Raw genomic sequence first — 55,467 nt, 5'->3', positions numbered from 1 at the left:
CAGTGCCCCGCATAGGCGGCAAGCCTGCGCCACGCATCGCCCTTCGAAAGCGGTCCGCCATAGTAGAACGACCGCTCCTCGGCGAAGAAAGCCGCCATCGGCTCAAAATCTTCGCGCTGGAAAGCGCGCATGACCAGTCTCTCGGTTTCCAGGACAGGGACGTTAGTCACTTCTTCTTGCCCTTTCCGAAGCCGCCGAAGCCGCCGCCGAGACCGGGAAGCTTCGGCCCGCCAAGGCCCGGCAGACCGCCCGATGGCATGCTGCCTGCGCCGCCGAGGCTGCCGGCCTTCTTCTCGAGTTCGGCCAACTGGTTGGCATCGAGCTTGGAGAGGTCGGGCATGCCGCCCATGCCGCCCGGCATGCCGCCGCCGCCCATCATGTTCATCATCTGCTTCATCTTGCCCTTGCCCTTGCCGCCCACGGCTTTCATCATGTCGGACATCTGGCGGTGCATCTTCAGAAGCTTGTTGATATCGGCGGCGGATGTGCCGGAGCCTGCTGCGATGCGCTTCTTGCGCGAATTCTTCAAAACGTCGGGGTGGGCGCGCTCATATTTGGTCATCGAGGAAATGATGGCGAGCTGGCGCTTGAAGACGCTGTCGTCCATGCCGGCGGCGGCCATCTTTTCCTTCATACCGCCCATGCCGGGCATCAGACCCATAATGCCGCCCATGCCGCCCATGTTCTGCATCTGTTTCAGCTGTTCGGCCATGTCGTCGAGGTCGAACTTGCCCTTGGCCATCTTTTCGGCCATGGCTTTCGCCTTTTCGGCGTCGATCGTCTCCGATGCCTTTTCAACGAGCGAGACGATATCGCCCATGCCGAGAATGCGGTCGGCGATGCGCTTGGGGTGGAATTCCTCCAGCGCATCCATCTTCTCGCCGGTACCGATCAGCTTGATCGGCTTGCCGGTGACCGCGCGCATGGAAAGGGCAGCACCACCGCGCCCGTCGCCATCCATACGGGTCAGAACCAGGCCGGTAATGCCGACGCGTTGATCGAAATTGCGGGCAAGATTGACGGCGTCCTGACCGGTCAGGCTGTCGGCCACCAACAGGATCTCGTGCGGATTGGCCTGTTTGCGAATATCCGCCATCTCGACCATCAGCGGCTCGTCGATATGGGTGCGGCCGGCGGTATCGAGGATGACCACGTCATGGCCGCCGAGCTTGGCCGCCTGTACCGCGCGCTTGGCGATGGCGACCGGGTCCTGCCCCTTGATCACCGGCAGCGTGTCGACCGAGGTCTGCTCGCCGATCTGCTTCAGCTGTTCCTGGGCGGCCGGACGACGCGTGTCGAGCGAGGCCATCAGCACTTTTCTGCGGTCGCGATTGGTCATCCGCGCCGCGATCTTGCCGGTGGTCGTCGTCTTGCCCGAGCCCTGCAGGCCGACCATCATGATGACGACAGGTGCTGGCGCGTTGAGATCGAGCGTGACGCCCTCGGAGCCGAGCATCTCGACCAGTTCGTCATGGACGATCTTGACGACCATCTGGCCGGGCTTGATCGACTTCAGAACTTCCGCGCCGACGGCCTTTTCCCGCACGCGGGCGATAAAGTCGCGCACCACCTCCAGCGCGACGTCGGCTTCCAGAAGCGCGCGGCGCACTTCGCGCAGCGCTGCCGATACGTCGGCTTCCGAAAGCGAGCCGCGGCCGGTCAGTCCCTTGAGGACGGAACCAAGGCGGTCCTGGAGGTTTTCAAACATAGCCCATTCCCTTTTCGTTTCGCACTTCGCGAAACGTTGGCACCTCTGCCGGCAAATGCAAGACGCAAAGCAAAATTCCATCCGAGGGCGCATCGCGCTGTCGGATGTTGACCTCCGGGCTCTCTTTATACCTTTGCGGGCCCCGGTCGGCGGCTGAACGTCTTCACTGTCAGCAGATTTGGGGGCGATAAACCCCAAGATTGCGGCAAAGTCAAGCCTGCGTGACCTCTTTCGCCGTTTTCAAGGTCTGGAACTTTTTCGGGCCCGGCGCATATATCCGATGAGTTCCGTTTCAGCAATCAAGGGTGGCCGGCAAGCGCCGGATCAACCGAAAGGGCTTTTCATGATCCCCACGCGCGTGCGTCTGCAAAAGAAGAACCGCTACTATAACGGTCCGAAAAGCGATCATTTCGACGGCACATTGTTCTTCAACCCCGACGGCATGAACCCGCCGGGCCTTGCCGAGGTCGTCAAATGGCAGCTTGCCCACAAGCGCACGCCCTGGCCGAAGGAAGTCGCCTGCCGCTATGCCCCACACACGCCGGACGCGCTTGTGTCCGGAAACGGCATGCGGGTGACGATGATCGGCCATGCCAGCCTCCTGATCCAGGTCGCCGGCGTCAACATCCTGACCGACCCGGTGTTTTCCGAACGCGTCAGCCCGTTCGATTCCGTCGGGCCGAAACGGGTCTGCCCGCCGGGCGTCCTGTTCGAGGACCTGCCCAAGATCGATGCCGTGCTGATCACCCACAACCACTACGACCATCTGAGTCATGCCTGCCTGAGACGCCTTCAGACCGATCACGCGCCCCGGATCATCGCGCCGCTCGGCAATGACACGGTGATCCACCAGAAGGTGCCGGATGCGGATGTGACGGTGCTGGACTGGGGAGACCAGGCGCCGCTTCCCGGCGGCGTCAATGTGTTTGCCGAGCCCTGCCACCACTGGTCGGCGCGCGGGGTCACCGACCGGCGCATGGCGCTCTGGGCCGCCTTCGTGCTGGAGACGCCCGCAGGCCGCATCTACCACATCGGCGACACCAGCTTTCACGAGGGGCGCAACTACCGCGCGGCGGCCGAGAAATACGGCGGCTTCCGCCTCGCCAACCTGCCGATTGGCGCCTATGAGCCGCGCTATTTCATGAAGAACGAGCATCAGGACCCGGTGGAAGCCGTCAAGGGCTTCGAGCTCTCCAAGGCCGCCTATGCCGCTGGCCACCATTTCGGCACTTTCCAGCTCACCGACGAAGGCCATGACGATCCGGTCAGGCTGTTGAAGGCCGCCCTTTCCGATGCCGGCATCGATGAAGACCGTTTCCGTCCGCTGGAGCCCGGCGAAGCCTTCGACGTGCCGGAGGTCGACTGAGCCTTCAGGCTTTCAGCCGCGCGAGGCGTTTGGGATCGCTCAGATAGCGCACCGCATCTCGTCCGACCCAGGCTTCGGTGCGGTCTGCGCGCGCCGCCAGTTTCTCCGCAAGCGCCAGCGCAGCCCTGTGGCAGCGGATATTGCGCATGCCGATATTGCGCAGCGCCCAATTGACCGCCTTCTTCACGAAATTGCGCTGGTCCGCGGCATGCGCTTCGATGAGCGGGAAGAGCGCCAGGAAGCTTTCGTCCGGCTCCTTCTTCCGGTGGACGGCCGCGCCGGCGATCATGGCAAAAGCGGTCCGGCGCACGAATTCACGGTCATCCTCGGCGAAGGCGGCGACAAGGGCCGCGTCAAACCGCGCCTCGACAAACAGATCGGCTGCAAGATCGACCATTTCCCATGAGGCAAAATCGCCGGCGAGCGCAAGCATGTCCTCCTGCGTCAGTTCAGCCGGATCAAAGGTCAGCAAGGCCAGCATCTTCGCCTCGCGCACCGGGCTTTGCCAAAGCGCCGACGCCCGCCCATGGTTCACGCCGACAGCCTTGGCGATCTGCCGCAGCTCGGGGTTGGAAAGGCCGATGGCCGCGTCGGTCCTGATGCCGACGCGCTCCATCTCCGCAAGCCGCGCCGGATCGGCGCTGGCCTTAAGGGCCGAGAGAATGTCCCGCGTTGAAGAGTCTGAGGAAAGCTCCATCTTTGCCTCCAAGGCTGACGCCTAGCGACCAGCCAGCGATGCCTCCGTCGATGAGGCGCCCTCGCGCTTTTTCAGCGCATGTTCGCGCCAGATGGTGAAAGCGCCGGCGCCGACGACGGTGAGCCCGCCGGCAATCATATGCACGCTCAACTGTTCCTTGAACACCAGAACGCCGAAAAGCGAGCCATAGACGAGCTGCATATAGGTGATGGTCTGCACGGTCACGGCTTCGGTCACCGCAAGCGCCCGGATGAGGAGATAATGCCCTGAAATACCGGTGAAACAGAGTGCGACAAGCCAGCCCCAGTCGGCAAGCGGCACATCCTCCCAGAAGAACGGGCCGATGAGGCTCGTCAGCACCATGCCGACCACGCCGGTATAAAACAGGCTGACTTCCGGCGCGTCATAGCGCCCGGCAAGGCGGGTATAGAGCGAATAGAGCGCAAAGGTGAAGCAGCAGCCGACCGGCACCAGCATCGCCAGCGAGAATTGCTCGCCGAGCGGATCGATGATGACCAGCACGCCGAACAGGCCGACGACGATCGCCAGCCAGCGACGCCAGCCGACGCGCTCGCCGAGAAGCGGCACCGACAGGAGCGCCACCACCAGCGGGGCGGCCATGAAGATCGCCTGGCTCTGGGCAAGACCGACAAGGGCAAAGGACAGGATCGAGATCAGGATCTGCGCCACCAGCAGGAAGCTTCGCCAGATCTGCAGGACGGGATGATGGGTCACCGTCGCGGCCTTGAAACCGCCCGGCGCGCGGGCCGCCAGGATGATCACGAACAGGCCGAAGGCCCAGAAGCGCACCATGGCGATGAAGAACGGCGAATAGAGCGGACCGAGATGGCGGGTGATTGCGTCCTGGACCGCAAAGATCGAGACCGCGCCAAAGGCAAGGACGACACCGGAAAGCCTCATGCAGCCGCTCCGGCGCGGCGTGAGACATCAAGGGCAATGGGCCGGCAGACCGGTAAACCGATCACCTTCGCGGCAAAATAAGGAACTGGCATCGTTTCAGAACTTTCAAGAGGCATGGCGCGGGCATGTGTCCGGACCATGGCTGGCAGCGGGATATCTCGACAAACGCAAGGGACGACCGAAACGTTCGCTGCCTGGGGAGGATTTGTCCGACATTACACTTCATGGCGGCCGACGCAAAGGCCGCTCGCGGCCCGCAGCGTTCGGCCGGGACTATTTTTCGCGGCAAGCGAGGGCACGGACTGGTGACGACGGCGGTTTTCGCCCATATAACGCCGGAAGCAAAGGCAGGCGACGGAGCCCTTGATGGCGGACAGCACGAACATGGTGCGCATGGAGCGCATGAACGGTCTTGGCAACAAGATCCTTGTCATCGACATGCGCGGGCGCACCGACAGGGTGACGCCGGCGGCCGCGATCCGGCTTGATGCCCATCCCGATACCGAATTCGACCAGATCATGGCGCTCTACGATGCCCGCGAGAACGCGCCCGACGGCTGGATCGATATCCTCAATTCCGACGGTTCGATGGCGCAGGCCTGCGGCAACGGCACGCGCTGCGTCGTCGACTATCTGACGCGCGAAACCGACAAGGACCGCTTCGCCTTCCGCACCATTGCCGGCGCGCTCCTTGCAGAACGGCTTTCCGACAGGCTGATCTCCGTCGACATGGGCGCTCCGATCTTCGACTGGGAGAAGATCCCGCTTGCAGGACCCGCCGCCGACACGACCCATGTCGCGCTGCCCGAACCGCATGAGGCCGATCCGGCGCTGCAACGCTTTTCCGCCGCGTCCATGGGCAATCCCCATGCCGTGTTCTTCGTGCCGCGCGATGTCGACAGCTACGACATTCTTGCCTTCGGGCCCCGCTACGAGCGCCATCCGCTGTTTCCCGAACGCGCCAACATCTCGCTGGCGCAGGTCACCTCTCCCTCCTCGCTGTCGCTGAAGACCTTCGAGCGCGGCGCCGGCCTGACGCTCGCCTGCGGTTCGGCCGCCTGCGCCGCCGCCGTCTCAGCCGCCCGCACCGGCCGAACCGGCCGCAAGGTCACCGTCTACCTGCCCGCCGGCGCGCTGGAAATCGACTGGCGCGAGGACGACGACCACGTGATCATGACGGGGCCTGCGGAACATGAATGGTCGGGTAGAGTGGATCCGGCGACGGGAGAATGGGCGCGCTGAGGAACTCAGCTTTGCTCCTCGACACGCCTAGCCACATCCTGCTTTGACCCCTGCCCTTTCAATCGCCGACCTTTTGCGCCATATAGCCGTCAAACCGGAACAACAGCGCCAGCAATGACCCTGAAAACCCTGACATTCGGCTGCAGGCTGAACACCTATGAGAGCGAAGTCATGCTCAAGGCGGCTGAGGAAGCGGGCCTTGGCGATGCCGTGCTGGTGAACACCTGCGCGGTGACGGGCGAGGCGGTGCGCCAGGCGCGCCAGGCGATCCGCCGGGCGCGGCGCGAGAACCCGGATGCGCGCATCATCGTCACCGGCTGCGCGGCGCAGACGGAGAAGGAGACCTTCGCCGCCATGGCCGAGGTCGATGCCGTGCTCGGCAATGCCGAGAAGCTTGAGGCCGAAAGCTACCGGGCCCTGCCGGATTTCGGCGTTTCGGCGGAAGAAAAGATCGTCGTCAATGACATCATGAGCGTGACGGAAACCGCGCCGCAGATGGTGGAAAGCATTGACGGGCATGTGCGCGCCTTCCTGCAGGTACAGAATGGCTGCGACCACCGCTGCACCTTCTGCATCATTCCCTATGGCCGCGGCAATTCCCGCTCCGTGCCGATGGGCGCGGTGGTCGAGCAGGCGCGCAAGCTTTCCGAACAGGGCTATCGCGAGATGGTGCTGACCGGGGTCGACGCCACATCCTACGGCGCGGACCTGCCGGGCCAGCCGACGCTCGGCCTTCTGGCAAAGACGCTGCTGAAACAGGTGCCGGAAATTGCCCGCCTTCGGCTTTCCTCGATCGACAGCATCGAGGTCGACCGGCACCTTCTCGATCTGATCGCCGACGAACCGCGCTTCATGCCGCACCTGCACCTGTCGCTGCAACACGGCGACAATCTGATCCTGAAGCGGATGAAGCGCCGGCATTCGCGCGACGACGCGCTCGCCTTCATGGCCGAGGCAAGGCGGCTGCGTCCGGACATGGCCTTCGGTGCGGATTTCATCGCCGGCTTTCCCACCGAAACCGAAGAGCATTTTGAAAACACTGTGCGGCTGGCTGAGGAAGCCGGGATCGCGCATCTCCATGTCTTTCCCTACAGCCCCCGGCCCGGAACGCCGGCCGCCCGCATGCCGCAGCTTGACCGTGCGCTGGTGAAGGAACGGGCAAGGCGGCTGCGCGAGACCGGAGAGGCGCTCAAGACGCGCCATCTCGACGGGCTGGTCGGCACGACCCAGACCGTGCTCTCCGAGCGCGGCGAAACCGGCCATGCGGAAAACTTCGCAGCCGTGGCCATGCCGAAGTTCAAGCCCGGCCGTTTCGTCAGCGCCCGCATCACCGGCCATGACGGCAGAAGGCTTCAGGCAGTATTCGCGGACGCTTGAGGCCTTGCACCCTGCCGGGTTGCGTTGACTGTGCGTTGACAAGGTGCTTCGGGGCACGGGATAAGGAACCGCACAACGGCAAGAACAGGACAGTATTCCCATGGCCCTCGGCTTCATGAAAAACGTCTTCACCTTCGGCAAAAAGGAACAGAAGCCGCAGGAAGATCAGGTCGTCGCGCCTGAGGAGGAAACCGAAGCGCCGGAGACCGCGACGACGGAGCCGGAAGAGGCCGCAGGCGCCATCACCGAGGCCGACAGCAGCGATCCCTGGGATGATGACAGCATTGTCGGCGGTGTCGTCGGCCGGTCTTCCGAGGAGCCGGAAACGCCGCCGGAAGAGCCGGAGCCGGAAGAAGAGCCTGCCGCCGAAGCCCCCGAGACGCCCGCACAGGCGGAAGAGCCTGCCGCCGTGATGCCGGTCGAGGCACCGCCTGAGGCCGCGGAAGAGCCGGTCCCTGCCCCGAAAAAGAACCAGGGTTTCGAAATCACCGCCGGACCGACGCCCGAAGCGCCAAAGCCGCAGCCGACGAAGAAACTCTCCTGGTTCCAGCGATTGAAGGCCGGCCTGTTCCGCACCTCGCAACAGCTTTCCGGGCAGATCACCGCACTCTTCACCAAGCGCAAGCTGGACGAGGAAGCGCTGGAGGAACTTGAAGACCTGCTGATCCAGGCCGATCTCGGCATCGAGACGGCGATGCGCATCACCGATACGCTTTCGGCCGAACGCTATGGACGCGATGTCACCGGCAGGGATGTGACCCGCATCATGGCCGGCGAGATCACCAAGGTGCTGCAGCCGGTGGCAAGGCCGCTGGCGCTGGATCTGTCGAAGAAGCCGCATGTCATTCTCGTCGTCGGCGTCAACGGCACCGGCAAGACCACCACGATCGGCAAGCTCGCCGCCAAGCTGACGCGCGCCGGCCTCAAGGTAACGCTGGGCGCCGGCGACACGTTTCGTGCCGCGGCCATCGAACAGTTGAAGATCTGGTCCGATCGAACGGGCGCCGAATTCGTCGGCACCAAGCTCGGGGCCGATGCCGCAGGCCTTGCCTATGACGCCTTCAAGCGCGGACAGGAAAACGGCTCCGACGTCGTCATCATCGACACGGCGGGCCGGTTGCAGAACAAGGCCGAACTGATGGACGAACTGGCGAAGATCGTCCGCGTGCTCGGCAAGCTCGATCCGGACGCGCCGCATACCGTGCTGCAGACGCTCGACGCCACCACCGGCCAGAACGCCATGAGCCAGGTGGAAATCTTCCGCAATGTCGCGGGCGTTACCGGCCTCGTCATGACCAAGCTCGACGGCACCGCGCGCGGTGGTATTCTGGTGGCGATTGCGGCCAAGCACAAATTGCCGGTCTATTTCATCGGCGTCGGCGAGGGGATCGATGACCTCGAACCCTTCGAGGCGGAGGAATTTGCCGAGGCGATTGCCGGGACGCCTGAGGAAGAAGAGGCCTGACTTGAGGCCTTCGCCCGCAAAATAGCCGTTTTTGGGGTTGAAGGGACGCCGCCCCCATATGATATGAGCCGACGACCCCACCCTTGAGAAGCGACAGAGCATGAGCGACAGCAGCCCGAAGAAACTGACGACCGAACAGAAGGAAGAGCCGTTCCTGAAGCTTGTCTTCGAGCTCGGTCCGCTGATGATCTTCTTCTTCGCCAATCTGCGCGGCGAATGGCTGATGCGCACCTTCCCGGCCCTTGCCGCCTTCGGCACGCCGCTTCTGGTGGCAACCGCCCTGTTCATGGCCGCAACCGTGATCTCGCTCGTCGCCTCGCGCATCTTCATGGGCAAGGTGCCGATCATGCCGCTCGTCTCCGGCGTCGTCGTGCTGGTGTTCGGGGCGCTGTCGATCTGGCTGCAGGACGAGACCTTCATCAAGATGAAGCCGACCATCGTCAACGGCCTGTTTGCCGCCGTCCTGCTCGGCGGCCTCGTCTTCGGCCGCTCGCTGCTCGGATATGTGTTTCACTCGGCCTTCAGGCTGGATGACGAGGGCTGGCGCAAGCTGACGCTCAGATGGGGCCTGTTCTTCATCTTCCTGGCGATCATCAACGAGGTCGTCTGGCGCAATTTTTCCGACGATGTCTGGGTCAATTTCAAGGTCTGGGCGACGATGCCGATCACCATCGCCTTCACCCTTGCCCAGATGCCGCTGATCATGCGTCATTCGGTCGAGCCGATCGGCGAGGAAAAGAAGGACGAGGGCTGAGGTCTTTAGACCATTTCGCAGTCAGATGGAAACATCGGACGTTCGCGAAAATGCGCCAAAACAAATAGATAGAGCGGTTGCGCGTTTCCAAGAAAGGCGGAACCGCTCTGGCACCGCCGACACAGCCGGATCCTGCGTGGCGAAAAGCGAGTGCCGCGACAAGAAAAGCGCCGGACACAAGCCCGGCGCTTCGCAATTTCCAGAAAATCCCCGGCAGCCTATTCCGTCCCGAAGAATTCCTTCATCCGGGCGAAGAAGCCGTTTGATTCCGGATTGTTCTCGTTGGAGGACAATTCGTCGAATTCCTGCAGCAATTCGCGCTGGCGGCGCGTCAGCTTCTGCGGGGTTTCGACCCGGACCTGGATATAGAGATCGCCCTTGTGGGAGGAGCGCAGCACCGGCATGCCCTTGCCCTTCAAACGGAATTGCTTGCCGGTCTGCGTGCCCTCCGGCACGGAAACCCGCGATTTGGTTCCGTCAAGCGTCGTGACTTCGAACTTGCCGCCAAGGGCGGCCTGGGTCATCGATATAGGCACGGTGCAGTGCAGGTCCGCCCCGTCGCGCTGGAAGAACGGATGCGGCTTGACCGACAGGAAGATATAGAGGTCGCCGGATGGTCCACCGCGAAGCCCGGCCTCGCCTTCACCCTGAAGGCGGATGCGGGTGCCGTCCTCGATGCCGGCAGGGATATTGACGGAAAGTGACCGTTCCTCGACCGTGCGGCCCTCGCCGCGGCATTTCGGGCAGGGATCGGAGATCGTCTCGCCGCGGCCGTGACAGGTCGGGCAGGTGCGCTCCACGGAGAAGAAACCCTGTGCCGCGCGTACCCGGCCGGAGCCGTGACAGGTCGCGCAGGTGTTCGGCGTGGAGCCGGGCTTGGCGCCGGAACCCGTGCACTCGTCGCAGACCACAGAGGTCGGAACCCGGATCTGCGCCGTCTTGCCCTCGAAGCTCTCCTCGAGCGTGATCTCCATATTGTAGCGCAGGTCCGCCCCGCGCTCGCGCCCTCCGGAGGAGCGGCGGCCACGGGCGCCGCCCATCATCTCGCCGAAAATATCCTCGAAGATATCGGAGAAGCCGCCAGCGCCGCCGAACCCGCCGGCACCGCCAAAGCCGCCGGCGCCCGGTCCGCCATTCTCAAAGGCGGCATGGCCGAAACGGTCATAGGCGGCCCGCTTCTGCGGGTCCTTCAGCGTTTCATAGGCCTCGTTGATTTCCTTGAACTTCTTTTCGGCTTCGCTGTTATCCGGATTTTTGTCCGGATGATACTTCATCGCAAGTTTGCGGAAGGCGCTCTTGAGCTCCTTTTCGTCAACCGAACGGCCGACGCCGAGTGTCTCGTAATAGTCCGCTTTTGCCATGGAGTCTGCCAACCTCTTGAACAGATTTTTCCGGCCGCCGAAGCGACGGCCGGATGTTTGATTTCAGGAATGATCAGGAGCGACGCTCAGATCAAGCCGATTTCTTCTTGTCGTCGTCATCGCTGACATCTTCGAAGTCGGCATCAACGACGTCGCTTTCGGCATCCTTGGCGGCGTCCGCGGAGGCAGCCGCATTCTCATCCGCCTGTTGGGCCTCGTAAACGGCCTGGCCGAGCTTCATCGAGACTTCCATCAGCGTCTGCGTCTTGGCCTGGATGTCATCGCCATCCGGCTCTTCGGCGCCGACCGCCGTCTTCAGTTCCTCGATCGCCGCCGTGATGGCGTTGCGGTCTTCTTCGGAAACCTTGTCGCCATGCTCGTTGAGCGACTGCTCGGTCGAATGGATCAGGCTTTCGGCCTGGTTCTTCGCTTCGACCGCGGCACGACGTTTCTTGTCTTCCTCGGCATGGCTTTCGGCGTCCTTGACCATCTGCTCGATGTCGCTGTCGGAAAGGCCGCCCGATGCCTGGATGCGGATCTGGTGTTCCTTGCCGGTGCCCTTGTCCTTGGCGGACACGTTGACGATGCCGTTGGCGTCGATGTCGAAGGTGACTTCGATCTGCGGCACGCCGCGCGGGGCCGGCGGAATGCCGACGAGGTCGAACTGGCCGAGCATCTTGTTGTCGGCCGCCATTTCACGCTCGCCCTGGAAGACCCGGATGGTCACGGCGGACTGGTTGTCCTCGGCCGTGGAGAAGGTCTGGCTCTTCTTGGTCGGGATGGTGGTGTTGCGGTCGATCAGGCGGGTGAACACGCCGCCGAGCGTTTCGATGCCGAGCGACAGGGGCGTCACGTCGAGCAGCAGCACGTCCTTGACGTCGCCCTGCAGCACGCCGCCCTGGATCGCAGCGCCGAGCGCAACAACCTCATCCGGGTTGACGCCCTTGTGCGGGTCCTTGCCGAAGAGCTGCTTGACGGTTTCCTGAACCTTGGGCATGCGGCTCATGCCGCCGACGAGAACGACTTCATCGATCTCGCTTGCCGAAACACCGGCATCCTTGAGCGCTGCCTGGCAGGGGCCAACCGTGCGCTTGACGAGATCAGCGACAAGGCTTTCGAACTTGGCGCGGGTCAGTTTCAGCGTCAGGTGCTTCGGACCGGTTGCATCGGCCGTGATGAACGGCAGGTTGATTTCGGTCTGCTGCGAGGACGAAAGCTCGATCTTGGCCTTTTCAGCGGCTTCCTTCAGGCGCTGCAGCGCAAGCTTGTCGGCGCGCAGGTCGATGCCGTTTTCCTTCTTGAACTCGTCGGCGAGATATTCGACGAGACGCATGTCGAAGTCTTCACCACCGAGGAAGGTGTCGCCGTTCGTCGACTTCACTTCGAAGACGCCGTCGCCGATCTCGAGGATCGACACGTCGAAGGTGCCGCCGCCAAGGTCGTATACGGCGATGGTCTTGCCTTCGTTCTTGTCGAGACCGTAGGCGAGCGCGGCAGCCGTCGGCTCGTTGATGATGCGCAGCACTTCGAGGCCGGCGATCTTGCCGGCATCCTTGGTGGCCTGACGCTGGGCGTCGTTGAAGTAGGCCGGAACCGTGATGACGGCCTGCTCGACCTTTTCGCCGAGATAGCTTTCGGCAGTTTCCTTCATCTTCTGAAGAACCATCGCGGAGATCTGCGAAGGCGAATAGGACTTGCCGGAAGCCTCGACCCAGGCGTCGCCATTGTCGCCCTTGACGATGCCGTAGGGAACCAGGCCCTTGTCCTTGGTCACGGTCGGGTCTTCGTAGCGGCGGCCGATCAGGCGCTTGACGGCGAAGAGCGTGTTGGTGGGGTTGGTCACGGCCTGGCGCTTGGCCGGCTGGCCGACGAGGCGTTCGCCGTCATCGGTGAAAGCCACCATGGAAGGGGTGGTGCGGGCGCCTTCGGCGTTTTCGATAACCTTGGCATCCTTGCCATCCATGATGGCGATGCAGGAGTTCGTCGTACCGAGGTCAATTCCGATTACTTTAGCCATTTTCGCTTGTCTCCTTTTAAGCAGGCCATCTGAACCCTTCAGGCATTCTGTGACGGCCCCTTGAGCTATGGTCTTGATTTGATTTTAGCGGCGATAACGCCGTTGTGAGCGCTATATAATGAGCACCAAATGGCTCTGCAAGGCGCTCGCTGAAGCTTATGGCAGCAATTCCGCGCCTATTTGGCGGCTCTGAGCGTCGAATGAATGCGGAAGGTACCATGTTTGGGGCAAAACCCTCCCGCACGCCATGAGCCAACCTCGGGGCGGCGATGCCGGATATCACGGATTTGCGGTCCGTCGCGTCCGATATCAACCCCCGGATGATTAACCATGATACGATTTTGCCGGCGTCTCACTCGCCGTCGGAATAGGCCTTGTAAAGCTCTTCCATCGCGATACCGGTCGCCTCGTCGGCCGTCCGGCCAGGAAAATTCGTCGCCACGACAACGCCAAGATCCTCTGCCGGATCGAGCACGATGCGGGCTAGGTTCATCCCGTTCGAGCCGTTATGGGTCAATAGAGCATGGTCGGCCCAGTCAAACAGGACCACGCCCCAGCCGAATGCATATTCGCCCGTCGTTGGCGTGCCCGGCGGCGGGTTTTCCCTGACCGGCGTGATCACCTTGGAGGCATGGATGTATTTGAGCGTTTCCGGCGCAACCAGCGCCGGGCCGCGGCTGCCCTCACCGAGATTCCAGACTGCCCACTTTGCATAATCGGCAATCGACATATGGGCCATGCCCGCTGGCCCCAAGACCGGTGGCGCATCGGCGGCCGGCGCCCAGTAAAGCGGCCTCACATTGCCGTCCTCATCCATCCGGTGGCTGACGGGCGCATCCACGAGGCCGAAAGTGGTCTGGGCGCCGAGGCCCGCCGTCTCCATGCCGAGCGGCTGAAAAATCCGCTCGTTCATCAGCGTTTCCCAGTGCTCGCCCGATGCCTTTTCGATCATCATGCCGGCAATCATGTAGCCGAGGTTCGAATACTGAAAGGGAGAGCCCTCCGGAACCGTGATTTCATGGGTCTTCCAGGCGTCGAGAACCCGGTGGCGCCGGTCCCATGGATTATAGTCAAAGGTATCCGCGCTGAAATAAAGATCGACCAGCTCCTCGGTATCCATTGGAATGCCGCTCGAATGGGAGAGAAGCTGTTCCAGCGTTGCCGCCGAAAGGCTCTCGCTCATGCCCGGAAAGTCTTCGCCCAGAACACCTCCGATCGTGGAAGACCAGTCGAGACTGCCCTCTTCCACCATCATGCCGGCAAGCGTCGCCGTCATCGATTTGGCGTTGGAGCCAAGGTGAAAGCGATCATCGGGCATGACCGGAACATCCTCGCCATAGACCCTTGTGCCGACCGCAGCAGCGGCAACGGTTTCCCCGTCCCGAACCACTGCGGCGGCAAGGGCCGGAAGATCATATTCCGTACGCACCTGTTCCAGATAGGTCTCGAGATCGAAGGCGGTCGCCTGCCCGGAAAGGACCAGAACCGGCACAAAAACGGCCGCCGCCCCGGACCGCACGAAACGGCGTCGCGCCGCCACAAAAAAACGCATCATCAGTCTTACCCCTGTTTCATGTTCCTTGCGGCCATGAGCGGATATCCGCTCCATTCCGGCCGTTTGCCTGACCCTGCCTGCGTCTTTTCCGCCTGAATGTGCGCAGGAACGCGCGCAGCATTGCCAATCGGACAGCAAAAGGCAACTTTGCGCGGCAATAGGCCGGGGACAAGCCCCATCGGGATAATCAATTTCCGGTTATTCGGCCCAGTCGCGTTGATGGATCCCTCTTCAACCGTCATGAGGTCAAAGCGGCTTCCGGCGACGGTAGAGATCGTCAGACCGGATCGGGGCAGGCGCGTTCCCAGACGGCGCGCGGAACAAGGTGAACACCCTTTGCCGCCTTTTCCCCTTCCCCGACGATGTGGCCGATGCCCTCGGCCATCACCGCAAGCGTCATGTCGAAAGCATTGAGGCTGTCGCCTTCGCCGCCGGTCAGGTTCGCCATGGTTCCGCCGACGAAAAGATGAACCCGATTGCCGGACGGCAGGCTGTGCGTCGTAACGGCCGGGAGCGCCTTTTCCGTCGGCAAAGCCAGAAGCGGCGACAACTCGATCTCGTCAATGCGATGACCGGAATTCAAAAGGAAGCACCCGTCCTTCAATTGTTCGATGACGCCGAAAGGCAATACGTGATGGCCGCCGGTTCCGGTCACGACGACATCGGCCTCGGGCGCGAGTTCGGCAACGCTGCCGGTCCGCCAGCCATCATAGCGCGCCTGCAGAAGGCGGGCGGGGTCGATCTCGGCCACCATCACCGTGCCGCCGAAGGCGCGGGCGCTGGCGGCAAGCCCCTGGCCGACGGAGCCGTAGCCGACGACCAGCACGTTCTTTTCATGCAGGCTCAAAAGCGTGCGGGCGAAGAAGGCGTTCCAGGTGGTGAGCCCCACCATGTGGCGATTATGCAGGCCTTCCTTTACCGGAAGGTCGTCCCAGTTGAAGATCGGCCAGGGCGGCAGATCGCCCTGGAGCCGGCTGATGCCGGACCCCGTTGCCTCCAGCCCCGCCCTGATATCGGGCATGTCCAGGCCGCGCGACAGCAGAAAATGGGTATAGTCCGAACCCATCTCGCTGAGATGCGTGGGTCCCCAGTTCAGCCCGTTCTCGATTGCTCGTTGCCAGTCGTCTTCCGGCATGTCCTTGAAGGCATCGACCCGCGCGCCCGAAGCGCGCATCGCGTCCACCACCTCGTTGCGCACCGTCGCCGGATTGCAGGTGGTGATGAAGAGTTGCGCTCCGCGGCCGGCAAGTCCCTCCACCAGCGGCAGCATCTTCATGTCGAGATGCATGCTCATGGCGAGCCTGATGCCGGTCATGTCCGGCAGGTTGGAAACGGCGCGGGCGACGCGCGGCATCTGCGCCTTGGCCCAGGCAGGGGTAATCTCGGTCATTGTCGTCGGCTCCCTGCCGGAAAACTGCGCGTCAGCGACCGTGGCGGCGCTGGTAGCGGCCCCGCAGCCAGAAAATGAAAAAGACGGCCAGCACGAACAAAATGCCGATGCCGATCGCAAGCCATGGTGAGAACAATGCCACGTAATTGATAATGTCCGGCAGAAAATAACCACCGATCAGAAGCCCACCGAAGATGATCGCAGCCGCAATCATGGTCGAACGGTTGTTTTCGTCGCTCATTGTCCGCTTGCCTCCCGGATGGATTTGAGATCGCGAAGCTGCCGGCCGGCCGCATCGAAATTCGAAGGAGAGAGCCAGGTTTCGAACGCGGCCTTGATTGCGGGCCATTCGCTGTCGATCATCGAGAACCAGGCGGTATCGCGGTTCTTGCCCTTGGCGACCATGTGGTTGCGGAAAATGCCTTCGAAGGAAAACCCAAGCCGCTCGGCCGAAGCCCGGCTCGGCGCGTTCTCGCTGTGGCATTTCCACTCGTAACGTCGATAGGCGAGGTCATCGAAGACATGCCGCGCCATCAGGTAATGCACCTCGGTCGCGATCGGCGAACGCTGCATGGCGGGGCCGTGGGCGACCGAGCCGACCTCGATCACGCCATTCTTCTCGTCGATGCGCATGTAACTCGCCATGCCGACGACCGTGCCGCCTTTCGCCGCGCGGAAGACGCGCGTTACCCAGTTGCCCGAGGCGTTCTGCTGATCGAGCCAGGCATAGAAATCCGCCGGGCCGGAAAAATCAGCCTGGGGAAAGAAGCGCAGGAGCCCGTTGACGGCTTCGGCGGAACCACCGAGCGCCGCCCAAAGCGCCTCGCCATGTGCGCCCTCGTCATAGGGCTCGACAGTGACGTAAATTCCGCGCTGATGCACGGGCTGCGGCCTCAGCCGCGGCGAAAAACCGGAAAGATCGGACATGACGGCCTCCCTTAAGAGCGGGTGCAACCGCAAGGCTCTAAATTTGAAAAAGCGCCCGCGCCTTCCGGGCGGACGCCTTGCCGGTCAGTTCATCAGTACTTGCCGAGCGTCGCGCAGGCATCCTCGGCGAGTTTCTTGATGCCGGCCCAGTCGCCCTTGGCAACCAGATCCTTCGGCGCGACCCAGGAGCCGCCGACGCAGATGACGTTCGGCAGCTTCAGGTAATCCGGCGCATTGGCGAGCGATACGCCGCCGGTCGGGCAGAACTTGATATCGGCGAGCGGGGAGGAGAGCGCCTTGAGGTAAGGCGCGCCGCCAGCCTGTTCGGCAGGGAAGAACTTCATCACCCGGTAGCCTTCCTCGCGCAGCGACAGCACTTCGCTGGCCGTGGCAGTACCCGGCAGAAGCGGTACTTCGCTGTCATCGGCGGCGTCGAGAATATCGCCGTTGATGCCGGGCGAGACGATGAACTTGGCGCCGGCCTTTTCAGCCGCCGCATAGTCGCGCGCCGAGAGGATGGTGCCGGCGCCGATGACCGCGCCTTCGATTTCCTCGGACATGGCCTTGATGACGTCGAGCGCCGCATCCGTGCGCAGCGTGATCTCCAGCGCCTTCAGTCCGCCCTCGACAAGCGCCCGCGCCAGCGGTACGGCATGTTCGACGGATTCCACGATCAGCACCGGAACGACGGGCTGGGCGGTAAGGGCATCGAGGAGATTTTGGGTTTTTGCATCCATGGTCGCACTGGCCTTTTGAATTTTTTGCTCAAGCTGAGTTTGAAATACCCCGGCACAGGCATCAAGTCGAGACCGGAAGGGATTATAAATCGACCGGAATCATTGCCCGCGACAGTGGCCGTGTTATGACCGTATTCCTGTCATTGGGGTTTGATCTCGATTAACACGGGATGCGCCCTGCTACCGGCGTGAAGAGGGCTTGCGATGGCCAAGGAAATCGAACGGAAATTCCTGGTGGACGGCGATGGCTGGAAGGACGGCGCGGAAAAGGGCGTGCGCCTGCGCCAGGCCTATCTCCTCGGCGCGCCCGACCGCTCCGCCCGCGTCAGGGTCTTCGACGACGCGCGCGCCCGCATCACGCTGAAGTTCGGCTCCGGCGCGATGAGCCGCGACGAATTCGAATATGACGTGCCCCTGGACGATGCGCTGGAAATGACCGACCACGCGCTCGGCCATGTGATCGACAAGACCCGCTATTGCGTGCCAGCCGGCGATTTCGTCTGGGAAGTCGATGTCTATCACGGCGACCTTGCCGGGCTCGTCGTTGCCGAGGTAGAGCTGCCGAGCGAGACGGCGACGCCGCATCTTCCCGACTGGCTCGGCCGCGAGGTGACCGGCGACCGGCGCTTCACCAACCAGGCGCTTGCCGAGACCGGCGTCATTCCCGAAGAGGACGGCTGACATGGCTTTCTCGCTCGACCCCGACAAACCGTTCGACGCTGCCTTCAGGAAAGTGGCCGTCTCCCAGCTCGAAGACGCGATCAAGGCGCTGAGGAAACAGCCCCGGGGCCTTGATGAGGCAGTCCATGACGCCCGCAAGAAGTTCAAGCGCGTGCGCGGCCTGTTGCGGCTGATCCGCCCGGCGGCGAAAGACTTTTCGCGCGCGGAAAACGCCCGCATCCGCGACATGGCGGCAGACCTTTCCGGCGGGCGCGACGCGACGGCGCTGATCGAATGCGCGGCCTATCTGCGCGGCCTGGCAGACGACGGGGGGCGCGACATGGCGCTTTCCCGGCTGGAAACGACATTGCGCGAACGCCGCGACAGCGCCGCCGTTTCCGACGCAGCGCTCAGGAAAAAGGCCAAGGAGGCGATCCACACCTGCCGCGACGCGATCGCCGCGATCGAAGAGGCCGCGTTTCATGCGGACCGATCGGCGGCGGCAAAATGCATCGGCAAGGCCTGGAAGAAACAGCTCGCCAATGCCCAGGTGGCGCTGATGACGGTGCAGGCCGATGGCGCGGACGGCGATTTTCACGAATTGCGCAAGAAGAGCCAAACTTACTGGATGTTCTGCGCGCTCCTCTCGCCGGCCTGGCCCTCTGCGCTGAAGGCCAAGCGCAACGACGCCAAGGCGCTCGCCGATCTGCTGGGCCACGAACATGATCTCAGCATGCTGCTGCAGCTTCTGGACAGCCCTGATGCGCCCGGCCTCGATTCCGAAACGCTTGCGACCTGCCGGGATGCCGCGCTTGAGACCCGCGCGCAGCTGCGCCGACGGGCGATCAAAAGCGCGCGCAAGACCTTCGGTGACGAGCCCGATGTCGAGGCGAGGATTATCCGGACCTTGTGGAAGAAACGCGCCCACGCGCATCACGGCGAATAATTGCCAAAAACCGCCGATACGTGTATTGGCCAGCGCAATATTCGTGAATAGCCCGAGATTGAAGAAAGCGGAGAGAGACCATGGAAGGGTCCTATCTGGTCGCAGCCCTGTATCACTTCACGCGGTTCGCCGATTTTCAGGCGTTCCGCGCGCCGCTCTTCGCCTGCTGTGAGGAAAATGGCGTGCGCGGCACGCTGCTGCTTGCCCATGAGGGCATCAACGGCACGATCGCCGGCAGCCATCAGGGCATAGCCAATGTGCTCGCCTTCATCCGCGCGCGCCCCGAGTTCGCGGGTCTCGAGCACAAGGAAAGCCACGCCTCGAAAATGCCCTTCAGCCGCCTCAAGGTACGGCTGAAGAAGGAAATCGTGACGATGGGGGTCGAGGATATCGATCCGTTGAAGACGGTCGGTACCTATGTCGATCCGAAAGACTGGAACGACCTCATCTCAGACCCCGACACGATCGTCATCGACACCCGCAATGATTACGAGACGGCGATCGGCATTTTCCGCGGCGCGGTTGATCCGCATACCAAAACGTTTCGCGAATTTCCGCGCTGGGTGGAAGAAAACAAGGGCCTGCACAACAAACCGAAGATCGCCATGTACTGCACCGGCGGCATTCGCTGCGAAAAGGCGACCGCCTATATGAAGGAGCAGGGCTTCGAGGAGGTCTACCACCTGAAGGGCGGCATCCTGAAATATCTCGAGGACGTGCCGGAGACCGAGAGCCTCTGGGACGGTGCCTGCTTCGTCTTTGACGAGCGCGTTTCCGTCACTCATGGACTGAAGGAAGGCGAGCACAAACTCTGTCACGCCTGCCGCCATCCGGTGACGCCGGAAGACAAGCTTTCCGCCGATTACGAGGAAGGCGTCTCCTGCCCGCACTGCGCCGAGACCTATTCCGACGCCGACCGCGCCCGCTTCCGCGAGCGCCAGCACCAGATTGCGCTGGCCAAGGCGCGCGGCGAGCGTCATCTGGGGACGTAAGGCGTATTTTCCCGAGCGAGAAGAAACGGCGCCCCGGACGCCCGCTCGACGAAAAACCTCTCCCTTTTACGGACGTCATCCTCGGCCTTGTGCCGAGGATCTAACCACTTTGCCCTACGAGCGGAGCTCCTGTTTTTCAACAGGCTGATTTATCGCGCCGCTCCATCTGAAACGCCTATCGCGTTGATACGTGTTTAGATGCTCGGGACAAGCCCGAGCATGACGGCGGAGAGTGGGGCAGGCATGTGTCAGCAGCCTGAAGGCGTTCCGAACGTGGCGTCCAGAATGACCGAACCCGCCAAATCATCAATGGTGGAAGCCGGAGGCCTCGTCCTCGGTCAGCGGCTTGGTAATCGGGTGTGCGCGGAAATAGTCGACTGCCGCCTTCATGTCCTCGATCAGCAGCGAGCAGAGGTCGATCGACACGCCGTTTCTGACCAGAATGCGCTGGATCGCCTGATCCTCGCAATTGGCCGGGAGCGTATAGGCCGGCACCTGCCAGCCGCGCGAACGCAGCCGGTCGGCAAGGTCGAAAAGCGTGTAATTGGTAGGAAGCCCTTCCTTCAGCTTCCATGAAACCGCCGGAATGCCCTTCTTCATGTCGCCATCGAAGACGATATCGACGAGGCCGGTCTTTTCCAGTTCCTCCGCCAGAAAGGCGGCAGAGCGGTAGCAGGCTTCGTGGACCTTGCGATAGCCCTGACGGCCAAGGCGCAGGAAGTTGTAATACTGGCAGATGACCTGGCCGCCCGGACGGGAGAAATTGAGCGCGATATCGCGCATATTGCCGCCCAGATAATTGACCCAGAACACCATTTCCTCGGGCAGGTCCTTGTCCTCGCGCCACAGCACCCAGCCGACGCCGAGCGGCGAAAGGCCGAACTTGTGACCCGACGCGTTGATCGATTTCACGCGCGGAAGACGAAAGTCCCATTCCAGTTCCGGCGCGCAGAAGGGCGCGAGAAAACCGCCGCTGGCGCCATCCACATGGATCGGGATGTCGAGCCCCGTGCGCGCCTGAAGATCATCCAGCGCATCGGAAACGGCCTTCACCGGCTCGTATTCGCCGGTATAGGTGACGCCGAGCGTCGGCACCACGCCGATCGTGTTTTCGTCACAGAGCTTCAGCACTTCTTCCGGCGTCATCAGCAGGCGGCCGTTCTCCATCGGGATCTCGCGATGTTCGACATCCCAGTAACGGGTGAACTTGTGCCAGCAGATCTGCACCGGACCGGTGATCAGATTGGGCTTGTCGGTCGGCTTGCCTTCTGCCTTGCGCCTTGCCTCCCAGCGGCGCTTCAGCGCAAGCCCGCCGAGCATCGCCGCTTCGGAGGAGCCGGTGGTCGACGTTCCCGTGATCGGGCCTTCCGGCGCGTGCCAGAGATCGCCCAGCATCCGCACGCAGCGCGCCTCGATCTCGGCCGTCTGCGGATACTCGTCCTTGTCGATCATGTTCTTGTCGATGCAGTCATCCATCAGCTTGTGGATCTCGGGCTCCTCCCAGGTCTGGCAGAAGGTTGCGAGATTTTGCCGGGCATTGCCGTCGAGCAGCAGCTCGTCATGGATCGCCGCATAGGCCAGCCTCGGGGCGCGCTCCTTCTCGGGAAAGCCGGATTTCGGCAGGATCGCCGAAAGATCGGCAGCGCCGTAGGTCTCGTCATTGGGATCAAACAGACCGTCCTGTTCGCGTTCTTCCGCCATCGACTTCATCTCCCTTTGTCGCAGGTGCTGACAAAAACAAGTATCGGCTCGCTTTCAGGCGGTCAAGGCAAACTGCGTAAGCGCAAGCTTTCGTGAACGGATGCGCGCGGATGGCCGCCAATACTTGATTTCCGGCCGACAGGTCCGTAGAGATCAATCAACAGGGCAACCGCCCGCGCAGACCCGAGGCAAGAAAATTCGGATCATGCAGATCACACGCACCCGTTCCGCAGACGACGCGCCCGAACTGCGCAGTCCGCTTCGCCCGCTTGGCCTTGCCTTCGGTATCCTCCTCGCATTCCTGCTGTCCGCCTGCACGCAGCGCCCCGGACCCGAGGTGATCTACCCGCATCCGGGGGCCGCCGTGGAGGGCGCGCGCAGCGTGACCGTCTATGTAGCCACCACCCGCGAACCGGCCGAGGAGCCGATTGACGGCTTCACGCCCGAGCGCGAGGACGAGATGAGTTATGCCGAGTTCGTGATCTCGATCCCGCCCGACCATGATCCCGGCGAGATCGAATGGCCCTACGCGCGCAAGGCCCGGCCGGACGAGCATTTCACCGTCCTCAAGCACACCGCGCTGTCACAGTCGGCCTTTGATGCGCGCGTGGCAAAGGCCGCGCGCGACACCGGAAAGGGCATCGCCGGCGTCTTCGTGCACGGCTTCAACGTCTCCTTCCAGGAGGGCCTGTTCCGCATGGCCCAGCTTGCCGCCGACACCGATGTCTCCGGCGTGCCGATCCTGTTTTCCTGGCCGTCGCAGGCGCGCCTTCTCGACTATGCGACCGACAAGGAATCCGCGACCTTCTCCCGCGACGGGCTGACCGATCTGCTCGATCAGGTGACCGCGCTTTCCAGCGTGCGTTCGGTCATGCTGTTCGGCCACAGCATGGGCGGCTGGTTGACCATGGAGGCGCTGCGCCAGTTGAGCCTGGAGGGCAACCGCAAGGCGCTTGGGAAACTCAATGTCATCCTCGCAGCGCCCGATATCGACGAGGACGTGTTCGCCGCCCAGGTCGATGTGATCGGCCCGCTTAACCCGCCGCTTCTGGTAATGGTCTCGGGCGACGATCGCGCGCTCGGCTTCTCGCGGTTCATCCAGGGCAACCGCCAGCGCGCCGGCCAGCTCGACATCACCGATCCGGAAGTGCTGGAGATGGCCGAGAGGAAGAATGTGGCCCTGATCGATATTTCCTCGGTGTCGTCGCGCGACGCGCTCAACCACAGCCGCTATGCCGCCCTTGCGGCGATCTATCCGGAACTCGACGAGGACACCGAGCTTGGCAGCATGGGACGGCGACCGGGCGCCCGGTTCCTCGATGCCATGGGCCGTACGGTCGATCCGACACCGGCGATTGCCGCGACAGCGGACGGGCAATAGGCCAGGCTGCGCCCTGCCGGAAGCACAGCACCGCGCAAAGTTTCACGGAACCGTTCCTTGCAAATGGGGCCATGACCTTTAAAGATCGGGGAAGCTTACCGAAGCAACAGGAGGAAGCGATGCGCGCCGGATCCAGATACCAGCACCTCGTCCACGGAGCGGGCTGTCCCTGCCACACGCCTGAATTTGCCCGGCTGAACCAGCGCCTGATGGACGGTTTCAGCCGACGTTCGGTGCTGAAGGGCGCGGCGGCAACCATCGCCGCCGGTGCGCTGGCCTCCATGCCCTCTCTCGCCGAGGCCAATGACCGTTCCGTCCTGCTAACCAATGTGCGCATCTTCGACGGCCTCTCCGACATGCTCATCGAAGGCAGGAACGTGCTCGTCAGCGGCGGCCGGATCGAGGCGCTTGTTCCCGTCGCAGAGGATGTCGCCGATGCCGATATCGTCGATTGCGGCAACCGTGTGCTGATGCCCGGACTGATCGATGCCCACTGGCATTCCTTGCTCTGCGCCATTCCCATGCAGACGGCGATGACCGCCCAGGTGCCCTATGTCCATCTGGTCGCCGCCGCCGAATCGGAAAAGACGTTGATGCGCGGTTTCACCACGGTGCGCGATGTCGGCGGACCTGCCTTTGCGCTGAAACGCGCCATCGACGGCGGCAAGGCGATCGGTCCGCGCATCTATCCGGCCGGCGCGATGATCACCCAGACCTCCGGCCACGGCGATTTCCGCATGCCCTACGAGATCCCGGCGTCCGACAACACCAATCTCAGCCATGCGGAAGAGGCCGGCATTTCCTCGATCGCCAATGGCGTGCCGCAGGTTCTGACCCGCGTGCGCGAACAGCTGATGCTCGGCGCGAGCCAGATCAAGATCATGACCGGCGGCGGCGTCTCCTCGCAATATGACCCGATCCCGAGCCTGCAGTTCACGCCGGAGGAAATCCGAGCCGCTGTCCAGGCGACCGAGGATTGGGGCACCTATGTCTGCGCCCATGTCTATACCGCCCAAGGCATCAAGCGCTCGATCGAAAACGGCGTCGCCTGCATCGAGCACGGCCAGCTGGCGGACGAGGAAACCGTGCGCATGATCGTCGACACCGGCACATGGTGGAGCATCCAGCCTTTCCTGGCGGACGAGGATTCCAACCCGCAGGGCTCCGAGCAGCAGCGCCAGGACCAGCGCAATATCGCCGAAGGCACGGTGCGCTGTTTCGAATGGGCCGACAAGTTCAACATCGAGCGCATGGTCTGGGGCACGGATATCCTGTTCAATCCGGCCAAGACGGGATCACAGGGCCGCCAGCTCGCCAAGCTTGCTGAATGGTTCTCGCCCGCGGATGTGCTGAAGCTCGCCACCAGCCGGACGGGCGAACTGCTGCAGCTCTCCGGCGAACGCAATCCCTATCGCGGCCGCCTCGGCGTCATCGAGACCGGCGCTTATGCCGATATGCTGTTGATCGATGGGAATCCGCTTGAGGATATCGGACTGATCGCCGATCCTGCGAACATGGCCGTCATCATGAAGGATGGCCGCTTCTTCAAGAACACGCTGGCCTAGGAGCCCTTGATGCGCGCATCTGCCGTAACACTTCTCTTCGCGGGCTTCGCGACCGCCAGCCTCTCCTCTGCCGCCTTCGCAGCCGATCCGGTCGCGCCTCAGCCGACACCGGCGATCCCCGCGCCCGCCGACGACTGGAGCTTCGCGCTGACGCCCTATATCTGGGGCGCCGGGCTTTCCGGAAAGGTCTCACCCTTCACCGGCGCGCCGACCGTCAGGGTCGATCGCAGCTTTTCCGAAATCCTCGAAGAGCTCAATCTTGCCGGCTTCGTCAATTTCTATGCGACCAACGGCACGTTCGGCGCCTATGCGGACGTGATGTATGTCGATACCCGCGAAGCCCACGCCACCGGCCCGGTCACGCTTCCAGGCATCGGTCCCGTTCCCGGCGTCAACGTCAATCTCGACACCAAGCTTTTCAACGCCGCGCTGTTTGGAACCTACCGCCTCGCCGATACGGACCGCTTCGCGCTCGATGCGCTCGCCGGCATACGCGTCTTCAAGGCATGGGCCGATGTTTCGGCCGGCATCACCGGAACGCCCAACGCCTACCGGGCAAAGAGCGATTTCGGCTGGGTTGATCCGGCGATCGGCGCGCGCATGGAATATGATTTCGGCAAGGGATTCAGCTTTGTCGGCCAGGCTGATATCGGCGGTTCTTCCGGCGGATCGGACCTCACATGGCAAGCGATGGGCGCGGTCAAATACGACGTATCCAAGACCACGGCGCTATCGCTCGGCTACAAATACCTCTCCGTCGACTATGACCGGGATGGCCACCTTCTCGACATCGACATGCAGGGACCGACGCTCGGCCTGACCTTCAAGTTCTGATCCGGGCGGGCCTGTTAAGCCTGATCGTCAGACTTGGTTGACACTTGCGGCCACGGTGAAGGACACTACCCGGGAAAAACGGGGACGAATACGACAAGAGGGTCAGGTGCGGGGCGTGCGTGTATTGCGTAAAGCAGGGTTTGTTTTGTCGGGTCTGTTGCTGCTGACATCGTGCAGCAGCGCCGGGCGCGGCCCGGTTATTCCCTTTTTCGGAGCCTATTTTCCCTCATGGATCGCCTGCTCGCTGATCGGCATCATCGGCGCTGTCATCGTCAGACTCATCTTCATCAAGGCCGGCATTGACGCCGTGATGCCGCTCAGGGTGGTCGTCTATCTGTTTCTGGCGATCGCCCTCGGGCTCGCTGCGTCAATCCTTCTGTTCGGGCGGTAGACCATGTTGAGCACCAAGGCAAAGCTTGTCGCCCTTATCCCTGTCATCGTCATCGGCGCGACCGCCTATCTCGGCTGGACCCATATGACGCGGATGAAGGCGAACATCCTGTCGCAGGACGCAACGCTGACCGCGCCAATCACGCAGATCTCAGCCACCGTGCCGGGCCGGATCGCCGAGATCCATGTTTCGGAAAACGAGGAAGTGAAGAAGGGAGATTTGCTGTTCTCGCTGGAAGACGAATCCTACCGCCTTCTCGTCGCCCAGGCGGAAGCCGAGCTGAAGGCGGCGGAAGCGCTCTACCAGTCTCAGGAGCGCAGCATTGCGGCGGAAACCGCCAATGCCGAGATCGCCGTGCAGCAGATCGAACGCGCGCGGGCCAATCTGGAACTGGCGGAAGAGACGCTGGAACGGCTTCTGCCGCTGCAGCCCAAGGGCTATGTCACCGACCAGCAGGTGCAGGACGCCCGCACGGCAAAACGCGATGCCGAGGTTTCCCTCGAACAGGCGATGCAGCAGTCAAAGGCCGCCGACGCCCTGATCTCGACGCCGGAGGAGACGCTGGCCGTCATCGAAGCCCGGCGGGCGGCGCTCGACCTCGCCAGGCACAACCTCGCCAATACCAAGATCTATTCGCCCCATGACGGACGCGTCGTCGGATTGAAATTTTCGAGCGGCCAGTTCGTCGTTTCCGGCGCGCCGCTCTTCACCCTGGTCAATACCGGCCAGTGGTTCGCGACGGCGCTCTACCGCGAGGCGGAACTGAAGAACCTCCCCGCAGGCACTTGCGCCACCGTTTACGTGATGGCCGACCGTTCGGTTGAGATCAAAGGCCGGGTCCAGGGCATCGGCTGGGGCGTGGCAACGGAAAGCTTGATCGAACTGCCGAGCGCGCTTCCCTATGTGCCGAAGGAACTCGACTGGGTGCAGATCGCGCAGCGCTTCCCCGTGCGCATCGAGCTGATCGACCCGCCGGAAAACCTGATGCGCATCGGCGCATCCGCCTCGACAGTGGTTCGCCATGGCGACGATTGCTGAAAGCGCGCTGAGGCGAAAGTCGCACCGGCTCGTCGATGACCTGAGGCCGTTTCCCGGTCGCTTGCGCCTTTCGCTCTCGATCGGCGCCATCTGCGCCATCTCAACCGTCATCTCGATGATGTATCATTTCCCGGAAGCGGCCATCGGCTGCTATCTGGTGATCTTCCTGATGCGCGCCAATGCGGCGGAGAACGTCGTCACCGGCATCGGCATCATCATTGCCGTCTCGCTCGTGGTCGTGCTGCTGATCGGGATCATCAACCTGACGATCAACCATCCGCCGGCACAGATCGCGGCGATCGTCATCGCCTCCTTCATCTTCCTCTATCTCGATTCGGCCACCAAGGCGGGCGAGCAGGCCGGCATCGTCGCGCTGGTGATCGCCTTCGTGCTGACCTTGCTGGGCAATATTCCGCTCGGCGAGATCGCCACCCGCGCCGTGCTCTATGCCTGGGCCATGGTGTTCGTGCCGATGGCGGTGATGGCGGTCTACAATCTTTTCTTCGGCATTCCCCCGCAGAAGCTCCTGCGCCAGACGATCGCCGAACGGCTGGAGCTTGCCGCGACACGCCTCGAAACGCCCGAAGCCGCAGACGACCTCGCCTTTTCCGATGCGCTCGGCGAGGGCATGGCGGAATCCGACAAGCGGCTGCTGCTGACGAAGCTCCTGAACCTCGTCTATGGCAAGGATTACGAATTCCTCGAACGCGGTCAGGCGCATAGCTACCGGCTGCTGCTGGCCGTCTCCGCCTTGCCAGAAGACACTGACAACGAAAGCCGTTCGGCACTTGCCGGTTTCTGCCGCGAAATGGCAGAGGCCGTGACCGCGAAACAGGCGCTGCCGGCCTTTGATGCGCAGGCCTTTGCCGGGCATGCCGTCTTCGGCGACGTCGCCGCCGCACTGGACGATCTCAGCCACATGGCGCCGCTTGAAAAAGGCGCGCCGGTGGATGATCCGGCGGTCTCTCCCGACATCTTCTCCAACCCCGTCCATCTGCAGTTCGCGCTGAAGACGACGCTTGCCGCGGTCACCTGCTTCTTCATCTACACCGCGATCGACTGGCAGGGCATCCATACGGCGATGATCACCTGCTATGTCGCAGCTCTCGGCACCACGGGCGATACGGTGCACAAGCTGGTGCTGCGCATCACCGGCTGCCTGATCGGCGCGTTTTTCGGCCTTGTCGCGATCCTGTTCGTCATTCCGCAGCTTGAATCCGTCGGCGGGCTCGCCTTCCTCATCTTTGGCGTCGTCTCGCTTGCCGCCTGGGTTTCGACCGGCAATGAGCGCATTTCCTATGGCGGCGTCCAGATCGCGCTTGCCTTCCTGCTGACGGTGCTGCAGGGCTTCGGCCCGAGCACCGATCTGAGCGCTGCGAGCGACCGCATCATCGGCATCCTTCTCGGCAATGCCGTGGTCTATGTGATCTTCACGTCGATCTGGCCGGTCAGCGTCGGCGACGAGGTCAAACGCCGGGTCGGCCTTGCCACCGCGAAGCTGAAACAGCTCGCCGGGCTGGATTTTGACACCCGCCGCGCCTCGACCGCGCTGGTCGCCTCGGTGCAGAGCGACATCGGCGTGATCCGCAATGCGGTGGAAATGGCGTCTTACGAGCCGCGCCATATGCGCCCGTCGCTTGAGGCGCGCGAGGATTACGCCGGTTCGGCGCGGGCGCTGAACGCGCTTTCGCTTGCCCTTTATTTCCGGCCCGAGCCGCCGCCCCTGCCGGAACCGGACCCGATCACACCCGCCGCCGAACCGGCGGACTTTTCGAGAACCGCCCACACGGGAGAGACGAGCTGATGCGAAACCTTCTTTCCGGAATGGCTGGCATCGTCGCCGTTTTCGCCCTCACGGCGCTTGGCGGCTGCGCGGCGGATTCGCTGTCGCTTGCCCCGCCCTCGCCGGACCGCCCCTGGCAGCCGGCAGCGGAAAACACCAATGCGGATGACCTGAGAACCGCAGCACAGGGCGGCACGGAACTGGCACTCTCGCCGCCCGTCATCGACAACGCGAAGACCTATTCGCTGCCCGAACTGATCGACCTTGCCCAGCGCACCAATCCGGGCACGCGCGCGGCGTGGGAAGAGGCGCGACAGGCGGCGCTTGCCGTCGGCATGGCGGAGGCCACATACCTGCCGGTGATCACCGCCAATGTGATTGCCGGCACCAACCAGAATGCGGCCGAACTGCCGATCCCGATCGGCGGCAGCGCCTATTTCGACAGCAATGTCCAGGGCGTCGTGCCGTTCATGGCGCTGCAATGGCTGGCGCTCGATTTCGGCGGCCGCAGTGCCGTCGTCGAGGCGGCGAAGCAAGTGTCGCTCGCCTCCAACTACCAGTTCAACGCCATGCACCAGAAGCTCGTCTTCGCGGTGACCGGCGCCTATCACGACTACAATGCCGCCCGCGCCCATACGAGGGCAGCAAATCAATCGCTTGCCAACAGCCGCACGGTGCTCGACGCCGTCAGCGCAAGGCGCGGGCGCGGGTTGGCAACCTCCGTCGACGAGGCCCAGGCCGAGCAGATCGTCGCCCAGGCCGAACTGGCGCTCGTTCAGGCGAGAGGCAGCGAGCAGGACAGCTACCAGGCGCTTCTCGGCGCGCTCGGCATTTCGCCGATGTCGAAGCTGAAAATCCAGGATACGGCCGGACGCGGCCTGCCCGCGTCGTCCCGCGCGCCGGTCGACACCATGATCGAGATCGCGCTCTCCAACCGGCCCGACATTCTGGCGGGTTATGCGACGCTCGAGGCAAGCCGCGAAGGCGTGAAGAAGGCGAAATCCGACTTCATGCCGAAGATCGGCGTGTTCGGCACGCTGTCATCCTACGAGACCGGCCTGACGGCGGGCGGCCTGCCAACCATCGACAATAACGGGCTCAACGGCAATATCATGGTCGGCGCCACCATTCCGCTTTACGACGCCGGCATGCGCGACGCCAATCTGAAACAGGCCGAAAGTCGGGTCGAGGCGGCCAAACGCAATTTCGAACAGTTGAAGGATGCCGCCGCCCGAGAGATCGTGGTGGCCTCGAATGCCCTGACCACCGCGCTTCAGGCCAATGCCTCTTCGGTCAAACTCCGTCAGGCCGCCTACAAGACATACGATTCGGCGCTTGAAGCCTATCAAAACGGCGTCGGAACGGTTTCAGCCCTGGCAACGGCCCAGACCGGCCTGCTCGAAGCACGGCTCGCCGAAAGCGACGCGCGCGAGGCGGCCTTCACCGCTGCCGCCAACCTCGCCTTCGTGCTCGGCACCTCGACCGCGGCGACCATTCCGCGTTAAGGAGATCGGCGGCGTCCATGCCATCCGGCATGCCCGTCTTCAGGAGAGACCATGCACAGTCCGAGTTCTATCCCCAAATGGAGCGTGCTGTTACCGTTTGTCGCTGCCGCCCTCGTTGCGCTCGAGTTATTCGGCATACTGCATGACACATCGGTGGTTTTTCTCGTTCCTGCGATCCTGCTGCTCGGCGGGTCGGTCTTCGCCTCCGTTCTTCACGCAGAGGTTCTTGGCGCCCGGGTCGGCGAACCGATGGGATCGATCATCCTGGCCGGATGCGTGACGCTGATCGAAGTGGCGTTGATCGTCTCGATCATGTTCTCGGGCGCAGAGGGTACGGATGCGGTGGCCCGCGACACGGTGTTTTCCGCCGTGATGATCGTGCTGAACGGCATCATCGGGCTGTGTCTCGTGGTCGGCGGCCGGATCTACCACGCGCAGAGCTTCAAGCTGGCCGCCGCCACGGCCGCCCTTGCCGTGCTCGGCACGCTTTCGACGCTCGCCTTCGTGCTGCCGAATTTCGCCATCTCCGGCCCGGCCCAGCAATATTCCTGGGCCCAGCTTCTTGTCGTCAGCATCTGCTGCCTAGTGCTTTACGGCGTGTTCCTGTTCATCCAGACCGTTCGCCACCGCAGCGATTTCACCGAGGAGACCGATGACGAGGAGGGCGAGTTCTTCCCTGAACACCACGCCCCGCCCTCGGGCCGGATGACCACGGCAAGCGCGGTGATGCTGCCGTTCTCCCTGCTGATGGTCATCCTGCTGGCCGAAATGCTGTCCGCCCCGCTTGACCGGGGCATCGCGGCGGCCGGCCTGCCGCAGACGCTTGTCGGCGTGATGATCGCGGCGCTGGTGCTGATGCCGGAGGGCATTTCCTCGGTGCAGGCGGCATTCAAGAACAGGATCCAGCAGAGCATCAACCTCGTGCTCGGCTCCGCGCTTGCCAGTATCGGCCTGTCGATCCCGATCGTGGCGCTGATCTCGATCGCGCTCGGCCGCCAAATGACGCTCGGGCTGGAGCCGGAGCAGATGGTGATGCTCATTCTGACGCTGTTCGTCAGCACGATCACGCTGGGAACGGGCCGCACCACCGTCTTGCAGGGCGCGGTCCATCTGGTGATCTTCGCGGTCTTCGTGCTCTTGACGCTGGTGCCCTGACGATCAGGACGCCTCAGCGCGAAGCCTGGATCACGGTTTCGCCTTCTGCCGTCAGAATGAGGTCACCATTGTCGGCAATATCGAAGCCGTCGACGCTGTCGATCGCCTGGAAGAAATCGCGTTCCAGCGCCATCAGGGGTTCCTCGCACGCCATATTGGTCGCTGCCAGCGGCCCTATTTCCAGGCTGCCCTCGCCGCCGATTCGCAATGCGCCCATATAGCGGTTGCAGCCGGCTGAGCCGGAGATCTGCCCCTCGGCACTGACCCCGATCGTCACGCTGGCCTCATCCGGCAGGGCTTCGCCGCCGATTTCCGAGACGGTCCATTCCGGTCCGGCGAGAAGTGAGATGGTATCGCCGCCGCATCCTTTGAGAACATCCGTTGCCGTTGTCAGCTCGGCTGTCTGCGGGAAAAGCCGCCCGCTCATGTCATCGCGGCACAGCCGGTCGCTGACGGCGAAGGACAGACCGAAGGCAGCAAAGTCGTAATGATAGGCGCCTTCCGAGATTTCGGCTTCGGGAAGGCGCAGATCGAGCCGGTCGTCTCCGTAGTTGAGATCGAGGCGGAAACGCCCATTCGCCATGACCGCGCGCCAGCCGGGCTCGTTGCCCTGCGCCGTCCAGCTGCTGTCATCCTCGACCATCTCGCACTCTGGATAGGTCACGCCGTCAAGCGTCAGCATCGCCTGATCGCCCTTGCCCCAGAACTCGTTCCGGCCGTCCTCGCTCGCAAAGCGGGCGCCATCGGCCGAGATCGCCTGGGGAAGCTCGAAGATCGTGTCGTCGGTCTCGACAACGGCCAGATTGTCGCGAAAGCCGATCGTGAAGCGGTCATCGCCACAGGCCCAGACGGACTGGAAACCGGAGGGCGTGAAGCCCGAGAGCCAGATGGTGCCGATATCGACATCCGCCGTTCCCGCTGCAACCTCCACCGGATCGCTGACGAAGCGAAGCGCGTCGTCGACCATGATCGCGGCCGTGAGTTCGCCCTTGAACCCGCCGGGCACGGAAAACGAAAACGGCAACGGCACCTGCCGCCCATCCGCCGCTTCGCTCATGCCGCCAAGCTCGTTGCCCTGAAAACCCGTCAGGAAGACGATCAGTTCGGCATCATCCGGCAATGCCATGCGTTCACGGTAGGTAGCCTCGCCCGAGACCGTCCGCGTCTCCTGGGCGAGAGCAGATGATGATGCGAGCGCGGCGACAAGAGCGATCAGGGTTTTCGACATGGTGACCTCCGGTTTTCTGACGATTTTGGCCCAAGCCTAACCGCGTCACGCAACAGGTCAATGTCGGCTGACCAAGATCAGCCCTCGCTCGCAAACATCGGCCCGCCCTTGTGGCGCGGAAAGCCATAGCCGTGGATTTCGACAAGGTCGATATCGGCCGGCTTTTCGGCAATGCCTTCGGCGAGGATCGCACGGCCCTCGTCCGCCATTGCGCCGACCAGCCTTTCGGCGATTTCCTCCGCCGTCAACGACGTGTCGCCATCGATCCGGTCCCTCAGCAGATCAGTTACCTGCTCCGAAACAATCGGCTTGCGGTTTCCCGGCTCATAGTCATACCAGCCACCGCCGGTCTTCTGCCCCTTGCGCCCGGCGCGCACGAGAATATCGCCGAGCGTCTCCGGCACAGCCTCGCCTGTCGCCCGCGCGCCCTCGCGCTGCAGGAAGGCGATGTCGAGGCCGCCGAGATCCTGCGCCTCGAACGGACCCATCTTGAAGCCGTAGCCGCGCATGGCCGCGTCGATATCGGCGATTGCCACGCCCTGTTCGACCAGTTCCTCAGCCGCAGCGCGGTAACGCTTGAGAATACGGTTGCCGATGAAGCCCTCGCAGATGCCGGCGCGCACCGGCATCTTGCCGAGCGTCTTGGCAAGGGCAAAGGCGGTGGCGAGCACCGCGCCAGATGTCTGGGGCACCGGCACGATTTCGAGCAGTTTCATCACATGGGCGGGCGAGAAGAAATGCAGGCCGATGAAGCGTTCGGGGTTCGCCAGGCCTTCGGCAATCAGCCGCGGATCGAGATAGGAGGTGTTGGTGGCGAGCACCGCATCGGCCCGGCAGACCTGGCCAAGCTTTTCAAAAACGGCGCGCTTGACCGAAATCTCCTCGAACACCGCCTCGATCACCAGATCGCAATCGCCGAGCGCCCTGTATTCCGTCGTGCCGCCCAGAGACGCCATCAGCTCGACGCGGCCCGCCTCGGTGAGCTTGCCGCGCTTGACCGAGCCCGCCAGAATGCCGTCGATCGTGCGGATGCCGCGTGCGACGGCCTCCTCGTCGCGTTCGATCAGGGTGACGGAGAACCCGGCATTGAGCGCCGCGACCGCAATCCCCGCCCCCATCGTGCCGCCGCCGATAACGCCGACGGCAGAGATAGCAAGCGGCTCGATGCCCTTCAGGCTTTCAGGACGCGCCGCTGCCCGTTCGGCAAAGAAGACGTGGCGAAGGGCTGCGGCCTCCTTCGAGGCGCGCAGTTCCAGAAAGATTTTCCGTTCATGCTCCATCGCCGCGTCGAACGGGTTTTCAACGGCAAAGCGGATGGAGGCCAGCACCTCCAGCGGCGCGCGATAGCCGGGCTTTGCCGCGTCCTTCTCCGCCGCCGCCCAGAAATCCTCCGCAAGCGCTGTGACCGGACGCTCCCGCGTCTTCGGCGGCAGCGGTTTCTCCACTGCCTGTTCGGCGAAGACGACGGCCTCTTCGACCAGATCGCCATCGGCGATCGCATCGACCAGCCCCGCCTCAAGCGCGGCTTTGGCCTTCATCGGACGGCCCGAAACGGCAAGCTTCACCGCCGTCTCGACCCCCGCAAGGCGCGGCGTGCGCACCGTGCCGGACGCGCCGGGGATGAGGCCGAGGGTGACTTCAGGAAGGCCAACAGAGGCCTTCGCATCGGCGATCCGGAAACGACAGCCAAGCGCAACTTCAAATCCGCCCCCCAGCGCCGAACCATGAATGGCGGCCACCCAGGGCTTTTTCGCATCCTCGATTGCCGCCACCACGTCGGGCAGAAGCGGCTCCTGCGGCGGCAGGTTGAACTCGCGCACGTCGGCCCCGGCAATGAATGTGCGGCCGGCGCAGGCGATCACGACCGCCTTCACCGCATCATCGGCATCAAGCGTTTCCACGGCTTCGACCAGCGCCCCGCGAACGGCATTGGAGAGCGCGTTCACCGGCGGATTGTCGATGGTCACCACGGCAATTGCGCCGCGATGCTCGATAGTCATCACAGTCTTCATGTCAGATTCCAAGATAGGCCTCGCGCACCTGCGGATCGGCGATCAGCGCTGCGGCGGCACCTTCCATGGTGATGCGGCCGGTTTCCATCACATAGCCGCGATCGGCGATCTTCAGCGCGCCATAGGCATTCTGTTCAACGAGAAGAACGGTCACGTCACGCGCCTTCAGCGCCTTCACCACATCGAAGATCTGGGCGACCAGCAGCGGCGCAAGGCCCATGGACGGCTCGTCCAGCAAAAGACATGCGGGGCGGCCCATCAGCGCGCGGGCGATCGCCAGCATCTGCTGCTGGCCGCCGGAGAGCCCGCCCGCCACGAGATTGCGCTTTTCCTTCAGGATCGGGAACATGGCGAAGGCGTCTTCCATGTCGCGTTCGACGCGATCATCGGTGAACAGGAAAGCGCCGAGCCTCAAATTCTCCTCGACCGAGAGATTGGTGAAGATCTGCCGGCCTTCCGGCGACTGGGCAAGGCCCTGTTTCAACCGCCTGAAGGCGGGAACATTTGTCATTACCTCGCCACGAAAGATCATCTCGCCATCAGTCACCGGCTGCAGGCCGGAGAGACATTTCAAAAGCGTCGTCTTGCCCGCGCCATTGGCGCCGACCACGGTGACGATCTCGCCGGACTTGACCTCGAGATCGATGCCGTGCAGCACCTCGATGCGGCCATAGGCCGAGCGCAGGCCCTTAACCGTCAGCATCGGCAGCCTCCTCTTCCGTTCCAAGATAGGCGGCGATCACCGCCTTGTTGCGCGATACGGTTTCCGGATCCCCCTCGGCGATCTTCTCGCCGTGATCGAGCACCACGATATGGTTGGAAATGCGCATCACCATCTTCATGTCGTGCTCGACGAGAAGGATGGCGATGCCGGTTTTCGCCAGTTCGGCAATCAGCCGGTCGATCTCTTCGGTCTCTACAGCGTTGCAGCCGGCGGCCGGCTCATCAAGCAGCAGGACGCGCGGGGATACGGCGAGTGCCCGGGCAATTTCCAGCCGCTTCAGCGCGCCATAGGACAGATTTCCGGCCTGGCGTTCGGCGGCCTTCTGCAGGCCGACGCGGGCGAGCAGTTCCTGAGCGCCTTCCCTGGCCTCCGCCGCCCGCTTCTTCGAGGCCGGCAGCGACAGAAGATCGGCAACGAGCGCGCCGCGTTCCTGCAGGTGAAAACCGGCGATCACATTTTCCAGAACCGTCATCTCCTGGAAGATCTGCAGGTTCTGGAAGGTGCGGGTCAGGCCAAGGGTCGCCAGACGGTCGGGCCGCTTGGCGGTAATGTCGCGGCCGTCGAGCATCACCTTGCCCTCGCCGGGCAGATAGACGCCGGAGATCATGTTGAACAGCGTGGTCTTGCCCGCGCCATTCGGCCCGATCACCGAGACGATCTCGCCGGCGCTCGCCGAAAAGCTGACATTGTTGACGGCGCGCAACCCGCCAAAGGAGATGCCGAGACCCTGAACATCAAGAAGGCTCATTCGTCCCTCCCCTTCAGTTTGCTTGCGATCGAGGGCAGAAGCCCGCGCGGCAGGAAGATCATCACCGAGATCATGATCGCGCCGAGGACGAGCTGTTCATATTCGGCAAAGACAGTGAGCACCTGCGGCAGAAGCGTGAGGATCGCCGCCCCCAGCATCGCCCCGAGAATGGAGCCGACGCCGCCGAGCACGGCCATCGACACCATTTCGATGGAATGCATGAAACCTGCCACATCCGGCGTGATGAAGCGGTTCTGCAGCGCCAGCAGCGAGCCTGCAACCGAGGCATAGACGGCGGAAATGATGAAGGCCTGCAGCTTGACGCGGGCGACATCGATGCCGACCGTGCGGGCGGCGACTTCCGAACCGTGCAGAGCGCGCATGGCGCGACCCGTCGGGCTCATCGCCAGATTGAGCGCGATCCAGACGCCGATGACGAGCACGATGCCGGAAACGCCATACCAGAACTCTCCGCCGGAGACGCGCCAGCCCATGTCGCGCAGAAGATCGCGCAGGCCAAGTTCCGGCACGGCCATGCCGTCCGGGCCGCCCGTCAACTGCCGCTCATTGGTGAGAACCAGCGAGACGAGAATGCCGAAGCCGAGCGTCGCCACCGCCAGGTAGTAGCCCTTGAGCTTGAGGATCGGCCGACCGATGAGGGCAGCCACGCCGCCGGAAATGACGGCGCCCAGAAGGGCGGCAAGGGCCGGGTGCAGGCCGAGATATTCCGGCGCGAGCGCGCAGGAATAGGCGCCGATACCGGCAAAGCCCGCATGGCCGAGCGAAATCTGCCCGGCATAGCCGATGAGGATGACGAGGCCGATGACCGAAAGCGCGTTGACGAAGATCAGCGCGCCGACGCGGTAGTAATAGCCCGACGGAAAGAAGAAGGGCAGGACGGCGACAAGGGCTGCGACGATCGCGATCTGGATCCATTTCGAATGTGCTAACATGGCTTCATACCCTTTCCGTCGACTTGGCGCCGAACAGACCCTGGGGCATGACGAACAGAACGGCGAGGATGACGACGAAGGCAACGGCTTCCTTGTATTGCGAGGAGATATAGCCGGCCGTCAGCGCCTCCATCAGGCCAAGCGCGATGCCGCCGACCAGTGCGCCCTTCGGATTGCCCATGCCGCCGAGCATGGCAGCGGCAAAGCCCTTCAGCGCCAGCGCCACGCCGACATCGTAGCTGACAAGCGTGATCGGCGTGATCAGCACGCCGGCAAGGGCGGCGATCGCGGCCGACAACGAGAAGGAGAGCGTCATCACCCAGTTGGTGTTGATGCCGACGAGTTGGGCGGCGAGCCGGTTGTTCGCGGCCGCCAGCACGGCCTTGCCGGTCAGCGTCTTGGTGAAGAAAACCCACAGACCGACGAAGACAAAGACGGCGCCGCCGATCACCCACAGGCTCTGCGGCAGGATGGTCGCGCCGAGAATGTGGATCGGATCGTCGCCGGAAAAGGCGGGAAAGCGATGAAGCTGCTTGTCGAAGACGAGCTGCGCCACGCCGCGAATGAAGATCGAGGCGCCGATGGTGATGATCACCAGCGAGACCACCGGGGCACCGCGCGCGGGCTCGATCGCAAGCTTGTTGAGCGCGACGCCGACGGCTGCGGTGATGACGATGGCAAGAAGCCCTGCCAGCGGCAGCGGCAGGCCGGCGGCATAGGTAAAGGCGGTGATCATGCCGCCCAGCATGACGAATTCGCCCTGCGCGAAATTCACCACGTCGGAGGCGTTGTAGATGATCGTGAAGCCGAGCGCGACCAGCGCGTAGACCGCGCCGACCGTAAAGCCCGACAGAATGAATTGCATCAATGCGTCCATGGATGGATCCCGAACGGTGACTGCTAAGGAGCGGCGGATAACCCCCGCGGCGATCGCCCCACGCCGTTATTCCTTGGCGCGGGGACAGTTTTTGACAAAGGCCCTTGCCTCACCTTCCGTCATGCCGGCCTTGAGCCGGCATCCAGGGCCAGATATCGAAGACCATCAAATCAAGGTCCTGATACAAAGGTGTTTTGTCGCCCTGGACCCCGGATCAAGTCCGGGGTGACGGAGAATGGGGAGGCAAACGCCATTTGCCTGCAACAGGCTTTAACGCTAGCCCGATCCCGCACCCGTCAAGAGCGCGGGGTGTCTTTCAAAACGTCAGTCGATCGACGTCCAGCCGCCATTCTCGATTTCGAGCATGCGGAAGGCGGAAAGGTCGAGGCCGAGGTGATTGTCCGGACCCATGGTGTAGACGCCGGTGGTGCCGACGAGACCGTCGGTGGCTTCCAGCGCGTCACGGATGGCGTCGGGGTCTTCGCCGCCGGCTTCGGTCATGGCGTTGACCATCAGCAGGAAGGCGTCATTGGCATAGCCGCCGAAGGTCGAGACGTTCTGGTTGTACTTTTCCTCGTAGGCCGTCTTGTAGTTCATGACGACGTCACGCTGGATATCGTCTTCCGGCAGAATGTCGGCGATCAGAAGTGCGGTGCCCGGCAGGCGCACGCCCTCGGAGGCTTCCGGCCCGACCAGCTCGATGAAGCTGTCGGAAGCCACGCCGTGGCTCTGGTAGAGCGGCAGGTCGATGCCGAGCTGGCTGGCATTGCGGGTGACGATCGCCGGGCCCTGGCCGAAGCCCGGGTTGAGGATCGCCTCAACGCCCTCGGTGTTCTTGATCTTGGTGAGCTGCGGCGTCATGTCGGCGTCGCTCGGGCCATAGATCTCGTCGGCGAGGATCTCGATGTCATAGCCGCCGGCAACGTCCTTGCACTGGGCCTGCATCGATGCGCCGAAGCCGTCCGTGCCGGAGATCATGCCGATCTTGGTGATGCCATTCTTCTGCATGTTGTCGAAGATCTTCTCGCAGGCCATGCGGTCGGTATGCGGCGTCTTGAAGACATAGTCCTTGACCGGATCGATGATCTGCAGCGCGCCGGCGAGCGAGATGAAGGGAATGCCTTCGTCTTCGGCAACCGACAGGATCGACATCGAGGTGCCGGTGGTGGTGCCGCCGATGATGGCGACCACTTCGTCATCCTCGATCAGACGGGTGGCGAAGGTGCGCGCCTTGTTCGGATCGCCGCCGTCATCATAAAGCGTTAGGTTGATCTTTTCGCCGTTGATGCCGCCATTGGCGTTCAGTTCCTCGACCAGCATTTCGATGGTCTTGGCTTCCGGATCGCCAAGAAAGGCGGCAGGACCCGTAGCCGAAAGGCTGGCGCCGAGCTTGATCTCGGCGCTTGCGGCCGTTGCAAGACCGAGCGTGGCGAGCATCGCCAGTGCCGTTGTTGTCATCAATTTCATTGGATTCTCCTCCCTGATTTATCCAAAACGAGCTGTCAGGCCGCCTCTCAAGCGGCTCTGGGCCAGCGGATCATGACGCGCCGGAAACGCGGCGCGACAAAGGCCGTATCGGTGAGGCTTGCATTGCCCGAAGGGTTCGCTCCCGTGACATGATAGTCCGAGAAAGCCGCCGACTGATTGACATAGATATTGCCGGTGAGGTTCACCGAGAGATTGACGCCGGCCTTCGAAAAGGCGTTTGCGGCCTCCTCGATCAGCGCGCCGTCGGTAGCGTAGAGCGCCGCCGTGATCGCGCCCTTTTCCGCCGCAATGGCAGACGCCCTGGCGATGGCGTCATGCGCATCATCGCAGGCGATGAAGAAGGACACCGGCCCGAAGCATTCGTCGCGCTCAAGGCCGCCTTCACGGTCATCGGCGACCACCAGAAGCGGTGTCGCCGAGGCGCCAAGCCCGGTCTCGCGGCTCTCGCGCACGACGCGGCCGGCCTGACGGGCCTTTTCGACGCGCGCAAAGGTCGCGGCATTGGCGATCGCGCCGCAGATGGAAGAGGCCTGCGCGCCGTCCGAAAGCAGCCGGTCGATGGCGTCAACAATGCCGCTGACGACGTCATCGAAACTCTTGGCACCTTCGTCCGTCTCGATCCCGTCCTTCGGCAGATAGAGGTTCTGCGGCGAGGTGCACATCTGGCCGGAATAGAGCGACAGCGAAAAGGCGATATTGTCGCACATGCCGGCAAAGTCATCCGTGCCGGTGATGGTGATCGAGTTGACGCCGGTCTCTTCGGTGAAGACGAGGGCGCTGCCGGCATTCTTCCGCAGCCATGCGGCAAAGACGGAGGAGCCGGTATAGTCGATGATCGAAAACGCATGGGTTTCGATCAGTTTCTTGGTCACTTCCGCGCCCGGCTCATCTGCGGCGAGCAGCACGACATCAGCCGGGAAGCCTTCCTCGGTCAAAACCTCGCGCAGCACCTTGACGGTGAGCGCCAGTGGCAGGATTGCGCCCGGATGTGGCTTGACGATCGCCGTATTGCCGGTGGCAAGGCTGGCGAACAGGCCCGGATAGCCGTTCCAGTTCGGGAAAGTCTGGCAACCGATCATCAGCGACAGGCCGCGCGGAACGATGCGCCAGCGCTTTTCCAGCGTGATCGGGTCGCGCTTGCCCTGCGGCTTTTCCCATGTGGCGGCGGTGGCGCTGCCGGTCATTTCCGCATAGGCCGCGGCAACCGCCTCAAGTCCGCGATCCTGCGCATGCGGACCGCCCGCCTGGAAGGCCATGGGAAAGGCCTGACCGGTGGTGTGCATGGTGGCGTGGCCGATGAGGAAGCTCATGGCGTTGAGGCGGGTGAGCGCCTCCAGAAGAATGCCGGCGCGGGTTTCCGGATCGGCGGAGGCCCAGGGCTCGGCGGCCTTTTCGGAGGCCGCGATCAGCGTTGCGGGATCGGCGGCAGGATAGGTGATGGAAAGGCTCTTGCCCCATGGCGCGTTCTCGCGGCCAACGCGGCGCGTCTCGGGATGGCCCGGCATATCGAAAGCATTGCCGACAAGCCCTTCGAAGGCGGCAATACCGTCCGCCTTGGCGGTTTCGCCATAGACCTTGCCCGACGGCACTTCCGGAAACGGCGTCCAGAAGGCGCGGGTCCGCAGCGCTTCCACCGCCCGCGCCAGCAGCGCGGAATGGCGATCGTATAGGTTCGTCATGTCTCCTCCCAAATTCTGGAGACTATTATTGACCGACCGGACGGTTTATGCAACAACAATTATCAACCGCGCTTGAGGAGAGCGCGACGGGAGGCAAGAATGACCGATAATCAAACCGTGCTCGTCACGTTGAAAGACGGCGTGTTGGGCGTAACGCTCAACCGTCCCGACAAGCTGAATTCCTTCAATGTCGATATGCACCTTGCTTTGCGGGCAGCGCTGCAGCGCGCCCATGACGAAGCGGACATTCGCGCCGTTCTTCTGACCGGCGCCGGCCGCGCCTTCTCCGCCGGCCAGGACCTCGGCGACCGCGATCCGCGCAAGATGACGGAAAAGCCGGACCTCGGCGAAACGCTTGAGACCTATTACAATCCGACGCTCAGGCTGATCCGCTCCCTGGAAAAGCCGGTGATTGCCGCCGTCAACGGCGTGGCGGCTGGCGCCGGCGCCAATATCGCCTTTGCCTGCGATATCGTGTTTGCCGCCAAATCCGCGAAATTCATTCAGGCCTTTTCCAAGATCGGTCTCATCCCCGATGCCGGCGGCAGTTGGTCGCTGACGCGCGCGCTCGGCGAGCCGCGCGCCAAGGCGCTGGCGATGACCGCCGAGCCGCTTATCGCCGAGAAGGCGGAAGACTGGGGCCTGATCTGGAAGGCCGTCGAAGACGAAAAGCTGATGGAAGAGGCGAGCGGCCTTGCAACCAGGCTCGCGGGTGGCCCGACGAAGGGTCTTGGACTGACCAAAAGGCTGATCCAGGCCGCCTCCGAACACGACCTTTCCACCCATCTGGACATGGAGCGCGACTGCCAGCGCGAGGCGGGTCGCACGGATGATTATGCCGAAGGCGTGACCGCTTTCCTCGAAAAGCGCGCGCCGGTCTTCAAGGGAAAATGAGCATGGACGCAACGATCAACGCGATGAGCCCGCAGGAACTGGCCGAAGCCTGTGCCAAGGCCATGTGGAACGACGACAACGCCTCGCGGCACCTCGGCATGACGATCGAGCATATCGCGCCGGGCGAGGCGACGCTTTCCATGACGCTGACGGAGACGATGACCAATGGCCACGGCAACGCCCATGGCGGCTATCTGTTCACCCTTGCCGACAGCGCCTTTGCCTTTGCCTGCAACACCTACAACCAGCTGACCGTCGCCCAGCACTGCTCCATTACCTATACCGCGCCGGGCGCGCTCGGCGACCGCCTGACGGCATGCGCGCGCGAGGTTTCGCGCAGGGGCCGGTCCGGCATCTATGATATAAGCGTGACACGGGAGGACGGAACGGTGATCGCCGAATTCCGTGGCCATTCGCGCACAGTCAACGGCACGCTGCTGCCCGCCTGATCGGCAGCCGTTTTCGAGGAGGAAGACATGAACGCCATCAACAACCTGAAACCGTCCCGCGAGATCCTCGATCCGATCGAGGTGGCAAGCCGCGACGAGATTTCCGCGCTTCAGCAAAAGCGCATGGCCTGGTCGCTGAACCACGCCTATGAGAACTCGCCCTTCTACCGCAAGCGCTTCGATGAAAACGGCGTGCACCCGTCCGATTTCAAGACGCTGTCGGACCTTTCGAAATTCCCCTTCACGGTGAAGACGGACCTGCGCGACACCTACCCCTTCGGCATGTTCGCCGTTCCGCGCGAGAAGCTTGCCCGTGTACACGCCTCCTCCGGCACCACCGGGCGCCCGACCGTTGTTGGCTATACCAAGAACGATATCGATGTCTGGGCCGATGTCGTGGCCCGCTCGATAAGGGCGTCCGGCGGTCGCGCCGGCGATATCTGTCATGTAGCCTATGGCTATGGCCTGTTTACCGGCGGCCTTGGCGCGCATTACGGCGCCGAACGCCTCGGCTGCACCGTGGTGCCGATCTCCGGCGGCATGACCGAGCGCCAGGTGACGCTGATGAGCGACTTCAAGCCGCAGATCATCATGGTCACCCCGTCCTACATGCTGTCGATCCTCGATGAGTTCCGCCGCCAGGGCATCGATCCGCGCGAAAGCTCGCTGAAGGTCGGCATATTCGGCGCAGAGCCGTGGACCAACGCGATGCGGGCCGAAATCGAGGATGCCTTCGACATGCACGCCGTCGACATTTACGGCCTGTCGGAAATCATGGGTCCCGGCGTCGCCAATGAATGCGTGGAGACCAAGGACGGGCTGCATGTCTGGGAAGACCATTTCTATCCGGAAATCATCGACCCGCAGACCGGCGAGGTGCTTCCCGACGGCGAGATGGGCGAGCTTGTCTTCACCACGCTGACCAAGGAAGGCCTGCCGATGGTGCGCTACCGCACCCGCGACCTCACCCGCATCCTGCCCGGCACAGCGCGCTCCATGCGCCGCATCGAGAAGATCACCGGCCGTTCCGACGACATGATCATCCTGCGCGGCGTCAATGTCTTCCCGACCCAGATCGAGGAGATGATCCTGAAATGCGACGGCCTCGCCCCGCATTTCCAGATCGAGCTGACCCGCAAGGACCGCATGGACGTGATGACCGTGCATGTGGAGTGCACGCCCGACCAGTCCTCGGCGGAAGCCCGGCTGGCCTCGGCGAAGGAGCTTGCACATCACATCAAGTCGGTAATCGGCGTTTCGACGAAGATCGACATTCGCGATCCGGAAAGCGTTGCCCGTTCGGAAGGCAAGGCCAAGCGCGTGGTCGACAATCGTCCGAAATAATCACCGGCCGGTTGGTCAATTGATTAGACAATGCTAAAAGGGGCGAAAATGCCCCTTTTTACCCCATCATCAGGATTTTCTGGAAAGACCATGGCGAGAACACGGGCCAATGATTTCGAGGAAAAGCGGCACGGCCTGCTTTTGAACGCCGCCCATGTGTTCGCCACGCAGGGCATGGAAAAGGCCTCGATGTCGCAGATCGCGCGCGAGGCCGGCGTGTCGAAGGCGCTGCTTTACCACTATTACCCCTCCAAGGAGGCGTTGATCTTCGCCATCATCGCCTCGCATCTGGAGGCGCTCGATGCAGCGCTCGCGGAAGCCGACGACCCGGGGCTCGAACACAAGGCCAGGCTGGAAAAACTGGTGATGACGGTGCTGAACGAATATCGCGGCGCCGACGACCAGCACAAGGTGCAGCTCAATGCCGCGCCCGCCCTTTCCCCCGAACAGACCAAGCAGATCCGCGCGCTGGAACGCAGCATTGTCGGCCGGTTTTCCGCCGTCATCCGCGAAATCCATCCCGAGCTCGACCGCCCGGAGCGCCCGCTGCTGATGCCGGTCACCATGTCGCTCTTCGGCATGATGAACTGGGTCTATATGTGGTTCCGCGAAGGCGGCAAGATCACCCGCGAGGACTATGCCGAAATGGCGACAACGCTGCTTCTGGAAGGTGTGAAGGCGGTTCGGTAAAGGGTATGGAAGGCGCGACACTGCACCGAAGCCGTGTTTGCCAAGACCCCTTTTCAAGAATGCGCCGAGTGAAGCGAGGTCGCTTTGCACCAAACAATCTCCCCCCTTGAGGGGGAGATGTCGCGAACGCGACAGAGAGGGGTATGGGGCATAAGCCGTCTGCTCCGTGCTCTCGGAAAGGGTTCACCCCCCTCTGCCCCTGGCGGGGCATCTCCCCCTCAAGGGGGGAGATTGAATCCCGATGGTTGGGCTAGGGATGCCTCTCACACGATCCGAACGCTGTTCAATCCTTGCCGCCACCCACCCGCGCAAACATCAGCGGATCATAGCCCGGCGCCTCGATCCGGCGACGGCCTGGCTCCACCTGTGACAACGGCTCGGCGGGTCGCGACCTGCCGGCCGCTTCGAAGGCGAGCTGGCGGTAGATATCCGTGCCGCCGCGCTTCCAGGCGATCTCCTCATCCGTCAGCGGGCGGATGACGCGGGCCGGATTGCCGTGGGCGAGCATCCCGTCCGGCACGACGAAGCCCTGCTTGACGAAGGCCATGGCGCCGATGATAGCGTTCCTGCCGATCACCACCTCGTCCATGACCACGGCATTCATGCCGACCATGGCGTTTTCGCCGACGCGGCAGCCATGCAGCACCGCGCCGTGGCCGACATGGCCGTAACGTTCGACCACGACGTCGCGGTCGGGGAAGGAATGGCAGACGCAGGTCTCCTGGATGTTGGAACCCTCATGCATCTCGATCCGGCCGAAATCCCCGCGCAGCACCGCGCCCGCGCCGACAAAGCATTGCGGACCGACGATCACATCGCCGATCAGAATGGCATCCGGGTGGACATAGGCGTCCCGGTCGATGACCGGAACGATATCGTCATAGGCGTAGACGGCCATCGCTCAGCCCGCCATCTGATCAAGCGCTTCGGCGGAAAGCGGCCAGGTTTTCGCGACCATGGTCAGGACGTCATATTGCGCGACGACCTCGTCCTTCTGGTTGGTGACGCGGCAATCCCAGCGCACCTCGCCGTGGCCGGCATTCTCGCGCGGATTGATCGCCTTGCAGGTCAGCCGCACCTTCAGCGTATCGCCGAAATAGACCGGCGTCAGAAAGCGCAGATTATCGACGCCGTAATTGGCAAGGACCGGACCCGGATCAGGATCGACGAACAGGCCGGCGGCAAACGAGGCGATCAGATAGCCATGCGCGACCCGGTCCTCGAAGAAGGGGTTGGCCTTCGCCGCATCGCTGTCCATATGGGCGTAGAAGGTGTCGCCGGTGAACTCGGCGAAATGCTCGACGTCCTCGCGCGTGACCGTGCGGGTCTCCGTCACGATCTGGTCGCCGATCTTCAGTTCCGCCAGCGATTTGCGGAAGGGGTGCTTGCCGCTCCGGCTTTCCGCGCCATCGACCCATTCGCCGGTGATCGCGGTCAGCATGTCGGGTGTGCCCTGCACGGCGGTGCGCTGCATGAAATGCTTGACCCCGCGCATGCCGCCCATTTCCTCGCCGCCGCCGGCGCGGCCCGGGCCGCCATGGATCAGCGGCGCCAGCGGCGAACCGTGGCCGGTCGAAGACTTCGCCGAACCGCGATTGCCGATCATGACGCGGCCGTGATGGGCGGCAAGACCGGTGACGATCTCGGCGGCAATGCCGCCGTCATTGGTGAAGAGCGAGGAGACCAGAGAACCCTTGCCGCGCTCGGCCAACGCCACCGCTTCCGCCGCGTCGTCATAGGCCATGACGGTCGCGACCGGCCCGAAAGCCTCGACATCATGCACGGCCCTGGCATCAAACGGCTTCGCACAACGAAGAAGCACGGGGCTCATGAAAGCGCCCTTTTCCGCATCGCCTGAGACGAGCGCCACGTGATCGGGATCGCCATGGACGATCTCGCTATCGCCGAGAAGGGCCGCGATCTTCTCGCGCACGCCGTCGCGATCCGACAGCGACACCAGCGCGCCCATGCGGGCATTCTCGTCGTCCGGCAGACCGATCGTCGCCTTGGAAAGCCTTTCGGAAAGCGCCTCGACCACGGCCTGTTCATGAACGCGCGGCACGATGATGCGGCGGATGGCGGTGCATTTCTGCCCGGCCTTGGAGGTCATTTCATTGGCCGCCTCGCGGATGAAGAGATCGAATTCCGGCGTGCCCGGCCCGGAATCGGCCCCGAGGATCGCGGCATTGAGACTGTCGGCTTCCATGTTGAAGCGCACGGCGTTTTCGACGATCGCCTTTCCGGTCTTCAGCTTGCGGCCCGTCGTCGCTGAACCGGTGAAGGTGACGACATCCTGGCCGGTGACATGATCGAGCATGTCGCCGGCACTGCCGCAGACAAGCTGCAGCGCGCCGTCCGGCAGAAACCCGGTGTCAATGATGGCGCGGGTGACGCGCTCGGTGAGATAGGCCGTCTGCGACGCGGGCTTGACCAGGCACGGCATGCCGGCGATCAGCGCCGGTGCAATCTTCTCCAGCATGCCCCAGACGGGGAAGTTGAAGGCGTTGATGTGGATTGCGATGCCCTTCATCGGCGTCAGGATATGCCGGCCGGCAAAGCTGCCATCCTTCGACAGCGGCTCGACATCGCCCTCGCTCAGGACTTTCGTGTTCGGCAGCTCGCGTCGTGCCTTGGACGCGAAGGTCAAAAGCGTGCCGATGCCGCCCTCGATATCGACCCAGCCATCGCGGCGCGTGGCGCCGGTCCAGGTGTTTTCGACGTAAAACTCTTCCTTGCGCTCCATCAGCGCCATGCCGATCGCTTTCAGCATCAGCGCGCGCTCGTGGATGGTCATCGCCCGAAGCGCCCGGCCGCCCTTCTCGCGGCCATAGGCCAGCGCATCGGCGAAATTCAGTCCGTCAGAACCGATGAACGCGATTGTTTCTCCGGTTGCGGCGTGGGCCAGCGGCTTGCCAGCGCCCGATCCCGTCTGCCAGGAGCCGAGCACATAGCTCTCAAGGCGGCGTGCGGCCGTCTCAGTCATGGGGATATCCTTCCTCGTCGGCCCTGTCGGACTTTCCGGACAGACAGGGCCTCAAAATGTTGCAGGTCAGGCCGCGACGGGCGTCTTCAGCCCGCAGTCCTCAAGTGCGCTTCCGGCGTCGGCCCGCCAGCGGGTCCTGAGCGCCTCGTTTTCGCTGTGGCGCAGGCCAAAGCGCGAAAGCCGGGCGAAGCGTTCGGAGACCGCCGGGCCGAAGGTGTCGGCAACACGCGGATGCCAATAGGCGACCGCTGCCTGCGCGGCCCCACGGCCTTCATCGGTTGCGGCGAGCTTCTTCAGTCCTTCAAGCCCAAGCTCCATATGCCGCTTCTCGCGCGGCAGGACAGAGCGGATCACCTCGGCATAGGGCGTGTAGGAGGCGTGGGTCATTTCCTCGAGCTGAATGACCGTCGCAAGACCCATCAGCACGTTCATCACCACGGCATCCGTCCAGTCCTCGAAGGGATAGTGGAAGACGGAAAGCCGCATGTCCCCGCCCATCCGACGCGTGTCGACCACGGCATCGCGGGGAAGGCGCGCCGCCCAGCTATGGGCGCGGTTATAGAGCGCGGTATCGGTTCCGAAATCGCCCATCAGATCGAGCACGCGCTCGGCATGATCGGCCTTTTCCAGCACGATCCGGCTGGCGGCGATGCGCTCGGCGATGCCGGGCGCCCAGTTGATGGCGGCGGCAAAGCCCGCAGAGCCCGCCAGTTCGCTGTCCACAAAGGAGGACATCATCCGCATCAGTTCGGCGCGGTAGAGCGGCGGGGCATTGTCCGGGGAGGACAGCTTGCCGCCTTCGGCCAGATAATCGGCAATCGACATGTCATTCGTCATAGCTGATCACCACCTTTTCCGAGAGCGGCAGGCACTGGCAGGAGAGCACATAGCCGGCGCGCACTTCATAATCTTCGAGCGCGTGGTTGGTGATCATCTCGACCTCGCCCTCGACAACCTTGGCCCGGCAGGTCGAGCAGATGCCGCCCTTGCAGGAATAGGGCGCGTCGATATCGTGAGCGAGGGCGGCATCGAGCACCGCCGTGCCGTCGCGCGGCATGGTGAAGGAGCGCGTCGTGCCGTCGAGCGTAAGCTGGATTTCGACGCTCTCGCCCGCGGTCGCGGCGGCCTTGGACACCACTTTCTGCTTGGCCCGGCCCGGCTGGGAGGAGGCGAACAGTTCGAACTTGATCTGCTCGTCCTTCATGCCGTGCTTCTTCAGCGCCGCGGCAATGGTCAGCATCATCGGCTCCGGCCCGCAGATGAAGGCGGTGTCGACGGCGGGAAGATCGATCCAGAGATTGAAGAAGGCTTCGAGCTTTTCCGCGTCGATCCGGCCGGTGAAGAGGTCGATCTCCTGGCTGTCGGATTCCAGAACATGGATGACGGAAAGACGGCCGAGATAGGTGTTCTTCAGGTCTTCCAGCTCCTCGCGGAACATGATCGACTTGATCTGGCGGTTGGCATAGACCAGCGTGAAGCGCGACTGCGGCTCGCGGGCCAGCACCGTCTTGACGATCGAGAGCAGCGGCGTGATGCCGGAGCCGCCGGCAAAGCCGAGATAGTCCTTGCTCACATCTGCGTCGAGCGGCGTGAAGAACTTGCCCATGGGCGGCATCGCTTCGATCACGTCGCCGGGCTTCAGCTCTTCATTGGCGAAGGTGGAAAAGGCGCCGCCTTCCACGCGTTTGACGCCGACCTTGAGGCAGCCCTCGTCGAGACCCGCGCAGATCGAATAGGACCGGCGCACCTCCTCGCCGTCGAACTGGCGACGGAAGGTCAGATACTGACCCTGGGTAAAGCCGAAGGCGCCCGCATCCTCGTCGCGGGGCTTCAGCGTGAGCACCACCGCATCGGCCGTTTCGCGGCGAATGTCAGTCACTTCCAGCGGATGAAACCGTGCCATCTGATCACTCCTCCTCAGATACACTTGAAATAATCGAACGGCTCCAGACAGTCCTTGCAGCGGTATGACGCCTTGCAGGGAGTCGAGCCGAACTGGGAAACGCGCTCCGTATTGCCCGAGCCGCAGCGCGGACAGGCAATGACGAGATTTGAGCGGCCGGAAAGCCGGGCCGCGCGGGCGACAAGCCGTCCATCGGCCGCCGTGCCGTCGATCGGCGGGGCAATGCCATAGTCCCTGAGCTTCTCCCGTGCCGCCTCGGACAGAAGATCCGTCGTCCAGGGCGGGGAAAGCTGTTGCTCGATCCGGAAATCCTCGACGCCCTTCTCCAGGAGCTTGGCCTCGATTTCCAGATTGATCAGCGATACGGCCGGGCAGCCGGAATAGGTGGGCGTCACGGTGACAACCAGTGTGCCGCCGTCATGGCCGACCTTGCGCACGATGCCGAGCTCGGTGATCGAGATCACCGGGATTTCGGGATCGGGCACTTCGGAAAGCCAGGCCATCACCTCTTCCGGCGAGGGCAGAACGGCGGTTGCAGCGCTCACCATTCCGCTCCCGGGTAGGCGCGCTGCAGGAATTGCAGCTCGGCAAGGATGAAACCCAGATGCTCCGTATGCCGCCCGGTCTTGCCGCCGGTATGGGCATACCCCTCTTCCGGCTTCGTCAGCGTCGCTTCGGAGAAGACGGATGCCAGTGTGCGGTCCCATTCGGCCTTCAGCGCATCGGGGGCCGGCGCAATGCCGGCGTCCGCCACCTGACGGTCGATATCGTCGGTGATGAACATTTCGCCTGTGTAAGCCCAGAGGTAATCAAGCGCGTCCTGCATGCGGCGGTGGCTTTCCTCGGTCCCGTCGCCAAGCCGGATCACCAGATCGGCGGAACGCTCGAAATGATAGGCCGCTTCCTTGACCGCCTTTGCCGCGATTTCGGCAACGCGCGGGCTTTTCGAGCCCGTGAGCTGCTTCAGCAGGGCGAAATGCCAGGCATCAAACAGGAACTGGCGCATCACGGTGACGCCCATGTCGCCCTTCGGCAGTTCGGTGATCAAGAGGTTGCGGAACTTTGCCGCGTCACGCAGGTAAGCGAGATTATCGGCGCTGCGGCCCTCGCCTTCCACCTCGCCGGCAAGCCCCAGCCACATCTGCGTATGGCCGATGAGATCGAGCGCGGTATTGGCGAAGGCGATATCTTCCTCGAGCACCGGCGCATGGCCGCACCATTCGGAAACGCGGTGGCCGAGCACCAGCGTCGAATCGCCGAGGCGACAGAGCCATTCGAAGAAGGCCGGGCGCAGGGCTTCGTCGCCGATGAAGGGATCGGGCGTCGTCGACACCGGCATCGGCGTGACATTGCCCGTATGCTGAACGGTCGCCGTCATCACATATGCCCCACTTCTTCCGGAATGTCGAAGAAGGTCGGATGACGATAGGCCTTGCTTTCGGCCGGATCGAAGAGCGGGCCCTTTTCCGACGGCGAGGACGCGGTGATGTCGTTCGACTTCACCACCCAGATCGACACGCCCTCCTTGCGGCGGGTGTAGACGTCACGGGCGTGGCGGATCGCCATTTCGGCGTCCGGCGCGTGCAGGCTGCCGACATGGCGGTGGTTCAGACCGTGCTGACCCCGAATGAAGACTTCGTAGAGCGGCCATTCCTTGGACATGTTTTCCTCCCTTGAGAAACGCTGTGCGCTTATTCTGCGGCTGCGACCGGCGCTTTTGCGCGTCGCGCTTCCTTTTCGCCGTGGGCGGCAAGCCCGTCGCGGAACCATTCGCCTTCGTCCCAGGCCTTGCGGCGGGCTTCGATGCGTTCGCGGTTGCACGGGCCATTGCCCTTGATCACCTCGAAGAATTCCGACCAGTCCGGCTCGGAGAAGTCGTAGCCGCCCTTCTCCTCGTTCCAGGCAAGGTTCTCGTCCGGGATCGAAAGGCCCAGATATTTCGCCTGCGGCACCGTCTGGTCGACGAATTTCTGGCGCAACTCGTCATTGGTGTTGATCTTGATCTTCCACGCCATCGACTGGGCGGAATGCACCGAATCCTTGTCGGACGGGCCGAACATCATCAGCGACGGGTACCAGAAGCGGTTGAGCGCATCCTGCGCCATCTCCTTCTGCTCCGGCGTGCCGAAGGCCATCTTCATCATGATCGAATAGCCCTGGCGCTGGTGGAAGCTCTCCTCCTTGCAGATGCGGATCATCGCCCGCGAATAGGGCCCGAAAGAGGTGCGCTGCAGCGGCACCTGGTTCATGATCGCAGCCCCATCGACCAGCCAGCCGACCGCGCCCATATCGGCCCAGTTCAGCGTCGGGTAGTTGAAGATCGAGGAATATTTCATCCGCCCGTCATGGAGCTTTTCCATCAGATCGTCGCGCGAGACGCCGAGCGTTTCGGCGGCCGAATAGAGGTAGAGCCCGTGGCCGGCCTCGTCCTGAACTTTGGCGAGCAGGATTGCCTTGCGCTCCAGCGAGGGCGCGCGGGTGATCCAGTTGCCTTCGGGAAGCTGACCGACGATTTCCGAATGGGCATGCTGGCCGATCTGGCGCACCAGGGTCTTGCGGTAGCCCTCGGGCATCCAGTCCTTCGGCTCGATCTTCTCGCCGTTGTCGATCCGCTCCTGGAAGGCCTGTTCCTCCGGCGACATCTCTTCGCGGGATTTCATGCCTTCCGATTTTACCATCTGTGCATACATGGCTCTCAAGGCCTCCTTGGTCAGATCCGTTCGATAATCATGGCGATGCCCTGGCCGACGCCGACGCACATGGTGCAAAGCGCATAACGTCCGCCGGTGCGGTGAAGCTGGTTTGCGGCCGTCAGCACCAGGCGGGCGCCGGACATGCCAAGCGGATGGCCGATGGCGATCGCGCCGCCATTGGCGTTCACATGGGCCGCGTCGTCGGGCAGGCCGAGTTCGCGCAGCACCGCAAGGCTTTGCGCGGCAAAGGCCTCGTTGAGCTCGATCACGTCCATGTCGGAAAGCGAAAGACCGGCAAGCTTCAGCACCTTGCGCGTGGCCGGAACCGGGCCGATGCCCATGACGCGCGGGGCGACGCCTGCAGCAGCCATGGCAACGATCCGCGCCTTCGGGGTAAGACCGTTCGCGCTTGCCGCCTCTTCCGAAGCGATCAGCAGCCCGGCAGCGCCGTCATTGACGCCGGACGCGTTGCCGGCGGTGACGGAAAGCTCCGGCGCGTTGACGCCCTTCAGCTTGGCCAGAACCTCGGCCGTGGTGCCCGGGCGCGGATGCTCGTCGGTATCGACGACAACCGGATCGCCCTTGCGCTGGGGAATGGTGACCGGGACGATTTCGTCGGCATAGACGCCGGCGTCCTGGGCCGCCTTCCAGCGCGCCTGGCTCATGGCCGCGAACCGGTCCTGATCCTCGCGCGAAATGTTGTACTCTGCGGCAACATTGTCGGCGGTTTCCGGCATGGAGTGGGTGCCGAAGGCGCTGTGGAACTTCCTGTTCTTGAAGCGCCAGCCGATGGTGGTGTCGTAGATTTCCGCCTTGCGGGAAAAGGCCGTTTCCGCCTTGCCCATGACGAAGGGCGCGCGGCTCATGCTTTCCACGCCGCCGGCAATCATCAGGGCGCCGTCGCCGGCGCGGATCGTGCGCGCGGCAAGGCCGATCGCATCCATGCCGGAACCGCAGAGCCGGTTGACCGTGGTGCCCGGCACGCCTTCCGGCAGGCCGGAGAGCAGCACCGCCATGCGCGCCACATTGCGATTGTCTTCGCCCGCCTGATTGGCGCAACCGATGATGACGTCATCGACGCTTTCCCAGTCGACCTTGCCGTTTCTCTCCTGCAATGCGGAAAGCGGAACGGCCGCCAGATCATCGGCGCGCACGGCCGACAGCGCGCCGCCATAGCGGCCCACAGGCGTGCGGATTCCATCGCAGATAAAGGCTTGCGCCATGAATGCTCCTCCTTCGCCAGCAGCGCGTGGCTGCCGCATAAACCAGATACGGGTGACGGACCTTCAGACCATCTCCCCGAATTTCAGCCGGGAACCCTCAATTCGCCGACCGATCGGTCACTTATATAGCGCATTAAACATCACGCAAAAAGGTCTTTGTGCATTTTTGTGTGATGTTTTAATCGTAAAAATGGACATATATCTGATTTTATTACATTTAATGTTGGCTGATTTCCTTGCGTCCAGAGCTTCGCGCCGGATCGGCTCCGGTTCAGAGCCTTGCGTGCGCCTTCCAGCTCAATCGCCCTCGTCTTGCCTGGCGACCTCGCCGTGCAGGGCTTCAAGACGAAAAGCCGTCGTCTCCGTGCGCTCCGGCAAAAACCCGTCGCTATTCTGGAAGGCGAGGCCGATATGACGGTCGGCGGAAGCGCTGACCTTCAGATAGAGCGAAACAAAGAGCAGGCGCGCCGCGCCCGCGGGCCAGCCTTTCGGCAATGCGACCGCCGGCAGGCGCGGATCGGCAAGGGCTGCGGCGCGGAAGTGATGGACAAGCCTCAATCTCAGCGCCAGCGCCGTCGCGCCATCAAGCGCCCCCCCCTCTTCAAGCGCAGCCTCCAGAGGAGAAAACGTCTCGACGAAGTCGCGATAGGCCGTTTCGACCGCATCCAGCGGCCAGAACCGGCCGACGAAATCAGGCAGATGTTCGACCCCGACAAGATCGTTTGCCGTGAACACCGCGCAATTGGAGGGCTTTTGCGTCCCCTCCGGCGAAAGCGCCGCTTCCGGACCAATCCTGGCCCAACCCTCCGGCAAATCGCGTGCGCCGAGCGCCAGCAGGAAGCGTTCGGGCGGCGGCGGCGGCGAATAGAGGAGTTCGGCAGCCCCGGAAAACTCCTTCTCGGCCGGCTTGGTCAGCCGGTAATAGCTCTTGCGCCCGATCCGGTCGCCGACGAGCCGGCCATTTTCGACGAGCCGAGAGACCGCGGTGCGCACCAGGCTTTCGGAAATACCCTGCGCGGCACAACTTTCGATCAGCGTGCCCATCCACAACGTGCCGCCGCGCGGGGCCGCGACATCGCCGTAAAGCGTTACGATGAAGCCGCTTGCCCGCGGACTGCTTCCACCCAGAAATTCCCGGACCGCCGTTGTGCCGTTCTCATGGCGAAGCGATGCTCTTTCCATATTTCTCTGCCGCATTAGGCCCGTCTCACATCATTTCGTCGCTTGTCTGGCTCCTTATAGGCCGAGCCCGCATCGATCGCCAGTGACGCCGCGCGGCAGGATTTGCGCTTTTGCAATCCGCTGCTATCGTTGCGGCGTAATGGTGATCGTTCAAACGCGGCGTTTCTGACGCCCTGCGGATCGGGAGAAGAGTGTGAGCGAAAATTCAGGGCCGGGCGCCACGTCAAGGCTTGCCATCAATGTCGAGCGCTATCCGGCGACATCGCGCATCCTGCACTGGCTGATCGCCGTTCTGGTGCTTCTGACATGGCCGCTCGGCATGGTCATCAAATTCGTGAAGAACGAGGTCTCGCTCGATTTCTACATGATCCATGAAAGCCTCGGCTTTCTGGTGCTCTGGCTGATGCTATTGAGGGTCGGCAACCGGCTTCTGACGCGAAAGCCCGAAGAAGACGGACCACGGATCGAGCGGATCGCCGCAGCCTCCGTCCACGGGCTCTTCTACCTCTTTCTGATCATCATGCCGCTCAGCGGATTTCTCGCCACAAACGCCCATGGCTTTCCCTTCAGCTGGTTCGGCGTGCTGCCGATCTGGAGTCCGATCGGCAAGGCGCCTGACATCGCCTGGACGCTTTCGGGCATCCATCTGGCAAGCGCGTGGATCCTCGCCGTCCTTTTTGTGCTCCATTTGGGCGCGGTGCTGATGCATCATGTGATCCGCCGCGACTTTACTCTTTACCGGATCCTTTAGGGCATGCGGACAGTCGATATGAGCGATGCCGCCTGGGCGCCTCTGCTTGCCATGCGAGATGGCGTTGCTGCATCAGACGACAATCCGGCAATGGCGCTTTACGGCAGAATTGCCGGCGCGCGCGGATCATTCGTGCTTGCCCAGGTCGGTCAATCGCTCGACGGGCGGATCGCAACGG

Annotated in this window: 52 protein-coding genes (2 of these 52 cut by a window edge); 22 read left to right on the top strand and 30 right to left on the bottom strand. The window is 63.1% G+C overall.

Annotated elements, in window-relative coordinates; all coding sequences use genetic code 11:
* Positions 1-131, bottom strand: the start of a protein-coding gene (locus GGR30_RS13425) for a GNAT family N-acetyltransferase (protein ID WP_183487077.1). Its footprint begins 358 nt before the window's first position; the window shows 131 of its 489 coding nt (coding positions 1-131); it begins with the start codon at positions 129-131; its stop codon lies off the left edge, out of view.
* Between the two features lie 35 nt (positions 132-166).
* The gene (gene ffh / locus GGR30_RS13420) at positions 167-1,708 is read right to left on the bottom strand and encodes a signal recognition particle protein (protein WP_183487074.1); all 1,542 of its coding nucleotides are present in this window, start codon (positions 1,706-1,708) and stop codon (positions 167-169) included.
* Between the two features lie 343 nt (positions 1,709-2,051).
* On the opposite strand from ffh, the gene GGR30_RS13415 reads away from it, so the two are divergent.
* On the top strand, positions 2,052-3,074 hold the full coding sequence (locus GGR30_RS13415) for an MBL fold metallo-hydrolase (protein WP_183487072.1): 1,023 nt from the start codon (positions 2,052-2,054) through the stop codon (positions 3,072-3,074).
* 4 nt (positions 3,075-3,078) lie between these two features.
* Here the strand turns inward: GGR30_RS13415 and GGR30_RS13410 are convergent, their stop codons facing one another.
* Both GGR30_RS13410 and GGR30_RS13405 read right to left on the bottom strand, forming a co-directional pair.
* Positions 3,079-3,771 (bottom strand): DNA alkylation repair protein, encoded by a 693-nt coding sequence (locus tag GGR30_RS13410; protein ID WP_183487070.1) that lies wholly within the window; start codon positions 3,769-3,771, stop codon positions 3,079-3,081.
* A 21-nt stretch (positions 3,772-3,792) separates the two neighbouring features.
* Positions 3,793-4,692: a DMT family transporter gene (locus tag GGR30_RS13405; RefSeq protein WP_183487068.1), complete on the bottom strand. Its 900-nt coding sequence runs from the start codon at positions 4,690-4,692 to the stop codon at positions 3,793-3,795.
* Between the two features lie 366 nt (positions 4,693-5,058).
* Here GGR30_RS13405 and dapF point away from each other — a divergent pair, with 366 nt between their 5' ends.
* From dapF to GGR30_RS13385, 4 genes are all read left to right on the top strand, one after another.
* Positions 5,059-5,934, top strand: coding sequence for a diaminopimelate epimerase (gene dapF / locus GGR30_RS13400; protein WP_246413849.1), 876 nt, complete (start codon positions 5,059-5,061; stop codon positions 5,932-5,934).
* 114 nt (positions 5,935-6,048) lie between these two features.
* Entirely contained in the window at positions 6,049-7,311 is a 1,263-nt protein-coding gene (gene mtaB / locus GGR30_RS13395) for a tRNA (N(6)-L-threonylcarbamoyladenosine(37)-C(2))-methylthiotransferase MtaB (protein WP_183487066.1), read from the top strand.
* Positions 7,312-7,411: 100 nt separating this feature from the next.
* Positions 7,412-8,776, top strand: a complete 1,365-nt coding sequence (gene ftsY / locus GGR30_RS13390; RefSeq protein ID WP_183487064.1) for a signal recognition particle-docking protein FtsY — start codon at positions 7,412-7,414, stop codon at positions 8,774-8,776.
* A 100-nt stretch (positions 8,777-8,876) separates the two neighbouring features.
* Positions 8,877-9,530, top strand: a complete 654-nt coding sequence (locus tag GGR30_RS13385; protein ID WP_183487062.1) for a septation protein A — start codon at positions 8,877-8,879, stop codon at positions 9,528-9,530.
* Between the two features lie 218 nt (positions 9,531-9,748).
* On the opposite strand, the gene dnaJ is transcribed toward GGR30_RS13385, so the two are convergent.
* The 7 genes from dnaJ to GGR30_RS13350 form a co-directional block, all read right to left on the bottom strand.
* Positions 9,749-10,891, bottom strand: coding sequence for a molecular chaperone DnaJ (gene dnaJ / locus GGR30_RS13380; RefSeq protein ID WP_183487060.1), 1,143 nt, complete (start codon positions 10,889-10,891; stop codon positions 9,749-9,751).
* Between the two features lie 91 nt (positions 10,892-10,982).
* Positions 10,983-12,908: a molecular chaperone DnaK gene (gene dnaK / locus GGR30_RS13375; protein ID WP_183487058.1), complete on the bottom strand. Its 1,926-nt coding sequence runs from the start codon at positions 12,906-12,908 to the stop codon at positions 10,983-10,985.
* Positions 12,909-13,260: 352 nt separating this feature from the next.
* On the bottom strand, positions 13,261-14,463 hold the full coding sequence (locus GGR30_RS13370; protein WP_246413846.1) for a serine hydrolase domain-containing protein: 1,203 nt from the start codon (positions 14,461-14,463) through the stop codon (positions 13,261-13,263).
* 277 nt (positions 14,464-14,740) lie between these two features.
* Positions 14,741-15,853 carry an adenosylhomocysteinase gene (locus GGR30_RS13365; RefSeq protein ID WP_183487050.1) on the bottom strand — a complete coding sequence of 371 codons (1,113 nt, stop codon included), beginning with the start codon at positions 15,851-15,853 and terminating at the stop codon, positions 14,741-14,743.
* Positions 15,854-15,884: 31 nt separating this feature from the next.
* Positions 15,885-16,094 (bottom strand): hypothetical protein, encoded by a 210-nt coding sequence (locus tag GGR30_RS13360; protein ID WP_183487049.1) that lies wholly within the window; start codon positions 16,092-16,094, stop codon positions 15,885-15,887.
* Positions 16,091-16,780: a GNAT family N-acetyltransferase gene (locus GGR30_RS13355; RefSeq protein WP_183487047.1), complete on the bottom strand. Its 690-nt coding sequence runs from the start codon at positions 16,778-16,780 to the stop codon at positions 16,091-16,093. Before GGR30_RS13355 ends, GGR30_RS13360 begins: the two co-directional genes overlap by 4 nt.
* 92 nt (positions 16,781-16,872) lie before the next feature.
* A complete protein-coding gene (locus GGR30_RS13350) occupies positions 16,873-17,517 on the bottom strand; it encodes a 2-dehydro-3-deoxy-phosphogluconate aldolase (protein ID WP_183487045.1) in 645 nt (214 codons plus the stop codon).
* Between the two features lie 204 nt (positions 17,518-17,721).
* On the opposite strand from GGR30_RS13350, the gene GGR30_RS13345 reads away from it, so the two are divergent.
* The 3 genes from GGR30_RS13345 (at position 17,722) to trhO (ending at position 20,115) form a co-directional block, all read left to right on the top strand.
* Positions 17,722-18,198 (top strand): CYTH domain-containing protein, encoded by a 477-nt coding sequence (locus tag GGR30_RS13345; RefSeq protein WP_183487043.1) that lies wholly within the window; start codon positions 17,722-17,724, stop codon positions 18,196-18,198.
* Position 18,199: 1 nt separating this feature from the next.
* Positions 18,200-19,123, top strand: a complete 924-nt coding sequence (locus tag GGR30_RS13340) for a CHAD domain-containing protein (RefSeq protein WP_183487041.1) — start codon at positions 18,200-18,202, stop codon at positions 19,121-19,123.
* Positions 19,124-19,203: 80 nt separating this feature from the next.
* Positions 19,204-20,115, top strand: coding sequence for an oxygen-dependent tRNA uridine(34) hydroxylase TrhO (trhO, locus tag GGR30_RS13335; RefSeq protein WP_183487039.1), 912 nt, complete (start codon positions 19,204-19,206; stop codon positions 20,113-20,115).
* A gap of 306 nt (positions 20,116-20,421) precedes the next feature.
* Here the strand turns inward: trhO and gad are convergent, their stop codons facing one another.
* Positions 20,422-21,816 (bottom strand): glutamate decarboxylase, encoded by a 1,395-nt coding sequence (gene gad, locus GGR30_RS13330; protein WP_183487038.1) that lies wholly within the window; start codon positions 21,814-21,816, stop codon positions 20,422-20,424.
* A 205-nt stretch (positions 21,817-22,021) separates the two neighbouring features.
* Here gad and GGR30_RS13325 point away from each other — a divergent pair, with 205 nt between their 5' ends.
* The 8 genes from GGR30_RS13325 (at position 22,022) to GGR30_RS13290 (ending at position 31,468) form a co-directional block, all read left to right on the top strand.
* Positions 22,022-23,197 carry an alpha/beta hydrolase gene (locus tag GGR30_RS13325; RefSeq protein ID WP_183487035.1) on the top strand — a complete coding sequence of 392 codons (1,176 nt, stop codon included), beginning with the start codon at positions 22,022-22,024 and terminating at the stop codon, positions 23,195-23,197.
* A gap of 119 nt (positions 23,198-23,316) precedes the next feature.
* The gene (locus GGR30_RS13320; RefSeq protein ID WP_183487033.1) at positions 23,317-24,762 is read left to right on the top strand and encodes a metal-dependent hydrolase family protein; all 1,446 of its coding nucleotides are present in this window, start codon (positions 23,317-23,319) and stop codon (positions 24,760-24,762) included.
* A gap of 9 nt (positions 24,763-24,771) precedes the next feature.
* Positions 24,772-25,596, top strand: a complete 825-nt coding sequence (locus GGR30_RS13315; protein WP_183487031.1) for a porin family protein — start codon at positions 24,772-24,774, stop codon at positions 25,594-25,596.
* Between the two features lie 145 nt (positions 25,597-25,741).
* Entirely contained in the window at positions 25,742-25,987 is a 246-nt protein-coding gene (locus GGR30_RS13310; RefSeq protein WP_246413844.1) for a YtcA family lipoprotein, read from the top strand.
* 3 nt (positions 25,988-25,990) lie between these two features.
* Positions 25,991-27,025, top strand: coding sequence for a multidrug transporter subunit MdtN (mdtN, locus tag GGR30_RS13305; RefSeq protein ID WP_183487029.1), 1,035 nt, complete (start codon positions 25,991-25,993; stop codon positions 27,023-27,025).
* Positions 27,009-28,829 (top strand): FUSC family protein, encoded by a 1,821-nt coding sequence (locus tag GGR30_RS13300; RefSeq protein WP_183487027.1) that lies wholly within the window; start codon positions 27,009-27,011, stop codon positions 28,827-28,829. Before mdtN ends, GGR30_RS13300 begins: the two co-directional genes overlap by 17 nt.
* Positions 28,829-30,313 (top strand): TolC family protein, encoded by a 1,485-nt coding sequence (locus GGR30_RS13295; RefSeq protein ID WP_246413842.1) that lies wholly within the window; start codon positions 28,829-28,831, stop codon positions 30,311-30,313. The genes GGR30_RS13300 and GGR30_RS13295 overlap by 1 nt, the downstream gene beginning before the upstream one ends.
* Positions 30,314-30,364: 51 nt before the next feature.
* The gene (locus GGR30_RS13290) at positions 30,365-31,468 is read left to right on the top strand and encodes a calcium:cation antiporter (RefSeq protein ID WP_183487025.1); all 1,104 of its coding nucleotides are present in this window, start codon (positions 30,365-30,367) and stop codon (positions 31,466-31,468) included.
* Between the two features lie 13 nt (positions 31,469-31,481).
* Here the strand turns inward: GGR30_RS13290 and GGR30_RS13285 are convergent, their stop codons facing one another.
* The 8 genes from GGR30_RS13285 to paaN form a co-directional block, all read right to left on the bottom strand.
* Positions 31,482-32,696 carry an META domain-containing protein gene (locus tag GGR30_RS13285; protein ID WP_183487023.1) on the bottom strand — a complete coding sequence of 405 codons (1,215 nt, stop codon included), beginning with the start codon at positions 32,694-32,696 and terminating at the stop codon, positions 31,482-31,484.
* Between the two features lie 77 nt (positions 32,697-32,773).
* Positions 32,774-34,708, bottom strand: coding sequence for a 3-hydroxyacyl-CoA dehydrogenase NAD-binding domain-containing protein (locus tag GGR30_RS13280; protein ID WP_183487021.1), 1,935 nt, complete (start codon positions 34,706-34,708; stop codon positions 32,774-32,776).
* 1 nt (position 34,709) lies between these two features.
* Complete coding sequence (locus tag GGR30_RS13275; RefSeq protein ID WP_183487019.1) at positions 34,710-35,411, bottom strand: ABC transporter ATP-binding protein; 702 nt, start codon at positions 35,409-35,411, stop codon at positions 34,710-34,712.
* Entirely contained in the window at positions 35,398-36,180 is a 783-nt protein-coding gene (locus GGR30_RS13270) for an ABC transporter ATP-binding protein (protein WP_183487017.1), read from the bottom strand. The genes GGR30_RS13275 and GGR30_RS13270 overlap by 14 nt, the downstream gene beginning before the upstream one ends.
* A complete protein-coding gene (locus tag GGR30_RS13265; RefSeq protein ID WP_183487015.1) occupies positions 36,177-37,133 on the bottom strand; it encodes a branched-chain amino acid ABC transporter permease in 957 nt (318 codons plus the stop codon). The genes GGR30_RS13270 and GGR30_RS13265 overlap by 4 nt, the downstream gene beginning before the upstream one ends.
* 4 nt (positions 37,134-37,137) lie before the next feature.
* A complete protein-coding gene (locus tag GGR30_RS13260; protein ID WP_183487013.1) occupies positions 37,138-38,010 on the bottom strand; it encodes a branched-chain amino acid ABC transporter permease in 873 nt (290 codons plus the stop codon).
* A 324-nt stretch (positions 38,011-38,334) separates the two neighbouring features.
* Positions 38,335-39,477 (bottom strand): ABC transporter substrate-binding protein, encoded by a 1,143-nt coding sequence (locus tag GGR30_RS13255; RefSeq protein ID WP_183487012.1) that lies wholly within the window; start codon positions 39,475-39,477, stop codon positions 38,335-38,337.
* 47 nt (positions 39,478-39,524) lie between these two features.
* On the bottom strand, positions 39,525-41,177 hold the full coding sequence (gene paaN / locus GGR30_RS13250; RefSeq protein ID WP_183487010.1) for a phenylacetic acid degradation protein PaaN: 1,653 nt from the start codon (positions 41,175-41,177) through the stop codon (positions 39,525-39,527).
* A gap of 99 nt (positions 41,178-41,276) precedes the next feature.
* Here paaN and paaG point away from each other — a divergent pair, with 99 nt between their 5' ends.
* From paaG to GGR30_RS13230, 4 genes are all read left to right on the top strand, one after another.
* On the top strand, positions 41,277-42,071 hold the full coding sequence (paaG, locus tag GGR30_RS13245) for a 2-(1,2-epoxy-1,2-dihydrophenyl)acetyl-CoA isomerase PaaG (RefSeq protein ID WP_183487008.1): 795 nt from the start codon (positions 41,277-41,279) through the stop codon (positions 42,069-42,071).
* 2 nt (positions 42,072-42,073) lie between these two features.
* Positions 42,074-42,520 (top strand): hydroxyphenylacetyl-CoA thioesterase PaaI, encoded by a 447-nt coding sequence (paaI, locus tag GGR30_RS13240; protein WP_200336392.1) that lies wholly within the window; start codon positions 42,074-42,076, stop codon positions 42,518-42,520.
* A gap of 27 nt (positions 42,521-42,547) precedes the next feature.
* Positions 42,548-43,864, top strand: coding sequence for a phenylacetate--CoA ligase PaaK (gene paaK / locus GGR30_RS13235; RefSeq protein WP_183487005.1), 1,317 nt, complete (start codon positions 42,548-42,550; stop codon positions 43,862-43,864).
* A 90-nt stretch (positions 43,865-43,954) separates the two neighbouring features.
* The gene (locus GGR30_RS13230; RefSeq protein WP_183487003.1) at positions 43,955-44,554 is read left to right on the top strand and encodes a TetR/AcrR family transcriptional regulator; all 600 of its coding nucleotides are present in this window, start codon (positions 43,955-43,957) and stop codon (positions 44,552-44,554) included.
* A gap of 283 nt (positions 44,555-44,837) precedes the next feature.
* Here the strand turns inward: GGR30_RS13230 and GGR30_RS13225 are convergent, their stop codons facing one another.
* The 10 genes from GGR30_RS13225 to GGR30_RS13180 form a co-directional block, all read right to left on the bottom strand.
* Positions 44,838-45,452, bottom strand: coding sequence for an acyltransferase (locus GGR30_RS13225; RefSeq protein ID WP_183487001.1), 615 nt, complete (start codon positions 45,450-45,452; stop codon positions 44,838-44,840).
* Between the two features lie 3 nt (positions 45,453-45,455).
* Complete coding sequence (gene paaZ, locus GGR30_RS13220) at positions 45,456-47,537, bottom strand: phenylacetic acid degradation bifunctional protein PaaZ (RefSeq protein ID WP_183486999.1); 2,082 nt, start codon at positions 47,535-47,537, stop codon at positions 45,456-45,458.
* A 66-nt stretch (positions 47,538-47,603) separates the two neighbouring features.
* A complete protein-coding gene (locus GGR30_RS13215) occupies positions 47,604-48,374 on the bottom strand; it encodes a Phenylacetic acid catabolic protein (RefSeq protein ID WP_183486997.1) in 771 nt (256 codons plus the stop codon).
* Entirely contained in the window at positions 48,364-49,440 is a 1,077-nt protein-coding gene (paaE, locus tag GGR30_RS13210) for a 1,2-phenylacetyl-CoA epoxidase subunit PaaE (protein WP_183486995.1), read from the bottom strand. Before paaE ends, GGR30_RS13215 begins: the two co-directional genes overlap by 11 nt.
* A gap of 14 nt (positions 49,441-49,454) precedes the next feature.
* A complete protein-coding gene (paaD, locus tag GGR30_RS13205; protein ID WP_246413868.1) occupies positions 49,455-49,943 on the bottom strand; it encodes a 1,2-phenylacetyl-CoA epoxidase subunit PaaD in 489 nt (162 codons plus the stop codon).
* Between the two features lie 38 nt (positions 49,944-49,981).
* A complete protein-coding gene (gene paaC / locus GGR30_RS13200; protein WP_183487130.1) occupies positions 49,982-50,779 on the bottom strand; it encodes a 1,2-phenylacetyl-CoA epoxidase subunit PaaC in 798 nt (265 codons plus the stop codon).
* 38 nt (positions 50,780-50,817) lie between these two features.
* On the bottom strand, positions 50,818-51,102 hold the full coding sequence (gene paaB, locus GGR30_RS13195; RefSeq protein ID WP_024708712.1) for a 1,2-phenylacetyl-CoA epoxidase subunit PaaB: 285 nt from the start codon (positions 51,100-51,102) through the stop codon (positions 50,818-50,820).
* A gap of 29 nt (positions 51,103-51,131) precedes the next feature.
* Positions 51,132-52,130 (bottom strand): 1,2-phenylacetyl-CoA epoxidase subunit PaaA, encoded by a 999-nt coding sequence (gene paaA / locus GGR30_RS13190; protein ID WP_183486991.1) that lies wholly within the window; start codon positions 52,128-52,130, stop codon positions 51,132-51,134.
* A 20-nt stretch (positions 52,131-52,150) separates the two neighbouring features.
* A complete protein-coding gene (gene pcaF, locus GGR30_RS13185; protein ID WP_183486989.1) occupies positions 52,151-53,356 on the bottom strand; it encodes a 3-oxoadipyl-CoA thiolase in 1,206 nt (401 codons plus the stop codon).
* A 297-nt stretch (positions 53,357-53,653) separates the two neighbouring features.
* Positions 53,654-54,538 carry a PaaX family transcriptional regulator C-terminal domain-containing protein gene (locus tag GGR30_RS13180; protein WP_183486987.1) on the bottom strand — a complete coding sequence of 295 codons (885 nt, stop codon included), beginning with the start codon at positions 54,536-54,538 and terminating at the stop codon, positions 53,654-53,656.
* A 193-nt stretch (positions 54,539-54,731) separates the two neighbouring features.
* On the opposite strand from GGR30_RS13180, the gene GGR30_RS13175 reads away from it, so the two are divergent.
* Positions 54,732-55,289 carry a cytochrome b/b6 domain-containing protein gene (locus tag GGR30_RS13175; protein WP_183486984.1) on the top strand — a complete coding sequence of 186 codons (558 nt, stop codon included), beginning with the start codon at positions 54,732-54,734 and terminating at the stop codon, positions 55,287-55,289.
* Between the two features lie 3 nt (positions 55,290-55,292).
* Positions 55,293-55,467, top strand: partial view of a RibD family protein gene (locus tag GGR30_RS13170; protein ID WP_183486982.1) — the beginning only. 587 nt of this gene lie beyond the right edge of the window; the window shows 175 of its 762 coding nt (coding positions 1-175); the start codon lies at positions 55,293-55,295; its stop codon lies off the right edge, out of view.

Source organism: Martelella radicis (genome assembly GCF_014196625.1).
GTDB classification, from domain to species: Bacteria; Pseudomonadota; Alphaproteobacteria; order Rhizobiales; family Rhizobiaceae; genus Martelella; species Martelella radicis.
The sequence above is the reverse complement of the archived record's forward strand: the minus strand, read 5'-3'. Positions and strand labels throughout refer to the sequence as shown.

What these genes read in the sequence shown, in the direction of transcription:
- GGR30_RS13280 (WP_183487021.1), bottom strand. Translation starts at nt 34,708, where the DNA reads ATGAAGACTGTGATGACTATCGAGCATCGCGGCGCAATTGCCGTGGTG.
- GGR30_RS13345 (WP_183487043.1), top strand. Translation starts at nt 17,722, where the DNA reads ATGGCCAAGGAAATCGAACGGAAATTCCTGGTGGACGGCGATGGCTGG.
- paaK (WP_183487005.1), top strand. Translation starts at nt 42,548, where the DNA reads ATGAACGCCATCAACAACCTGAAACCGTCCCGCGAGATCCTCGATCCG.
- ftsY (WP_183487064.1), top strand. Translation starts at nt 7,412, where the DNA reads ATGGCCCTCGGCTTCATGAAAAACGTCTTCACCTTCGGCAAAAAGGAA.
- GGR30_RS13320 (WP_183487033.1), top strand. Translation starts at nt 23,317, where the DNA reads ATGCGCGCCGGATCCAGATACCAGCACCTCGTCCACGGAGCGGGCTGT.
- paaD (WP_246413868.1), bottom strand. Translation starts at nt 49,943, where the DNA reads ATGGCCTGGCTTTCCGAAGTGCCCGATCCCGAAATCCCGGTGATCTCG.
- GGR30_RS13295 (WP_246413842.1), top strand. Translation starts at nt 28,829, where the DNA reads ATGCGAAACCTTCTTTCCGGAATGGCTGGCATCGTCGCCGTTTTCGCC.
- dapF (WP_246413849.1), top strand. Translation starts at nt 5,059, where the DNA reads ATGGCGGACAGCACGAACATGGTGCGCATGGAGCGCATGAACGGTCTT.
- GGR30_RS13270 (WP_183487017.1), bottom strand. Translation starts at nt 36,180, where the DNA reads ATGAGCCTTCTTGATGTTCAGGGTCTCGGCATCTCCTTTGGCGGGTTG.
- dnaJ (WP_183487060.1), bottom strand. Translation starts at nt 10,891, where the DNA reads ATGGCAAAAGCGGACTATTACGAGACACTCGGCGTCGGCCGTTCGGTT.
- GGR30_RS13355 (WP_183487047.1), bottom strand. Translation starts at nt 16,780, where the DNA reads ATGTCCGATCTTTCCGGTTTTTCGCCGCGGCTGAGGCCGCAGCCCGTG.
- GGR30_RS13325 (WP_183487035.1), top strand. Translation starts at nt 22,022, where the DNA reads ATGCAGATCACACGCACCCGTTCCGCAGACGACGCGCCCGAACTGCGC.
- GGR30_RS13255 (WP_183487012.1), bottom strand. Translation starts at nt 39,477, where the DNA reads ATGAAATTGATGACAACAACGGCACTGGCGATGCTCGCCACGCTCGGT.
- GGR30_RS13265 (WP_183487015.1), bottom strand. Translation starts at nt 37,133, where the DNA reads ATGTTAGCACATTCGAAATGGATCCAGATCGCGATCGTCGCAGCCCTT.
- GGR30_RS13290 (WP_183487025.1), top strand. Translation starts at nt 30,365, where the DNA reads ATGCACAGTCCGAGTTCTATCCCCAAATGGAGCGTGCTGTTACCGTTT.
- paaE (WP_183486995.1), bottom strand. Translation starts at nt 49,440, where the DNA reads ATGGCACGGTTTCATCCGCTGGAAGTGACTGACATTCGCCGCGAAACG.
- GGR30_RS13340 (WP_183487041.1), top strand. Translation starts at nt 18,200, where the DNA reads ATGGCTTTCTCGCTCGACCCCGACAAACCGTTCGACGCTGCCTTCAGG.
- mdtN (WP_183487029.1), top strand. Translation starts at nt 25,991, where the DNA reads ATGTTGAGCACCAAGGCAAAGCTTGTCGCCCTTATCCCTGTCATCGTC.
- paaB (WP_024708712.1), bottom strand. Translation starts at nt 51,102, where the DNA reads ATGTCCAAGGAATGGCCGCTCTACGAAGTCTTCATTCGGGGTCAGCAC.
- GGR30_RS13285 (WP_183487023.1), bottom strand. Translation starts at nt 32,696, where the DNA reads ATGTCGAAAACCCTGATCGCTCTTGTCGCCGCGCTCGCATCATCATCT.
- trhO (WP_183487039.1), top strand. Translation starts at nt 19,204, where the DNA reads ATGGAAGGGTCCTATCTGGTCGCAGCCCTGTATCACTTCACGCGGTTC.
- GGR30_RS13350 (WP_183487045.1), bottom strand. Translation starts at nt 17,517, where the DNA reads ATGGATGCAAAAACCCAAAATCTCCTCGATGCCCTTACCGCCCAGCCC.
- GGR30_RS13275 (WP_183487019.1), bottom strand. Translation starts at nt 35,411, where the DNA reads ATGCTGACGGTTAAGGGCCTGCGCTCGGCCTATGGCCGCATCGAGGTG.
- GGR30_RS13215 (WP_183486997.1), bottom strand. Translation starts at nt 48,374, where the DNA reads ATGACGAATGACATGTCGATTGCCGATTATCTGGCCGAAGGCGGCAAG.
- GGR30_RS13405 (WP_183487068.1), bottom strand. Translation starts at nt 4,692, where the DNA reads ATGAGGCTTTCCGGTGTCGTCCTTGCCTTTGGCGCGGTCTCGATCTTT.
- mtaB (WP_183487066.1), top strand. Translation starts at nt 6,049, where the DNA reads ATGACCCTGAAAACCCTGACATTCGGCTGCAGGCTGAACACCTATGAG.
- gad (WP_183487038.1), bottom strand. Translation starts at nt 21,816, where the DNA reads ATGGCGGAAGAACGCGAACAGGACGGTCTGTTTGATCCCAATGACGAG.
- GGR30_RS13180 (WP_183486987.1), bottom strand. Translation starts at nt 54,538, where the DNA reads ATGGAAAGAGCATCGCTTCGCCATGAGAACGGCACAACGGCGGTCCGG.
- GGR30_RS13315 (WP_183487031.1), top strand. Translation starts at nt 24,772, where the DNA reads ATGCGCGCATCTGCCGTAACACTTCTCTTCGCGGGCTTCGCGACCGCC.
- dnaK (WP_183487058.1), bottom strand. Translation starts at nt 12,908, where the DNA reads ATGGCTAAAGTAATCGGAATTGACCTCGGTACGACGAACTCCTGCATC.
- pcaF (WP_183486989.1), bottom strand. Translation starts at nt 53,356, where the DNA reads ATGGCGCAAGCCTTTATCTGCGATGGAATCCGCACGCCTGTGGGCCGC.
- paaC (WP_183487130.1), bottom strand. Translation starts at nt 50,779, where the DNA reads ATGCCGGTGTCGACGACGCCCGATCCCTTCATCGGCGACGAAGCCCTG.
- paaN (WP_183487010.1), bottom strand. Translation starts at nt 41,177, where the DNA reads ATGACGAACCTATACGATCGCCATTCCGCGCTGCTGGCGCGGGCGGTG.
- GGR30_RS13300 (WP_183487027.1), top strand. Translation starts at nt 27,009, where the DNA reads ATGGCGACGATTGCTGAAAGCGCGCTGAGGCGAAAGTCGCACCGGCTC.
- GGR30_RS13385 (WP_183487062.1), top strand. Translation starts at nt 8,877, where the DNA reads ATGAGCGACAGCAGCCCGAAGAAACTGACGACCGAACAGAAGGAAGAG.
- GGR30_RS13415 (WP_183487072.1), top strand. Translation starts at nt 2,052, where the DNA reads ATGATCCCCACGCGCGTGCGTCTGCAAAAGAAGAACCGCTACTATAAC.
- GGR30_RS13230 (WP_183487003.1), top strand. Translation starts at nt 43,955, where the DNA reads ATGGCGAGAACACGGGCCAATGATTTCGAGGAAAAGCGGCACGGCCTG.
- GGR30_RS13225 (WP_183487001.1), bottom strand. Translation starts at nt 45,452, where the DNA reads ATGGCCGTCTACGCCTATGACGATATCGTTCCGGTCATCGACCGGGAC.
- GGR30_RS13365 (WP_183487050.1), bottom strand. Translation starts at nt 15,853, where the DNA reads ATGACCGAGATTACCCCTGCCTGGGCCAAGGCGCAGATGCCGCGCGTC.
- GGR30_RS13360 (WP_183487049.1), bottom strand. Translation starts at nt 16,094, where the DNA reads ATGAGCGACGAAAACAACCGTTCGACCATGATTGCGGCTGCGATCATC.
- ffh (WP_183487074.1), bottom strand. Translation starts at nt 1,708, where the DNA reads ATGTTTGAAAACCTCCAGGACCGCCTTGGTTCCGTCCTCAAGGGACTG.
- paaG (WP_183487008.1), top strand. Translation starts at nt 41,277, where the DNA reads ATGACCGATAATCAAACCGTGCTCGTCACGTTGAAAGACGGCGTGTTG.
- paaI (WP_200336392.1), top strand. Translation starts at nt 42,074, where the DNA reads ATGGACGCAACGATCAACGCGATGAGCCCGCAGGAACTGGCCGAAGCC.
- GGR30_RS13370 (WP_246413846.1), bottom strand. Translation starts at nt 14,463, where the DNA reads ATGATGCGTTTTTTTGTGGCGGCGCGACGCCGTTTCGTGCGGTCCGGG.
- GGR30_RS13410 (WP_183487070.1), bottom strand. Translation starts at nt 3,771, where the DNA reads ATGGAGCTTTCCTCAGACTCTTCAACGCGGGACATTCTCTCGGCCCTT.
- GGR30_RS13260 (WP_183487013.1), bottom strand. Translation starts at nt 38,010, where the DNA reads ATGGACGCATTGATGCAATTCATTCTGTCGGGCTTTACGGTCGGCGCG.
- paaZ (WP_183486999.1), bottom strand. Translation starts at nt 47,537, where the DNA reads ATGACTGAGACGGCCGCACGCCGCCTTGAGAGCTATGTGCTCGGCTCC.
- paaA (WP_183486991.1), bottom strand. Translation starts at nt 52,130, where the DNA reads ATGTATGCACAGATGGTAAAATCGGAAGGCATGAAATCCCGCGAAGAG.